This window comes from Shimia biformata (assembly GCF_016888515.1).
GTDB lineage: Bacteria > Pseudomonadota > Alphaproteobacteria > Rhodobacterales > Rhodobacteraceae > Shimia_A > Shimia_A biformata.
In genome coordinates this window covers 626333-681629 of the sequence record NZ_JAFEJK010000001.1, presented here as the reverse complement: position 1 = coordinate 681629, position 55297 = coordinate 626333, and the positions used below count along the sequence as shown (strand labels likewise).

The window sequence follows — 55297 nt, the reverse complement described above, 5'->3', positions numbered from 1 at the left end:
ATGGGCGCGCGCAAGGACGGCGTCCAGATCCGGGACCAGATGAAGAAGGTTGAAGGCCATGACCACGTCGAAACTGCCCGGCGCTACTTCGGCGACCATGGCATCGCTGCACAGGAAGTCAATGTTGCCGACACCCTGGGCTTTGGCGTTGCGACGACCGACATTCAGCATCCCATCCGACAGGTCGCTTGCCGTGATTTGTCCGGCGGAATCTGCCAGCAGAAGAGCCGTCGATGCGGTCCCGGCCCCCAATTCCAGCACCTTGTCGGACTTGCCAAGATAGGATCGTGTGCGTTCAAGCGTGTATTCATAGGACTTCATGTCCTTGATCGGGTCGCGGGCGTATTTCTCGGCAATGCCGTCCCAGAATTTTGCGTTGCTCGTCATCTGAAATCTCCTTTGGCGACAGAATAGGTCATACACAAAGCGCCGGGAATTGCGGAAATTCGCAGTTTCGTTATACATATTTGCATGGAATTGCCCAAAACCCCCTTTGACTGGAACCATGTCCGCGCATTCCTTGCCACCGCTGAGGAAGGCACGCTGTCAGCGGCTGCGCGGCGGTTGGGACTGACGCAGCCGACGCTGGGTCGGCAGGTGGCGGCGCTTGAGGACGACCTTGGCGTCCTCTTGTTCGAACGGGTCGGCAAGGCGCTGCACCTGACACGCGCAGGACGGGACATTCTTGAGCATGTCCGCGACATGGGTGACGCCGCCACGCGCCTGTCGATAGCGGCGGCAGGGCAATCCCAGTCAATCGACGGTCTGGTCAGGATCACGGCTTCGGACATCTATTCGACCCACATCCTGCCGCCGATCCTGAAGGACTTGCAGAAACGTGCGCCCAAGCTTGAGATCGAGATCGTCGCCGTCAACGACATTCAGGACCTGATGCGGCGCGAGGCAGACATCGCCCTGCGCCATGTCCGCCCTGAACAGCCCGATCTGATCGCACGACTGGTCCGCGAAGCGACGGCCCGGTTTTATGCCTCGACCGACTACATCCAGCGCAACGGCCGCCCCGAAACTCTGGCCGACCTAGCCCGGCACGAATTTGTCAGTTTCGGCGATACCGATGAGATGCTGAAACACCTTTTGCCCCTGGGTGCCCCCCTCACTGCCGACAATTTCAGGATCGGATCAAAGAACGGGATCGTGGCATGGAACCTTGCAAGGCAAGGCTTCGGAATCTCGATCATGGATGATGTCGTTGCCGCCCAATGTCCCGAGGTCGAAGTGCTGCTGCCGGACATGGCGCCTGTCGTCTTTCCGGTCTGGCTGACCACCCACCGCGAGTTGCACACGTCGCGCCGGATCAGGGTGGTTTTTGACCTTTTGGCGGATGCTTTGACAGCACCCAAAAAGCAGGGATGAAGCCGACCTAGAGCGTCAAGGTCATCAGGGTCTTGCCCGCGCCGGCCTCAACAACTTGCCAGCCAAGATGCTGATACAGGGCAATGTTATCGGCAAGGTCGCTGTGCGTCGCAAGGTTCAAGGCATCGCAACCTGACGCCCGCGCCATGTCGATGGCAAACCGGATCAGCGCTCCGCCAACCCCCTGACCGCGAGCGAGGGGCGCAACGGCAACATTGATCAGATGCGCATTCGGGGGCTCAACCGACAGGTTCAACACCCCGCCCACCCCGTTTTCCAGTTCGGCCACCCAGACCCGGCCCGCGACAATCTCGTCTTCCAGCCCGTCGGTCACGTCGGGGAGCTGAATCCCTGCGTCGCGATAAGCTTGATAGGCGGCGTCGATCAAAACACGCAGGGCCGCCCCCTCGTCGGGAACAGCCCTGCGTATGGTCATGTGACTATCCACGGGTCAGCCGCGCAGCATACCGCCAGTGGCCTTGGTCACCTTCTCGACGATCTTGGCTGCAACCGCTTCGATATCCGTCTCTTTCAGCGTCTTTTCTGTCGGCTGCAGGCGCACGGTGACAGCGATGGATTTCTTGTCCTCGCCGAGCGAGCCTCCGATGAATTCGTCAAAGACCCGCACATCTTCGATCAGCGTCTTGTCCGCGCCCGCCGCAGCATTGACCAGCGTGAGCGCCTCGACGTCCTTGTCGACGACAAAGGCAAAGTCGCGCTCGACCGCTTGCAGATCACGCAGTTCCAACGCAGGGCGGGTGGCGGATTTCTTGCGCGGCATCGGGATTTCTGCGGGGTAGATGGTGAAGGCAACAGCCGGTCCCTTGACGTCCATCGCATCCAGCACCTTGGGGTGCAATTCGCCAAACACGGCCAACGTCTTTTTGGGCCCAAGGCAAACCCGTCCATGACGCCCGGGATGCCACCATGCATCACCACCACGCATGATCTGCACCTTGGCCGGCGCGCCAATGGCAGACAGGACCGCCTCGACATCTGCCTTGGCGTCATAGACATCGACACTCCGGCTTTCGGCATGCACGTCCTTGGCCTGGGTGCGGCCAACCAGCAGGCCGGTCACCTGAAGATGCTGTTCTTCGGGCTCACCGCCGTGAAAGGCGGGCCCCGCCTCGAACAGCGCCAGATCCATGAAACCGCGCGCCTGGTTGCGCGCCGCCGCCTGCAACAGGCCGGGCAGAAGATCGGGGCGCATGTGGCTCATCTCGGACGAGATCGGGTTTTCCAGCATGGTGGTATCTTCGCCACCGCCAAACAGCGCCGCCGACGCCTTGTCGATGAAGGAGTAGGTCACGCATTCGTTGTAGCCCAACGCCGCCGTTGTGCGCCGCGCGATCTGTTCGCGCTTCTGCATGGGCGACAGGATCTGTTTGGGCACGCCTGCCGTTGTCCGCGCCATCGGCTTGCCCTGAAGTTTGGTCAGCGACGCGACACGCGCCACTTCCTCCACGAGATCGGCCTCACCCTGAACGTCGGGACGCCATGTCGGGACATGCGCCATATCCCCGTCCAGCACGAAGCCCAATGCAGTCAACGTCTTGCGCTGTTCATCCGCAGGGATTTCCATGCCGACAAGCGACTGCACCCTGTCGGTATCCAGACGATATGCGCGGGACACATCCGGCACCTTGCCTGCCACGACGATCTCGGACGGTTCGCCACCGCAAAGATCAAGGATCATCTGGGTCGCAAGGTCGATCGACGGCATGTTGAAGGCCGGATCAACGCCGCGTTCGAACCGGTAGCGGGCATCGGAATTAACCTTCAGGGCGCGGCCCGTATAGGCGATCTGGATATGGTCCCAAAGCGCGGCCTCAAGGAACACATTGGTCGTTTCCTCAGTGCAGCCCGTAGCCTCGCCGCCCATGATACCGGCAATGGATTCAACGCCCTCGTCATCGGAAATGACAATCTGGCCTTCGCTGAACGTGTATTCCTTTTCATCCAGCGCCAACAGTGTCTCGCCGCCTTTGGCGCGGTGGATGCGCAGGTCGCCTTTGACCTTGTCCACGTCGAAGACATGCATCGGGCGGTTGCGGTCATAGGTGAAGAAGTTGGTGATATCGACAAGGGCCGAGATCGGACGCAACCCGATCGCCCGCAGCCGGTCTTGCAACCAGGCGGGGCTTGGTCCGTTCTTGACGCCCCGGATCACGCGCCCGGCAAACAACGGGCAGCCGTCCAGCGTGTCCGCGTCGATCGAGACATTGACCGGCGACGGGAACTTGCCCTCGATCGCCACCTCGGGTGCAGGCTTCATCGTGCCCAACCCGCGCGCTGCCAGATCAAGTGCAATCCCGCGCACGCCAAGCGCGTCGGGACGGTTCGGAGTAATGGCGATGTCGATCACCGCGTCGACCTTGGCCGGATCGTTTTCCGCCAGCCAGTCGACAAAACGCTGCCCCACTTCACCCGAAGGCAGTTCGATGATGCCGTCATGCTCGTCCGACAGCTCCATCTCGCGCTCGGAGGCCATCATGCCGAAGCTTTCGATACCGCGGATCTTGCCGACACCGATGGTGGTGTCGATACCCGGCACATAGACACCGGGTTTGGCCACGACGACGGTGATCCCCTCCCGGGCATTCGGCGCGCCGCAGATGATCTGCATTTCGCCCTCATCCGTCATCACCTTGCACACCCGCAGTTTGTCGGCATCGGGATGCTTCTCGGCATGGATCACCTTGCCGATGGTAAAGTCCTTCAGCCGTTCCGCCGGGTTCGAGACCTCTTCGACCTCGAGACCCAGATCGGTAAGCGCATAGACGATCTCATCCAGGGTCGCCTCGGTCTCGAGGTGATCCTTCAGCCAGGACAGGGTGAATTTCATGCGTGGATTCCGCTTGTCAGAATTGGGTTCACAGGCGTTTAGCCCAAATACAAACGAGGGAAAACCCCGGCGATGGGATTGCCTGTGTTTCCCGCCGCAATGGGGGCCAGCCCCGGATTGCGGACGCGCCGCGTCCGCACCCCTCCCCCCGAGGTATTTTTGGAAAACGAAAAGCGCGGGTATGATTTGTTAACCTTGCCGCACCATACTCGACGACGCGGTACAGGCTGAGGAGCCGATGACCGCGAAAGGGAAAGCCGCCCCGTTCTGCTCCAAGACGCAGAGTGGGGCGCACCGTTTGGCTTTCTCTTTCGGAAAATACCTGCGCCGCAGGCATACCGCGCGGCCGCACGGACCGGCCAAACTCGGTTGGACGCGGCTTTGCCGCGGCAACGCGGGCGAGAGCGCCTAGCCGATCAGTCCCTGCGCGCGAAACAAAGCTTTCAGGTCGGCTTCGGGGCGGGCACCGAAATGGCTGATCACTTCAGCCGCCGCGACACATCCCATCCGGCCCGACACTTCGAGCGATTGACCTGTCGCCATGCCATAGATGAAACCGGCGGCGAACAGGTCACCCGCGCCGGTGGCGTCCACGGGAACAACCTCTTTCACCGGCACGACAGCCTCTTCGTCACCACGCACCAGAACCACGTCATGCCCCGACCGAGTGCAAACAACGGTTCCGGCATCACGGGCCGCCTGTTCCAGTGCCGCAGACAGGTCGGTCTGATAAAGCGATTCCCACTCGTGTTCGTTGCCGATCACATAGTCGAGTTCCTTCACCAGCCGACGGAAGTCATCGCGATGACGGTCAACGCAGAACGGATCGGACAGCGCGATCCCGGCTTTGCCGCCGCTCTGCTGGCACAGTTTTGCGGCGCGTTCGAAGGCCTGTTTGCCTTTGTCCTTGTCATAAAGATACCCCTCAAGGAACAGGATCTGCGCCTGCCCCGCCACATCGTCCGACACATCGTCCGGCCCCAGTTCCGAGGATATCCCGAGATATGTGTTCATCGAGCGTTCGCCATCGGGCGAGACGAAGATCATCGAGCGCGACGTCGGTAGCTCTCCGCCCTGCACCGGCGGGTTCACGAAATCGGTGCCATCGGCAGCCATTTCGCGGGCATAGAACTGGCCCAGCGCGTCGTCATGGACCCGCCCGATGAAAGCGGTCGACAGGCCAAGATTGCCCAGCCCCGCCAACGTGTTGGCAACCGATCCACCGGGCGCCTGGGTGCGGTTGGTCATCGCCCCATAAAGCATTTCCCCGCGCTCGCGTTCGACCAGCTGCATGATGCCCTTCTGGATGCCCATAAGGTCAAGGAACTGGTCGTCGGATTGCGAAATCACGTCAACGATGGCGTTGCCGATTCCGACAACCTGGTAGGTGCTCATAGGTTCTTTTCCTCAAATTCGCACAAGTCACGGATCAGGCAGGCCGCGCAAACGGGTTTGCGCGCCTTGCAGGTGTATCGGCCATGCAGGATCATCCAGTGATGCGCATGCAACTGAAAATCCGCCGGGATATTGTCTTCGATGGCGCGTTCAACGGCGACCACATCCTTGCCCACGGCCACGCCAGACCGATTACCGAAGCGGAAGATGTGAGTGTCCACCGCCTGCGCCGGATAGCGCCACCACATGTTCAGGACCACATTTGCGGTCTTGCGCCCGACCCCCGGCAGACTTTCCAGTGCTGCGCGTGAATTCGGAACCTCGCCACAATAATCATCGACAAGAATACGGCTGAGTTTCATGACGTTCCTGGCCTTGTTGCGGTAAAGGCCAATGGTCTTGATATGCTCGATCAAGGCCTCTTCGCCCAAGTCCAGCATCTTCTGCGGTGTATCGGCGATCTTGAACAGATCTTTGGTCGCCCGGTTCACCCCGGCGTCTGTTGCCTGGGCAGACAGGGCCACGGCGACGACCAGAGTATAGGCGTTGACATGATCCAACTCGCCCTTGGGCTCGGCTTCCGCGGCGCGGAAACGGGTAAAGATCTCGCGGATGGTATGATAATCTAGTTGCCTGACCATGCTGCCCCTAATGCACAGCGGGCGCGTGACAGGCAAGGGCTGAGGGGCATCCGGTACAAATTCGGTTGGAGAGCGTGGTTTTTCCTGCAATGCTGGATACCATTCACCCCGGCCCCAAGGTGTCATCGAAAGTGATACGATTGCCATGAAAGGCCAAATCCGACACCGTCTCAGCCGTTCCAGACCAGTCGGAGACATTCTTGGCGGCCCAAGACTTTTGAAAAGGAATGCCTGTGTTCAAATCCATTTTTTCGACATTTGCTCTGGCGCTTTCGCTGGCCGTGCCCGCAGGTGCGCAAACCATTGAACGGATCAAGGAAACCGGAGAGCTTCGCCTTGGCTTTCGTACCGATGCAGTCCCGCTTTCCTACCAGACAGACGAGGGCAATCCGGCCGGATATACACCTGAATTATGCGCGGTACTGGCGCAAGGTATTATCAATCATCTGCAAATCTCGACGCTTGATGTGAATTTTGTACCTGTGGACACCCGTACCCGCTTCGATGCTGTCGCGAACGGCGAAATCGACATCTTGTGCGGTGCCGCGACCATCACGCTTGGGCGGCGTCAAAAGGTCGATTTCTCGGTCCCGATCTACGTGGACGGAGCTTCGGTCATGCTACCGGTCGCGGCGGATGAGAGCTTTCAGTCGCTTGAGGGCAAGACCATTGGCGTGCGGGCCGGGACGACCACCGAGGCCGGGCTTGAGACAACTCTTTCCGACCTTGGCATGACGGCCAAGATTGAACGATTCAATGACCATGGCGCCGGGGTCGACGCCGTGGCGAACGGGACCATCGACGCATATTTCGCGGATCAGTCGATCCTTCTTGGGCAGTTGGGTACCCGCAAGCTGGCCCGGTCGGTCAAGGTGTCAAACGATATCCTGACAATCGAGAAACACGGGCTGGCGATGGCGCGCGGTGACAGTGACTTCCGGCTTCTGGTCGACACGGTGCTGTCCGAGATGTTCGACGGAGGTACGATCGAGACGGTTTTTCGCGAGTCGATGCCCGGCGTGGTGCCGGGGATCGCGCTGCAGGCGATGTTCCTTCTGTCGCCCACCCTTCCCTGATTCACCGCGTCCAGCGCGGCAAACTGTGAATGCTCAAGAAACGGGTCGCCTGAGTTGGCGGCCCGTTTTACCTTTGATCCGAACAACTGAAACAGGAGGCCGTGATGACCGATATGGAACAGGGCTATCATTTCAACGTCATGCGCCGCGCGATCGAGCTGATCGACCGCGAGGGCGAGGCGATGTCGCTGGATCAGCTGTCGGCGGCGATGGGGATGAGTGCGGCACATTTCCAAAGGCTGTTCACGCAATGGGCCGGGGTATCGCCGAAACGGTTGCAGCAATACCTTGCTCTGGGCCATGCCAAGGCTTTGCTGCATGATCACTTCACCACGCTGGATACCGCCGGGGCGGTGGGTCTTTCCGGGTCTGGCCGTCTGCACGACCTGTTCCTGCGCTGGGAAGCGATGAGTCCGGGCGAATATGCCCGCAAAGGCGACGGGTTGACGATATACTGGGGATGGTTTGACAGCCCCTTCGGTCTGAGCCTTGTCATGGGCACCGAAAAGGGCATCTGCGGCATCGGCTTTGCGGCTGAAACCGGGGCCGAGGCGACGATGGAGGACCTTGTATCGCGCTGGCCCAAGGCGGCCTTCGTCGAGGACCCGCTGTTTCTGCGGAACTGGGTTCTGGCTGCCTATGACGCCCAATCGGGTGATCTGGACAAGGTGCCGGTTTACATGATCGGTTCGCCCCTGCAGATCAAGGTCTGGGAGGCGCTGATGCGCATCCCCTCGGGACAGGTCAGCACCTATTCCGAAATTGCCCGCGTGATTGGACGACCCAGGGCGGTGCGCGCGGTCGGCACGGCGGTGGGGCGCAACCCGGTCAGTTGGTTGATCCCCTGCCATCGCGCTTTGCGCAAGACCGGCGGACTGGGCGGTTATCACTGGGGGCTGCCGGTGAAACGCGCTCTGCTGGCCTATGAATCGGCACAAGCAGAATCTCCCGCACCGCCCGCCGGAACGCGGAAACCCGCCGATCTGACAGCGATTTGAGTTCCTCGACTGTCATGCCTCGGCTATAGATGGCTGAAAGTGCAATAAATGCACGAGGGAAAGAGGCTTTCGACATGACATTCCGCACCCCAATCTTCATTTGCGCCGCTTCGGTCCTGACCCTTGCAAGCTGTGCCGATCCCGGCGCAGTCAATGGCAACGGCGATTACCAGAACACCCGCACTGGCGCGCTGGTCGGCGCGGCTGGCGGCGCTGTTCTCGGCGAAATCTTTGGCGGCAACGCCGTCAAGGGCGCTGTCATCGGCGCCGCTGTCGGCGGCATCACCGGCAGTGTTCTCGATAAGCAGGAAGCCGAACTGCGCAACAGCATCGATACCGAAGGCGTTACAGTGACCAACACCGGTGACCGCCTGATCGTGACCATGCCCAATGACGTCACCTTTGCCACCGACAGCTATGTCGTGCGCAGCGAACTGAAATCCGACCTTGCCGATGTCGCCGCCAGCCTGAAACGCTATCCTGACAGCGTGATCCAAGTCCTTGGCCACACCGACAACACAGGCGATGCCGCCTATAACATGCGGCTCAGCGAGCGCCGCGCAGAGGCTGTGGCCGATGTTCTGATGAACAATGGCGTGCCGTTCTCGCGGATCCAGACGATCGGCCGCGGAGAGGATCAGCCGATTGCCTCCAACCTCAATGAAGCAGGCCGCGCCCAAAACCGTCGCGTCGAACTGGTGATCCTGCCCAACGGCTGATCAGGCAATCGCCACAAATCGGCCCGGCGCCTGCGTCGGGCCTTTTTCATTGCTTCACCCGTACCAAAGGTTTCCCCATGTCCCAACCCACGCTTCTAGGCCTTTCCGGGTCACTGCGCTCCAATGCCACCAACCGCCTGCTTCTGCGCGAAGCCGCACGGCTTTTCGGCCCCTGCGATTATGCAGAAGCTAACCTGGAATTGCCGCTTTACAATGGCGACGACGAGGACCGTGAAGGACGCCCGGACGCGGTCGAGCAACTGGTCGCCCAGATTGGCGCAGCCGATGCGGTGCTGATCTCGACTCCGGAATACAACGGCGGCATCTCTGGCGTGCTGAAAAACGCGCTCGACTGGATCAGCCGGTCGCCGGACAAAGTGTGGGAGGGGAAACCCGTGGCCGTAATGTCCGCCGCCGATGGCCGCAGCGGGGGCGCGCGGGCGCAGACCATGCTGCGCACCTGCCTCGTGCCATTTCGCCCACGTCTGGCGCTGGCGCCCGAGGTCATGCTGGCAGACAGCCGCAAACAATTCGACGAGAATGGCCAGTTGATTTCGGACCAATATCGGGCGTCGCTGCAACGGCTAGTCCACGCGTTGAAGGCTGATTTGGAACTGTCAGTCAGACAAGACGACTGATCTCGACCAGATTGCCATCCGGGTCTCGCAGATAGATCGACAGGATCGGGCCGGTCGCGCCTGTGCGCTTCACCGGGCCTTCGATCACCTCGACACCACACCGTGCCAAGTGCCGTCCCCAATCCTCAAGCGGAGTCGCGGTCAGGAGACACAGGTCCGCCGATCCGGGGGTGGGACGCGCCGCCTTGGGGTCAAATTCAGCGCCCGATTGATGCAGGTTGATCTTTTGCGCGCCGAAAGTCAGTGCCGTACGGATGCTGCCGTCCGCGGGTCGAAAGGTCTCAATGCCCATGCCCAAAACATCGCCATAGAACCGCGCCGTCACTTCGGTATCGGCCACGGTCAGAACCAAATGGTCAAGCGATGTGATCCGAGGCGTCATCCGTTCTTGTCCCTTCCGTTTTCCGATCCTAGCATCCTGCCCATGGACATTGCCGAAAACGACACCCAAGGTCAAAACGATCCGCTAGACCCATCGCGCGCCAACGCGCTTCTCACGGCGTTGGAAGCCGGGCACAGCCTTGCAACCGGGAACCCGCTGCCACCCTTCTTCCACCATCTCTATTTCTGGGATGTGCAGCCCCCTACCCGGCTGGGACGTGACGGGCACCCCCGAACAGGCGCGCTGATCCCGGACATGGGATTGCCGCGGCGAATGTGGGCCGGTGGCCGTCTGACATTTCATACCCCGCTGCAAGCCGGCATTCAGGCCGAAAAGCGGACCCGCCTTATCCGTGCAGAACACAAGACCGGACGCACAGGCCCACTTGGGTTCGTCACGCTGGAACACCGGTTGATCCAGAACGGCACCCTCTGCATCACCGAATGCCAAGACCTCGTCTATCGCGAGGACGCCGCAGCCGGTGGACCAAAACCGGTGCCACCCAACGCCCCTGACGCGTCCGAGGTCATGGCCACACGCGCCTTCGATACTACGCTTCTGTTTCGCTACTCGGCGCTGACCTTCAATGGTCACCGCATCCACTACGATCTCGACTATGCCCGCGACATCGAGGGGTATGCCGGGCTGGTCGTGCATGGTCCGTTACTGGCGCAGCTTCTGATGCTTCTGGCCGATGAGCGGTTGGGCGGATTGCGAAGCTTTCGCTTCCGTGCCACTGCACCCTTGATGCATTTCGAAAAGGCCGAGTTCTGCCGCGCGCAGGACGGCACGCTGTTCGTGCGCGGCCCCGACAACCGGCTGTGCATGACGGCAGAGGCCATCTGAGCTTCTTTCTTGCCAAAATACTCAATCGCCGCGCCGTAGGCGCGGCCCCGAACCCTAGCGGCTTTGCTCGTGTTCGAAGCGCTGGCGCGCGACGACTTCGTTTTTCTGGGCCTTGAGATAGTCGTTCAACGACGTTTCGACATAGGTCAGATGTGTTTCGACCGCAGACCGCGCGCCCGACGCGTCGCGCGCCTGCAACGCCGCGTTGATCGCTCGGTGTTGTTCCAGAAGGTCACTGCGGGTGGTGCGCTGTTTGAACATGATCGAGCGGTTGTAGAATACACCCTCGCGCAGAAGCTGGTACATCGAGCGCATCATGTGCAGCATGATCACATTGTGGCTGGCTTCGATGATAGCCAGGTGAAAATCCGCATCCAGCCGCGCCTCGTCCGCCGGGTTCCTTTTTGGGTGGGCGGCTTCCATCTTGTCAAACACCGCCTGGATCACTTTCAAATCGGTATCGGACGCCAGCCGCGCGGCACGTTCGGCAGCAAGCCCCTCCATGTCGCGGCGGAATGAGATATAGTCGAATACCGCCTCGTCATGGGCGGCAAACAACCGGGTCAGCGCGGGTGAAAACGCGCCACCCAGCACGTCGGCAACAAAAATCCCGGCCCCCACACGTGCAGTCAACAATCCGCGATCCTGCAGGTCGGCGATAGCCTCGCGCAGCGACGGGCGCGACACACCCAGACGATCCGACAGCTCTCGTTCCGATGGCAGCCTTTCCCCCGGTCGCAGAATACCGCGCAGGATCAGAAGTTCGATCTGACGAATAACCGAGGTGGAGAGCTTCTCGGGCTGGACCTTTTGAAACGGCATCATTTCCTCGCGGGGCAATTGGTCAACTCATTTGACCACGCGCGTCGCAACAGGGCAAGGCCGTCAGTCGTGCCAGGCCGGGACAGTCTGGCGCAGGCGATCCAGATCATAGATCCGCACTCCGACGCGGGTCATGGCAAATCCGTCGCACTGCGCCGTGTCCGTAACACGGGCCGAGACCAGATCGAATGCCTCGGCGTCTGCATATGCTTTGTATGCGCGGTCCAGCGCCGCCACGCCTGTCCTGGCCTGTTCGGGGGTGTCTTTTGGTGGATCAAGCTGGATTACCGCATCCGACGCATGCACGACCAGAACCTGCCCAGGATCGCCGGACGGATCATACGGCAGCACCAGAAGCGGCAGGCACCGGGCCGGCGCGAAGGCGTGGCTGTCGTCGGCCCGTGTCGCAGTCGCGAAAAAGTCGCCACATTGCGGTACGCCGCCTGCGGGCCATTTGCCTTCGGTGGTCGTACCGGTGATCTCTGTCGGGCGCGTGGTCTTGATGCAGGGCGCATCCCAGGTGCGCCTATGTTCCCCGTCGGCATCCGCCACGACCGTTGACGGATAGCTGATCATTGTCGGGTAGGTCAGCATGCGCACGGCATTCACGTTATACTCGATTTCGGATTTCTGGTCGGCGAAACGATTGAGCAGCAAGACAAACCCGATCATTCCGATCATCAGCGCCACGGCGCAGGCCAGCATTGCAATCCCGATGGATTTTCCCGACATGGTGTTCCTCCGTCATTACTCTCGGGATACCCGCGGCGCCGACCCGAGGCAAGAACGCAAAAAGGGCGCCCCGACAGGGACACCCTTGATGGTGCCAAACGAGAAGGAGGGCTACTCGGCAGGCACACTTGTCGGCTGCACGCGGCGCGGGAAGTGCTGCCGATTCAGACGCCAGACCAAGACGATCATGGCGAACTGGCTGATCAGGGCGATGGCGGTCAACGACCAGTAGGCAAGGCCGAATTTTTCAATAATTCCTGCACCCACCAATCCCTTGTTCACAAAGAAATGCACCATCACAGCGAAACCAACCCCGGGACAGACAAGCGCGTAGGATCCGGGCGAGGTCTTCTGACCAAAGACGAAGTCGACGAAGTACCCCTGGCGACGCAAGACCAGCACCCCCAGCATCAGGAACAACACCTGAACTGCGATCAGCCGGGCCAGCAGAACCAAGGTTTCGCCTGCGCTGGCGTGGGTCTCAAAAGTAGTGTGCAACCCGTGATTCTGACGCAGAAACATGATCCCCAGAACTGTCATCAGCGGGACGACGATCATCAGTGTAGGGGCGGCTTCTTTCGCGGTGCCGTGATGCAACATCGAGTTGACGGCCGTGAACAGCGCGAGCACCGAATAGAGGATCGCGGCGGTGCCCATGAAGGTGGACATAACAATCGACATGCCAACAGTGGTCGGGTTGGTCGACATTGCCGACGGTGCCGACATACCGACCGCCACCATTGCTAGTGCGAAGGCGGGCAGCATCTGGGCAAAACTGTTGTGCGCGGTCACGTCAAATATGCCCCCCTTTGCCAGAACTCTACCAAGGAACTGACCGATCAGGCGGAACGCGATCACCGCGATTGCAGCAAAGGCGATCAGCGCGGCGGGGAACAGGAATTCGGCCACCGACCAGAGGCCGGGAACGAATACCAATCCGACGATAAACAGCGCGTTCACGGTCATGGCAAGCGCCAGAGGCATCGCCAGAAGCGTGGATTCGGCGTTCGTGGCGCGCAACTTGGAATAGCCCTCGGTCTTGTGAAAAGCGGACAACGCCGAAAGGTTCCAAATCAACGATTTGACGTTCAGGATCGCAAAGGCTGCGATGCCCAGAACGGCAATCGCGATGGCAGCTTGCAGGGGAAAGTCCCCGGTCGCAAATGCGGTCGAGATGTCCTCGAATGTCGGGACGGGTTTGCCTTTATGCGGCACCCAGAACATCAGGTACATGAAGAAGGTGACGGCTAGGCCACCAGCGCCAAGCGAGGCCAGGAAATATGTCGGTACGTAATTGTCCGAGGGACGGTTTGGGGATTGGGTCATGATTCGACTCCTTCACATTCCAGTTTAAGAATATTAATATATGCAAAATTCGGAATGTAAACTGCGGCATTTGCACCCCGGGTTTGTGAAACCCGCGGAAAGGGTTTGTTAACCATGCCAGGGACAGGATGCCGGAATGAGATTCTGGACTCTTTTGCTGATCCTTTCCGTTGCCGGCTGCAACACACCCAGCCGACATTTCCGCGATGTCGAAGTCACGCGCATCGCGGTCGATGGCAGCACATTCGACATTCGTCACAAAGGTCGGCTGGCCGAAGCGATACGCATCAACCCGGAATACGCCCCCCGCCTTGGCCCCATTGCGCGGCGGGCCGAGATCGCGATGGAGATCACCACCGGTTGCCCGGTCAAGGAAATCCGTGGCGATCAGGCTGTGATCATCGGTATCCTGAACTGCGGTGGTAAACCGGGTATCGCGCGGGTGGCGCGAATTGAGACGATCGAAATCGAATGCGAGGTGGTCGACGTCTGGACCCCGGCAGGCGGCGACACGACATGGCGCACGTCCGAATGCTAACTACACGACCCGCGTCATAAAGATCGAGGCCGGGCTATCCTCATACTCGCCAAAGGGCCCGCACTGTACAAACCCGTGGCGGGCATAGACCTTGTGGGCAGCAAACAACGTGTCACCTGTCTCGAGTTTGACCGCGGGCAGGGCCTGCGCACGCGCCTCGGCAATCAGCCGTTTCATCAGCAGATCTGCGATCCCGGTGCCCCGCGCTTCGGGCGTGATAAACATCGATTTCACTTCGCCATAGTCCCCTTGGTTCGCCAACGCGACACATCCCAGAAGCGCACCGTCATCCTCGGCCACGAAGAAACGGATATTAGAGGCGCAGAGGGCGTCGATGGACAAGAAGTGGTTGTCCTCGGGAGAAAACAGCGACTGCATCAGGGCATGACTGGCCTGCAACAACGCAGTGGCCTGTGGATCACGGGGATCACCGGGGCGAATGACTATGTTGGACATGGGGAAAGCCTGTGAAACCTCTTGCACCTTGTCTGACATCGGAAACTGCCCTAGTCCAGCGGGACCATGACCGATACCGTAATCATCTGCGAAACCTGCCGCACCCCAAGCGGCGATGCCCAAGGATTGGGCTTTGCCAAGGCCCTGCGCGCCGCGCTGGATGCGCAGGGGCGGCGTGACATCGCGGTCGAGACTGTGGCCTGCCTGAATATCTGTGATGAACCGGTGTCGCTCGCGCTAAGGGGCGACGGCAAGGAAACCTATCTTTTCGCTGGCGTTGACCCGTCCGCCGATCTTGACGACGCCGTTGCGCTGGCCGGATTGTTTGCCGAGGCAGACAGCGGCGTCATCACCGACGCCCGTGCCGCCGGGCGGTTGCGGTTCTGCCTCAGGGGGCGCGTGCCGCAAAGGGGAACGCCCGTCACATCGTAACGGGCGTTCGATCTTTTCAGGCGTTGTCGCCGCGTGTCAGGAAATAGGCCACGGCCCACCCCAGCAGCGTCCATCCAGCCGCGGCAGTACCAAGGCTGACCGTGGCGAACTCAGCCGACAGTTCCGGCGGCGCGATGCCGTAATAGGTGTCCAGATGCGGCGCGCCAATCAAATGCGGCAATAGGATCAGTACTGCCCCGACCACAGGCGCAAGCCCGCGTGAGAAGGCGATCAGCCACAGACCTACAACCGTGGCGATGATCGTGCCCGTCCACCAGGCCTGACGCGGCCCGATCTCGGCGGCGATGGTCCCCGGCAGTTCCGGCGGCAGCCCAACGGCAGGCGCCATTTGCACGGCAAGGAAGCCACACAGCCCCCAGATCAGCCCGGCCCGTGCCGAAATCTCGGCGCCATGAAACTGTCGGGCGATCATCATCGCCGCCGCCAGGATCAGTCCGTACCCCGTATAGGTGACCAGGTTGAAGGCGATCGTCATCAGGTGACGGCCCCAGTCGGTCCCCAGTCCCGGTGCGCCCTTCTCGGACATGGTGGTCCCATCGACGACGAAATGCACCCGCGCGCCGGTTTCATATAGCTCGCCTTCCAACAGCATTGGAATGACAAACACGAATTGCAGCAAGGCCGCCAACAGCCCTGCCACAACGCCAGCGAACACCGCGCTGGACAGCAGATTTTTGGTCATGTCATTGACGCGGCAACGCTTAGTGGCAGGGGAATGCCATTGCGTGGCGTTGGTCATGCGCCGCATCATGCAGAACGGTGGCCTGCGCCATGCCGGACACGGCCAGCAGCGCCACACCCAGGGTCAGGGCCAGAACTGCGGCACCCAGTCCGGTGCGGGCGGAAGCAAGAGTTTGCGTATTCGTCATCATTTGTTTGTCTCCTCGTCCCGTCACACCCGACGGGTATTTGGTTTCTCGTTCACATGGCCGGTCTCCTGGCTCGCGGGTCATTGCGCTACGTTCCCTTCCCGGGTTTCCCCAGTGGCGTTGAACGCACGCTCGCCGCTTACAGTCGCGGGGGCGGCTGTGGCTTTGGGCAGGTGCCCGTCCCACATTCCCATTTCATCCCCGATCCGCATTGCGCCCAAGCTGCGCGGAGGCGGGAAAACCATGTATTCCCTCTTTGGACGTCCAATGGCCCTGCGGTCAAGTGTGATTCCGACCTGTTCTAGCGTGGTTGCGGCTTTGTCACGCGGCCCAATTCCAGCGCGCCGAACCAATATCTTGTGGATAAACCCGCCAGATTCGCCATATCCGGTAGAAGAACATTGACTCGAAGGCCCACCGCTCTGCACATTTCCTGAACCCAAGGAATCAACGGGACAGCCATTTGCGCTTTTCGAAACTCAGACTCAACGGCTTCAAAAGCTTCGTCGACCCAACCGACCTGATCATCGCTGATGGTCTGACCGGTGTTGTCGGACCAAACGGCTGCGGCAAGTCGAACCTGCTTGAGGCGCTGCGCTGGGTCATGGGCGAAAACCGACCCACCGCGATGCGCGGCGGTGGCATGGAGGACGTGATCTTTGCCGGTGCCGCCACCCGGCCCGCGCGCAACTTTGCTGAAGTCTCGTTGCATCTCGACAATTCGGAACGGCTTGCGCCCGCCGGGTTCAACGATGAAGACCACCTTGAAATCATCCGCCGGATCACCCGCGACGTGGGTTCGGCCTACAAGGTGAACACCAAGGACGTGCGCGCACGCGACGTACAGATGCTGTTCGCCGATGCCTCGACCGGCGCGCATTCACCTGCGCTTGTGCGGCAGGGGCAGATTTCGGAACTGATCAACGCCAAGCCCAAGAACCGCCGCCGGATTCTGGAAGAAGCGGCCGGGATTTCGGGGCTTTACCAACGCCGCCACGAAGCGGAACTGAAGCTGAAAGGCGCCGAGACCAACCTCACCCGTGTCGATGACGTGATCGAACAGTTGGCCGGACAACTGGCGCAATTGGCGCGGCAGGCTCGGCAGGCGGCGCGGTATCGCGCCATCGGTGAGGAACTGCGCCAGGCCGAAGGGCTGTTGCTGTATCGCCGCTGGAAAGAAGCAGATGAGGCACGCGCCAAGGCCGAAGACGAGCTGCGTGAGCGCACCACCGCTGCGGCCCAGGCCGAAACCGCCGCGCGGCAGGCCGCCAAGTTGCGCCAGCAGAAAGACGAGGCGCTACCGCCCCTTCGCGAGGAAGAAGCGATTGCCGCAGCCGTTCTGCAGCGGCTTCAGGTCCAGCGCGACACGTTGAACGATCAAGAGGCGCACGCCCGCCAGATCATCGAGACCCTGACCAACCGTATCGCGCAGCTGACCAAGGACATGGAGCGCGAATCGGGCCTGAACAAGGACGCTGGTGAAACCATCGAGCGGCTGGAATGGGAAGCGCGCGAACTGGCCAAGGCTGGCGAAGGCCACGGTGACAAGCTTGAAAAAGCAGCCGAGGACGCACGGCAGGCCGCCGCCATCCTTCAGGAACGAGAATCGGACCTTGCCCAGTTGACCGAGGATGTGGCGCGGCTCGCGGCGCGTCACCAGTCAGCGCACCGGCTGCTGGACGACAGCCGCAAGACGCTGGCCACAAGCGAGACCGAGGCGTCGAAGGCGCGCGAGGCGGTTACCGTGTCAGAAGGGCAACTGGCCAAGGCATCGGAAGAATTCGCTGCCTCTGGCGAGGCGGTCGAAGCCGCGACGCAGGCCGCGGTGGACGCCGAAAACCGCCTGACCCAGGCCGAAACGGACCGCGCCGAAACCCAATCACGTGAGGCCGACGCCCGTGCCGAGCGCTCCGAGGCCGAGGGAGAATTGAACGCGCTGCGGGCAGAGGTCACGGCGCTGGCCAAGCTGTTGGAACGCGACACGGCAGAGGGTGGCCAGATCCTCGACCGGTTGCAGGTACAGCAAGGGTTCGAAAAGGCGCTTGGCGCGGCACTGGCGGATGATCTGCGGGCCCCCGAGGTGGACGAGGACGGGCCGTCCGGCTGGCAGGTTCTGCCCGCCTATGACCAGGACCAGCCCCTGCCCGAAGGCATTACCGCGCTGTCCCAGCATGTCTCGGTGCCAGAAGTGCTTGAGCGACGCATGGGACAGATCGGCCTGATCTCGCCCGAGGATGCGCAGCGGCTGCAACCTTTGCTGAAACCCGGCCAGCGGTTGGTATCGGTTGAAGGTGACCTGTGGCGTTGGGACGGCTATCGCGCCTGGGCCGAGGACGCGCCGTCGGCTGCGGCCCTACGGCTGCAACAACTGAACCGGCTTGAGGAACTCAAGCAGGACATGGCGCGCGCGACGGCCCGGGCAGACGGAGCGTTGCAGGCGCACGAAGCCTTGCAGACCAAGCTGGCCGATCTAACCCGCGCCGACCGCGAAGCACGAGATGCCCGCCGTGACGCCGACCGCGCCGTAGCTGATGCCAACCGAATGATGTCGCGTGCCGAAGCCGACCGGAATCTTGCCGAGGGCCGGCTGGAATCGCTGCGCCTTGCCGTCGCCCGTCACGAGGAAGAAGCCCTTGCCGCGCGCGAACAGGTGAAGGATGCCGAGCGCGCCGTAGCTGACCTTGGCGACCTCGATGCCGCCCGCGCCGGGGTCGAGGACGTCAAGATGACGGTCGAGGCTGCACGAATCACGATGATGTCCAAACGCTCGGCTCACGACGAATTGCGCCGCGAAGGGGAGGCCCGCCTGCGCCGCAGCCAGGAGGTGACCAAAGAGATCTCGGGCTGGAAACACCGGCTGGAAACAGCGGGAAAGCGCATCGCGGAACTGGCCGAACGCAAGACGACGTCCGAAGCGGAACTGAAAGAAGCCAGCGCCGCGCCTGACGAGATCGCGGCGAAGCGCGCCGAGCTGGGCGATGCAATTGACAAGGCCGAAGCGCGGCGCAAAGGGGCCGCAGATGTGCTGGCCGAAGCCGAGACCGCCCTACGCAGCGCCGAACAAGCCGAGCGCGACGCCGAGCGCGCGGCATCGGAAGCCCGCGAAGCCCGCGCCCGTTCCGAAGCCCGCGCCGACGCTGCGCGCGAAACTGTGACCTATGCCGCGGAACGGATTGAGGAAGAACAGGAAACCACGCCGCAAAAACTGTTGGAGCGGCTGCAGGTCGACCCGGACAAGATGCCTGACAGCCATGCCATAGAAGGCGACGTGAACCGGCTGAAGCGTCAACGCGACGCGCTGGGTGCGGTGAACCTGCGGGCGGAAGAGGATTCGAAGGAAGTCGAAGAGGAACATGCCACGCTGGTCAGCGAAAAGGCGGATCTGGAAGAGGCGATCCGCACCCTGCGCAATGGCATCAACAGCTTGAACCGCGAAGGGCGCGAACGACTGCTGACCGCGTTTGAACAGGTGAACAGCAACTTCTCGCTCCTGTTCAAGCACTTGTTTGGCGGCGGTGAGGCGAACCTTGTTCTGGTCGAAAGCGACGACCCTCTCGAAGCCGGGCTGGAAATCATGTGCCAGCCGCCGGGCAAGAAACTCGCCACGTTGTCATTGTTGTCAGGCGGCGAACAGACCTTGACGGCGCTGGCGCTGATCTTTGCCGTGTTCCTGGCAAACCCCGCCCCGATCTGTGTTCTGGACGAGGTCGACGCACCGCTGGACGACGCAAACGTAACCCGCTTTTGCGACCTTCTGGACGAGATGTGCCGCCGCACCGAAACCCGTTTCCTGATCATCACCCACCACGCCGTCACAATGGCGCGCATGGATCGGTTGTTCGGGGTCACGATGGCGGAGCAGGGTGTCAGCCAGCTTGTGTCAGTGGATCTGAAGGCGGCAGAGACGATGGTCGCCTGACCGGATCGTCAAGCCTTGCGCGCCTCGACATGGCGTAGCCAGTTGGCGATCTCGACTGCGCGGAATGGCAGTCTCATCATGTCGGGGGTCGCCCCAAGACCGCCTGCCGCCCCCAAATCCGTTTCGCAGCCTTCCAGTGCTGTCGCCAATGGCTCGCCGCCCAATGCCGCAGGCTTGTTGCGCACCATCTGCGCTACGAAATCGGGTGAAAACTCGGGGTGGTATTGCGCGCCCCAGAAATCCACGCCACCCGTTTCATAAGCTATCGCCTGAACGGGAGAGTGATCGTTTCCGGCCAGCAGTACCGCTCCCTTGGGCAGGCGCTGGACCTCGTCCCTGTGGATGCAGGGCACGGCAAACCCCTGGACGCGCCCGGCCATCGCCGGATGAATCGCGCCTACTTCGGTCAGGGTTATGCCGCGCGCCAGACCGATTTCAATCCCGTTGGGTGACGCGCCCACGGCCCCACCAAGGACAACCGCCGCCAGTTGCATGCCGTTGCAAGACCCCCAGACAGGTTTGCCGGTGGCAAAGACCTGCTCCATCGCGTCTCGCTGTGGCGCGGCCTCGGGCGCATCGGTGGCCCAGTCGACCCCCGAGCCGGTAAAGATCACCCCGTCGGCATGGGCCAGTTGGTCCTCTGTCACAGCATGCGCATAAGGCGCGGCAATCGTCACGGTCACCGTAGGGTCCAGCGCCAGAATGGTAGACACGAAGGGCTCCGCATCGGATTTCCCCGCTGCCAGCATGTCAGGCGAATTGCCTTCGAGAATCAGGATCTGGGTCATGTCGCCCCCTTTTTTACGATCAGCCTAAACGACATCGCGGACGGGAATGGCCCGTCCGCGACATGATTTCGACATTTGCGCCGGGGCGCAGGAATCAGCGGCTGAGCCCGCCGTGCAGCGTAGGTGTGTCCAGAGACGCAAACCCATAATGGCGCAGCCAGCGCAGGTCACTGTCAAAGAAAGCGCGCAAGTCAGGGATGCCGTATTTCAGCATGGCGATCCGGTCGATCCCCATACCAAAGGCAAAACCCTGCCAGGCGGCCGGATCAATGTTGCCAGCCATCAGCACCTTCGGATGCACCATGCCCGAGCCGAGGATTTCCAGCCAATCGTCGCCTTCGCCCACCTTCAGCTGACCGCCCTCCCAGGAACAACGGATATCGACTTCGGCCGAAGGCTCCGTGAACGGGAAGTGCGACGCTCGGAAGCGCAGCTCGACATCGTCAACTTCAAAAAACGCCTTCACGAACTCTTCCAGCACCCATTTCAGGTTGGCCATCGAGATGTCCTTGTCGATGGCAAGACCCTCGACCTGGTGGAACATCGGGGTGTGTGTCTGGTCGTAGTCGGCGCGATAGACACGGCCCGGACAGATCACCCGCAGGGGCGCGCCTGCAATTTCCATCGAGCGGATTTGAACGGGCGAAGTATGCGTGCGCAGCACGTGCGGCGGACGATTGTCGCCTTCCGCGCGGTGCATATAGAACGTGTCCATTTCGGCCCGGGCGGGGTGGTGGCCTGGAATGTTCAACGCATCGAAATTGTGCCAGTCGCTTTCGATCTGCGGGCCTTCCGCCACCGAGAAGCCCATGTCGGCAAAGATGGCTGCCACCTCTTCCGTGACCTGGCTGATCGGGTGGATCGAACCTTGGCGTCGGCCACGACCTGGCAGCGTCACATCCAACCATTCCGTGCGCAGACGTTCATCCAGCGCGGCATCGGCCAGCGCCGATTTCTTGGCCGCCAACGCCGAGTTGATTTCATCCTTCAGCGCGTTCAGCTTCGGCCCCATGACCTGCCGCTCTTCCGGCGTCATTTTGCCCAGTTCGCGCATCTTCAGCGCGACCTCGCCTTTCTTGCCAACGGCCTGCACGCGCAAATCCTCGAGCGCGGATTCGTCGGCGGCATTGGCGATCGCTTCGATGTATTTCTGACGCAGGTCGTCCATTGTCCTGGGCACCTTGATTGGGGTCGGTAAAATGTCCCAGACCTGCTATCCGTGCGCGCCGCTGATTGCAAGGCCGCTGGCAGCTGGATCAGGGGCAGACCGGTGCCAGCAGGGTTCCCGTACGTTGAATGGCCACCGGACGCGCGGTCTCACCCTTCCAGGTGCGCTTGTCCGCCAGTTCCGGGAATAGCGACACGAGTTCTTGCTGCGTGTCCGCTCCGAGACCGTTCAGGCCCTCATCACCAGGGAAGAAACTTTCCGAGGCGACCCCATCGCCGGTGACGACCTGGTGATCGTCGAACAAGAGATGCACATAGGTCACCAGCCGGCACGGGACCCGCTTGATCGAGCCGTCATTGATAAGCGCCTTGGCCGGCACGAGCATTTGCGGTTCACCAAACAGCAGTTCCGCCCGCCACCCTTGCACAAGGATGCGATGCTGCGGCGAGACAAAATGATCGCGCCGCGCCCCGAATACCCCTTCTGCAATGCGCACGGGTGCATGGATATCGCGCCCATCCACAGTCCTGCGCCCAGTCCAACGCAGTGGCATGGGGCCATTGTCCAGCGTCGAGACCAGATCGCCGGGCTTCAGAGACTCGATCGGGCGCGGGCCGTCCGGCGTGTCAATCAACGTGCCCACAACGAAACAGGCCAGCCCGGTGTCCCCGGCAGAGACCGAGTCATAGGTCAGTGTATCAGGGTTCGGCTGGTTCCATTGCAGAGTAGTCGTGGTGGAGTTGGGGCCAACAAGAACGGGTACGTTTTCCGAAACCGCGCCGGCCGCCGCCCCATCAATCGCTACGATGTTGCGGGTGCCGCCGCCGATGTCATAAAAATCGATCACCGTCGAGGTTTCGGTATTTGTCAGCGCATAGGCTTCGTAATTGTTCGCCCCGCCGCCATCGGGATCGGTCAGAAGGATCGGAAAATCATCGGCCGAGATGACATAGACCATCTCACCGTTGTCGGGGTCAGCCGAAACCTGCACGGCTGGGTGATCAAGCGGGATCTCGATCCCGACAGACCCGTCGGCCTGATAGAAGGAAACGATAAAACCTGCCGGGTCCTCTCCCGCGCCCAGAGCCACTTCAAGGAATTCACTTACACCCGAAGTGGCTGCATAGGCATTTGAATAATGAAGCTCGCTAATTCGTGCCATTACGCGCCTGTCTCAACCATTTACGCGCCCATTCTTACCGCTGGGCTGTTATGAATATGACAACGGACTTTTGTTTTTTAACGGAGAATTTTGGGCGAATTTTGGCAATTCCCGTGACAGGGGCCGCCCGGATCACCCGTTCTGGCCGGTGACGGGATCGACGCGCCAAAGAAAAACCCCGCGCCCAGCGGCACGGGGTTCGATGTTGTCACTGGTACCCGGGTTATGCGGGCAGCGCGCCTTTGGCTTGATCAACGATCGCGTTGAACGCTTCCGGCTCATGCACGGCGAGATCCGCCAGAACCTTGCGGTCCACTTCGATCCCGGCCAGGGCCAGACCGTTGATGAAGCGCGAATAGGTCAGCGATTCGTCGTGCGCACGGACAGCGGCGTTGATGCGCTGGATCCACAGGGCGCGGAAGTTCCGCTTGCGCTGCTTGCGGTCGCGGGTTGCGTACTGGTTCGCCTTGTCGACGGCTTGGGTCGCAACGCGGAAGGTGTTCTTGCGGCGGCCATAGAAACCTTTGGCGGCCTTGATGACTTTCTTGTGACGGGCGTGGGTCGTGGTCCCACCTTTAACGCGGCTCATAATGCGTCCTCCTTAAGTGGGATTAACGGGCGTAGGGCATATAGCCCTTGACGATCTTTGCATCGGCTTCCGACAGTGTCGTGGTGCCGCGTGCATCGCGGATGAATTTGTTGGTCCGCTTGATCATGCCGTGACGCTTACCGGCTTGGCCGGCTTTCACCTTGCCGCTGGCCGTCATCTTGAAGCGCTTTTTGGCGCTCGACTTGGTCTTCATCTTGGGCATTTCCGTCTCCTTTATTCGGGTCGGTATTTCACGCGACTCGGCATGCCTCTTGGCCGGTCGCGCACACAGAGGCGCCGTATACGGCCCATCCCCCAACTTCGCAAGAGGTTTCTGCCCCAAAAAAACCAGCGTTACTTGATGATATCGGCAATGACCTGCACGACGACATTGGGAACGTCGGCCGCATCGTAACCGCCGGGATGCTGGCTGTAGGCAAAAGCCATGGTTGCGCAGGACAGGATAAACGCCGCCATGGATGCCCGCGGGGGGCGGTTGTCGGAATAGGCCGACACCATCGCGGGGATCGAAAACAACCCCACCAGCAACCCAATTGTCAGCAAGTAGTCTGACAGCATCCAGTACCGCACCCTATGTTCGGAGGGCAGGTTACTCGGTTTCCATGTTGTAAATCAAACGCTCATCGCAGGGAGCAACCCGAAGGATGTTCGTGGTGCCCGGAACGTTGAACGGCAACCCAGCGGTTACGACGATCTGATCCTCGGGGCCGCCAAAGCCATTTGCCCGCACAGCACGCGCCGCCGAAACCACCGCCATCTTGAAGCGCGACATCTCATCCGTCATCACGCAATTGGTGCCCCAGCTAAGTGCCAGTCGACGCGCGGTGCCACGACGCGATGTCATGGCGATGATCGGAACGCGGGGCCGCTCGCGCGCGGTCAGAAGCGCGGTCGTGCCGGATTCAGTAAAACAGCAGATTGCCTTGATCTCGGTCGTCTCGGCAATCTCGCGCGCGGCAGCCACAATCGCATCAGCCACAGTGGCCCGTTCCGCCGAACGCGAGCTTTCGATGATCTCACGATAGGTTGCGTCGGTCTCGACCTCTTCCGCGACATTGTTCATCGTCGTCACCGCCTCGACCGGATATGCGCCTGCCGCGGATTCCGCCGACAGCATAACGGCGTCCGCTCCCTCGTAAATTGCGGTCGCCACGTCTGAAACCTCGGCCCGTGTGGGCATCGGGCTTTCAATCATGCTTTCCAGCATCTGCGTCGCCACGATCACCGGCTTGGCCGCGCGGCGGCACCTGCGCACAAGCCGCTTTTGGATTGGCGGCACGTTCTGGACCGGCAGTTCAACACCCAGATCACCGCGAGCCACCATGATTCCGTCCGAAGCGGCCAGGATTTCGTCAAAACCCTTCACGGCGGCGGGCTTCTCAATCTTCGACAGGATCGCAGCGCGCCCCTGCACAAGCGTCCGTGCCTCGACCACATCCTCGGCGCGCTGCACAAATGAAAGGGCGATCCAATCGACCCCCAGCCCGCAAGCGAATTCGAGGTCATCACGGTCCTTTTCGGACAGCGCTGCCAGTGGCAGCACCACGTCCGGCACGTTCACCCCTTTGCGGTTCGAAATCGTGCCCCCGGTAATGACCTCGCAATCGGCGAAATCCTTACCGAAAGTGGTGACCTTCAGCCGAATCTTCCCGTCGTTGACCAACAGATGCGTGCCGTCTTCGAGCGCAGCGAAAATTTCTGGATGCGGCAGGCACACGCGGGTCTCGTCGCCTTCGGCCGGATCAAGATCCAAACGGAAGGCTGCACCTTCGATCAGTTCTTCTTCGCCCTTGGCAAAGGTGCCGACGCGCAGCTTTGGACCCTGAAGGTCGGCAAGAATGGCTATCGGGCTTTCCAGGTCCTTCTCGACCTGGCGAATGATGCGATGTTTTTCACGGATCTCGTCATGGGTGCCGTGGCTCATGTTCAGGCGGAACACGTCGGCCCCGGCTTCGTGCAGCGCACGGATCATGTCATAGGTTTCCGAGGCGGGCCCCAGCGTGGCCACGATTTTCACATTCCGAAGTCTTCGCATCAAATCCGTCCATTTTTGCGGCTTGTTACCGCTAACGAGTGTCGTCGCCCTTATTGCCCAATTCCCTTTCAGAAGCAACTGTCCTAAGCCTGCACGAAAGTATATGACAGGCTGATGACCATGCACCCTTTCGACATTTTCGGCGCGGACCGAGACTCGCGCTGGCTGATCACTGTTGACCATGCCTCGAATTTCGTACCGCCCGAAATCAACGGCGGCGACCTTGGGATCGGCGAAGAGAACATGGCCCGACACATCGCCTATGACATCGGTGCGCGCGGCACGTCATTGCGGCTGGGTGAACTTCTGAACGCCCCGGTCATCTGCTCGAATTTCTCGCGTCTGGTGATCGACCCGAACCGGGGCGAGGAAGACCCGACACAGATCATGCAACTTTATGACGGCACTATTATCCCAGCCAACCGCTACATTACGGATGAGGAACGTGAACGCCGGCGAGAAGCGTATTACCGCCCCTACCACGACGCGCTTGAGGGGCTGGCCGCCCGGCGCGACGATGTTGTGATCGTCGCCATGCATTCATTTTCGCCCAAGCTGAACGGGCGCAAACCGCGCCCGTGGCACATTGGCATCCTGCACGCGCCTATGGATGGTCGGCTGGGTTTGCCGCTGATCCGCGCCCTTGAAGCCGAAGGCGATCTATGTGTCGGTGACAACGAACCCTATGCCGGATATCTGCCCGGCGACTCTGTCGACCGGCATGCGCTGGAACAGGGGCGGTTGAACGCGCTGGTCGAGATCCGACAGGACCTGATTGCCGACGACGAAGGTCAGGCGGACTGGGCGCATCGGCTTGCGCGGGTGCTGCCAGCGGTACTTGACGATACAGGGCTATAGGGGATCCATGCCACATCTGATACTTGAACACTCACCTTCGCTGGCCGGTAGCCATGACCTGCCCGCCCTGTCCAGTGACCTTTTTCAAACGGCACAGGCGCACCCTGCGTTTGCCTCTGCGCCACAGGCGGTCAAGACCCGTACCATCGCGGTCGACAATGTCCGCAGCGGCGTCATGCCGCAGACATTTGCGCATCTGACGGTGCGATTGCTGTCAGGCCGGGACGATGAAACCAAGGCCGATATTGCCAATACGCTTCTGGCCGTACTGGAGCGCCACCTACCCGAAGTGGGCAGTCTGTCCGTCGAACCGGTGGACATGAATCGCACCACCTACGCCAAACGGGCACTCTGACCGCACCTCTTGCCCGCTTCTTCCGGTGCAACCATATTCATGGTGGCGGGCGCTGACCTTTCGCCCGGAAAGGAGGACACAATGACCCCCGACTTCCTGTTGCCTTTCTTCGGCTGGATGGCCGTTGTGAACATCGCCATCCTGACCGCCGCCACAATTGGCATTGCCGTGATGCGCGATTTTGCCACCGGGTTTCACGCGGGGTTGTTTGGAATGGACGACGCGCAGGTCAAGGCCGCCTATTTTCGGTGGCTTGCCAACTACAAGCTTCTGACGCTGATTTTCAACGTGGCCCCCTATTTTGCCCTGCGTCTGATGTGATTTCCCGAGCCATCTCCCCCCTTGCCGAGTGGCAACGCGAGGCCTAAACCAAGCCCGAACCGCAAAGCCGGAGAAGAACCATGGACGACCAAACGCGGATTGAACTCGAAGCCGCCGCTTTCCGCAGGTTGCGGGCGCATCTGATGGAAAAACGCACGGATGTGCAGAACATTGACCTGATGAACCTGGCCGGCTTTTGTCGCAATTGCCTGTCGCGCTGGTATCAGGAAGCTGCCACCGAACGCGGCATCGAGATGACCAAGGACGAAGCCCGCGAAATCTATTACGGCATGCCGTATGACGAGTGGAAATCAAGGAACCAAACCGAAGCCACCGACGAGCAACAGGCCGCCTTCAAAGTTGCCTTCGCACAGAACGTCGGCCCTGAGGAAAGTTAACCCCTACAACCTTTGAACGAATGCGTATTTTTTGACTGAACGGGCCTGTTTTCGTTTCATGTCTGGCCTCATTCCGCGGATTTTTGGGGAATTGAGCGATCAAACGCAAACAAAAGAACAATTATTTTGACCTGACGCCAATTAGCGCCTATTGCTGTTTTTATTAAAAGAGGAGTTGTTTGCCGTGACCGCCGTTATGATCCTTGCCGGATTGGTTGTAACCGCATACGTTGTATTGGAAGTTGTCGCCCGCTTTACCGACAAGGAATAGCGGGCGCACTTGGAATCAGCTGCTGCTGGCAATAGACTCCAGAACTGCCGTCAAGTCGCCGACTTTTGATTGAAAGGGCGAATGACTGCTGGACAGGCTGTGTATTGTCGTCTTTCCCCCAATCGCGTCGTCAACAGATGCAATCATATGATCCTGTCCCGCTATCGGAATTGCACGATCGTGCAAACACTGGATGTAATGGCGTGGCACCGTCCCGAATCGTTGCGGTGTAATGTTTGAGGGAACCGCCGCCACCGACACGGGCTCATCGCAATGCAGCTGACTGCGGGTCTGCTCGAACTGCTGATCCGACAAGTCGCCATAGAACGCGTCACGGATGCCTTGAACATAGGTCGCGTCCTGCGATCCAACATCAATCCTGAGCGCGCCAACCTGTTCGGGATCGGCCATGAACAGCGGCGGAACCAGCGCCTCTGCCATGATCTCAGAAAGGATCATGGCGACGGCAGGCATGCCCGGTGGCAGCATAAAGGCGCATAGATAAACCGCGGCGGCGACCTTTTCTGGCGCCGCCTCGACCACTGGGGACACGGTGATCCCGCCCAGGGAATGGCCCACCAGAATAACTTTGCCGTTTCCAAGTGCGGCCGCCTCGTCAACCGCCGCCAGGATCGCATCATTGCGTTGATCCTGGGATACGGCTGCATTTGGTGACGGCTCCGTCGCGAATGCAGCCGTATCTAGCGGCCGTCTCGAAAATGCCAGCGGCGAGGCGGCATTCCCCCCTGCGCCCGGCAGGTCCGGCGCAAGCGCCGCGAAACCAGCCGCGTTCAACGCGGCAACCAGACGCGCCCAACACGCACCCCCATGCCACGCACCATGCACCAGCACAAAAGCGGGGTTCTGTTTGAAATCGGCATCGCTCATGATGTCCTCCCGATGTTTCCAAATTGCTTGAAATGCCGCTATTCTAGGGGCGCAAGAGGAGGCGGAGTATTGATCAAGAGCGCAAATCCTTGACGGAAAGCGAAAACAACGCAGTTTTGTTTCGAAGCACAACGGTCGCTCCGGCCTCGGAACGCTTCGACTTCTTTTGCGATGCGATCTGCTCGACCTTCGTCGGGATCCAGCCCGAGCGCCTGTCAAACCGAGTGTTCAACGCCGATTTCACATCATACGAGATTGATGGCTGCCATCTGGTCACGATCCGCGCACCCGGCCACCGGGCCAGCCGGGACACAAGGCATCTGCGGCATATGCCCGATGACAGTCTGTTCCTGAATTTCCAACCCGGCCAACCTTACCGATACCGGGCCAATGACGAAGACACAGTGGTGCCGCCCGCCGCCGTCCGCTTGATCGACAACGCAAGACCGTTTTCCCTGGACTTCTTGCCGGGATCCAACCTGAACCTGTTTTCGTTGCGCTTGCCGCGCAATCTACTTGGCGGGCGCAACACACCGGCGACGATTGCGCAAATTAACAACCATTTGGGCCAGGCACCGGTCGGGAGGCTGGTTGCAGCTCAATACCAATTGGCCGCACTTGCCGTGCGTTCCGGCGACGCGAATGTTGTCAAAGCAATGGGCCGTGCCCTGATCAACCTTGTTTCCTGCCTTGCAGAGAACGTCGCTCCCGAGGTGCCCCAAAGCGATGTAGCCTTGATGAAAATCTGGGCCGAAGCCCGCCTGTCAGATCCCGACCTGAACGTCACTTCAATCGCAAAACAGTTCGGCGTCAGTGTCCGCACGGTGCAGGCTCGGTTTCGCGAGGACGGGTCCGGAGTGTCCGAATGGGTGCGACAAACCCGCCTTGAGGCAGCGATGACCGCTTTGCGCGACCCCGGCCAGAAGACGAAACCGGCCTCGACCATCGCGGTCCAGGCCGGCTTTCGCAGTATCGAGCATTTCAACCGCGCCTTCCGCGCACAGTTCGGCGTCACACCGGTTCAGGCGCGGCGTCTGGCGCAGTCTTGACCGCTCAGATGGCGGTCTTGCGGCTTTCCTCCAGATAGATCTCGCGCAGGCGCTTGGCGACAGGGCCGGGTGTGCCGTCGCCCAATTGCGCACCGTCGATCTCGATCACGGGCATCACGAAGGCGCTGGCCGATGTCGTAAAGGCTTCATCCGCCTGTTTTGCTTCGTCGATGGTGAACTTGCGTTCCTCGATTTCAAATTGAAGTTCATCGGCCAGGCGCAGAACTGCGGCGCGGGTGATACCGTGCAGGATGTCGTTCGACAGCGGCCGGGTCACGATCTTGTTGCCTTTGACGAAATACGCGTTGTTCGACGTGCCTTCCGTCACGAACCCGTCCTCAACCATCCATGCGTCGTCCGCACCTGCCTTTTTTGCCATCATCTTGCCCATCGACGGATACAGCAGCTGCACGGTCTTGATGTCGCGGCGACCCCAGCGGATATCCTCGATCGAGATGACCTTGGCGCCTTTCTGCGCCGCGGGGCTATCAGCCAGACCCGGCTTGTTCTGGGTGAACAGAACGATGGACGGCGGCGTTTCGGCGGATGGAAAGACAAAGTCGCGATCCCCGTCCGACCCGCGTGTCACCTGCAGATAAACCAGCCCCTCGTCGATTTCGTTCAGCTCGACCAGCTTGCGGTGAATCTCCAGCAGTTCGTCTTTGGAGCAAGGTTCCGCCATATCCAATTCGTCCAGCGACCGCTTGAGACGTACCGCGTGACCCTCGAAGTCGATCAGCTTGCCATCCAGAACCGACGTCACCTCGTAAACCGCATCCGCCATAAGGAAACCCCGGTCAAAGATCGAGATCTTGGCTTCGTCCTCGGGCAGGTAGTCGCCGTTTACATAAACAGTGCGGGTCATCAGTCTCTCCTCAACCCCAGAGTGCAGCCACAGGTGGATGCACACCGGATGTGTCAAATATCAAAGCGTTCTCGCGGTCTTCGGCCAGAAGCAGCGGCCCGTCAAGGTCTGTTACCAACGCACCCTGCGCCACAAGGGTCGCAGGGGCCATCGCAAGGGACGATCCGACCATGCAGCCGACCATGACCTGATACCCCTCTGCCAGTGCGGCCTGACGCAGCCGCAGTGCCTCGGTCAGGCCACCTGTCTTGTCCAGCTTGATATTGACCACGTCATATTTACCCTTCAGCCCGGACAGGCTCGCACGGTCATGGCAGCTTTCGTCGGCACAGACCGGCACCGGGCGATCCATCCCGATCAACGCGTCGTCCTCGCCTGCAGGCAAGGGCTGTTCCACCAGATCAACACCAAGCCGCACAAGATGTGGGGCAAGGTCGGCGTAGACTTCGGCTGACCAGCCTTCGTTGGCGTCGACAATGATCCGCGATGTCGGCGCACCCGCACGCACAGCTTCCAGGCGCGGCATGTCGTCAGGAGTGCCCAGCTTGATCTTCAGCAGGGGGCGAAAGGCATTTTCCGATGCTTGCGCCCGCATTTTTTCGGGGCTGTCCAGTGACAACGTATAGGCAGTGATTTCCGGCCTTGGTGCCGGCAAACCAGCCAGCTCCCACACCCGGCGCCCGGTCTCCTTGGCTTCAAGATCCCACAAAGCGCAATCCACCGCGTTGCGCGCCGCACCTGCCGGCAAAAGATCATAAAGCGACTCACGGTCAAATGCGTCTGGCAACGCTTCGATCTCGGACGTCACGCTGTCCAGCGTCTCGTCATAACGCGCATATGGAACACATTCGCCCCAGCCCGTCACGCCATCGCGCGTGATCCGCGCCGTCAGAACATTGGCTTCGGTTCTCGACCCTCGCGAAATGATAAAGACCTGCGCCAATTTGAATACATCGCGCGTTACGGAAACCTGCACCCGCCTCGTCCTTTCCTCTTGCCTGAAATACCTCAGGGGGTCCGGGGGACAGCGTCCCCCGGCCTCACCCTTGGTTCTTACTATGCCGCCAGCGCGTCGACCAGCTTGCCCGCGCCGAACCGGAATGGGTCGGTCGCCGGAAGGCCCATCTCGGCCTCAACCTCAGCAAGATAAGCACGGGCTGCATCCTCATCCATGTGCTGGGTGTTGACCGAAATGCCAACCACCTGGCAATCCGGGTTTGCCACCCGCGCCAAGGGCAAAGCCATGTCACGCAGCGCAGTCAGTGACGGCAGATCATATTCCGGCAATCCTCGCATATGCGTGCGGGTTGGCTCATGCGCCAGGATCAGCGCGTCAGGCTGCCCGCCATGAATCAGCGCCATGGTGACGCCGGAATAGGACACGTGGAACAGGCTTCCCTGTCCCTCGATATGGTCCCAATGGTCGTCGTCATTGTCAGGGGTCAGCCACTCAACCGATCCAGCCATAAAATCCGCGATTACTGCATCCAGCGGAACACCTTCACCGGTGATCAGGATGCCGGTCTGCCCGGTCGCGCGGAAGGAGGACTTCATGCCGCGCTTGCGCATCTCGGCATCCATGCATAGCGCGGTGTACATCTTGCCAACCGAACAATCCGTCCCAACCGCAAGCACCCGTTTGCCTGCGCGTTTCTTGCCATTGGCTATCGGGTATTGAACGCTGGGGATCCGCACGTCGTGCAGGGTGCGGCCAGTGGCTTCGGCCACGGCTACCAGGTCAGGCTCGTCGCGCAGCAGGTTGTGCAGTCCCGAAGCCAGGTCGAACCCTTCCTCCAGGGCCATCACCAGCACCTTTTTCCATTCCGGCGAGATCACGCCCCCACGATTGGCCACGCCGATCACCAGCGTCTTTGCGCCAGCGGCTTTGGCTGCGGCCAGGTCCATGTCGGCAAGACCCAGATCGGCCTTGCAGCCGTCCATCCGGTATTGCCCAACGGCGTTTTCAGGACGCCAGTCCTTGATGCCCTGCGCCACCTTTGCGGCCAGTTGATCCGGCGCATCGCCCAGGAACAAAAGATAAGGGGTTTCGATCATCGCGCTGTCCTCGTCAGAATCTGTCCCCGCGAGTCTTTCAGAGGGCGGCTGCAAGTTTTTCCCCCTTTTGCTAGCGCAACCAAGTTACGAACACGTTTCTTCGCCAAAATTGTCATTTGTTAGGATAATCTTTCGTAACGAAGCGTCAGCCTTCGTTTTTCTTCCGAATTTTTCTGAAGGGCACTAAATTCCCTGCAACCGCCAACATGCGCATGCCGCAACGCAGCGCACCACCTGTGCTGCGACTGCACAATTCCCCTTGCGGATCGACGCGCAATTTAATATCGCTCACGCCCAACAAGACGTAATTTCCTTACCCGAAAGGTCTGCACATGAGCTTCCGCATCCAACCCGCCGCCCCAGCCCGCCCCAACCGCTGCCAGCTGTTCGGCCCGGCCTCGAACACCAAGCTGTTTGCGAAAATGGCGGCCTCGGCAGCGGATGTGATCAACATCGACCTCGAAGATTCGGTGGCCCCGTCGGACAAGGACATTGCCCGCGCCAACGCGATCGAGGCGATCAACACGATCGACTGGAACACCAAAACCCTGTCGGTGCGGATCAACGGCCTGGATACACCCTACTGGTATCGTGACGTTGTTGACCTACTGGAACAGGCGGGCGATCGGCTTGACCAGATCATGATTCCCAAGGTGGGTTGCGCAGAAGACATCTATGCCGTCGACGCGCTTGTGACCGCGATCGAACGCGCCAAGGGACGTCAGAAGCCGATTGCCTTTGAAGTGATCATCGAATCGGCTGCCGGCATCGCCCATGTCGAGGCCATCGCCGCCGCATCACCGCGACTTCAGGCCATGAGCCTCGGCGCTGCCGACTTCGCCGCTTCGATGGGTATGCAGACGACCGGAATCGGCGGAACGCAGGAAAACTACTACATGATCCGAGAAGGCCAGAAACACTGGTCCGACCCGTGGCACTGGGCCCAGGCCGCCATCGTCGCTGCCTGCCGCACGCACGGCATCCTGCCTGTGGATGGTCCGTTTGGCGACTTTTCGGATGATGAAGGCTATATCGCACAGGCGCGCCGTTCAGCGACGCTTGGCATGGTTGGGAAATGGGCCATCCATCCGAAACAGATCGCACTGGCAAACGAAGTCTTTACCCCATCCGAGGAAGCCGTGACTGAAGCGCGTGAAATCCTCGCCGCGATGGAAGACGCCAAGTCCAAGGGCGAAGGCGCTACCGTCTACAAGGGCCGACTGGTAGATATCGCCTCGATCAAACAGGCCGAAGTGATCGTCGCCCAGGCGGAATTGATCGCGGCCAACTAAAGCACGTTATCGGGCGTTGCCTGCGGCGGGGGTATTTGGGCAAGAAAGGCGGGGCGACTCCGGTTTTTCTTCAACAAATACCCATGCCTCGCGCAGGTGGCGGACGCTATCCCGCAAGACCGGTTTCTTCCAGCAAACCACGGCGCTTGGCTTCGTGGTAATAGCCGCGCGCGTACCATTTGACCGCAGTATCCATATCTCCATCCGACACCATCCATGCGCCGCGAAGGTACTTCACTGCATATTCAAGGTTGGTTTCAGCGTCCAAGAGGTCCTTGGGCTGGCCGTCGAAGCCCATGCTGCGGGCCGTCGCTGGCAATATTTGCATGAGCCCGAAATATGGACCGTTACGGGCCTCGGGACGGTGAGTGGACTCGCGCACCACGACTTTCTGCACCAACTCGACCGGCACATCGTGCCGCACAGCCGCGCTGACAATCTGACGGCGCAGTTCTGGCGTTTCATTGGGATAGAGCGGCACCGCCTGAAGATCGAGGTAGTGCGCGGCGCGTTCGACCCCCGGTTCCGATTGCGAACAAGCGGCGGCGAGTGACAGTAAGGCTACGAGAAACAAAGTTCGGGCGGAAACCAGCATGAAAGCTCCAGAAAAACCGGGGCCAGATTACGTAGGCCGCGCATTCAATCAATGCGCGGGATTCCGCTAGGCAAGGCTTTGCCGATCACCCCGCCCGTCCACGTTTGGGAAGGGCCGCAATCGTGCGCGATTTCTGGCTTTCGCGCAGAAAGACATATAGGCCGGACCCAACGATCATGGCGATACCAAGAAAGATCGTCGGAGACGGCCAATCGCCGAAAAGATACCACCCCACGGCAACAGACATCGGCATGGCGGCATATTCATAAGGGGCCACAGTGGCGGCGCTGGCCGTGCGATAGGCCATCGAAAGAGTGTATCCGACCCCGCCAGACATGACACCCAAGAGAATGAAAAGCGCCCAATCCGAAGAAGCTGGCCAGACCCAGGCTCGCAACAGAAATTCAAGGCTGGGATCCGTGACGCCCTCGGCAAACCGTCCGTCCCCAGCCACGATGAAAAACCCAGTCGACACGCACAGGAAGGTCAGCTGGATATAGGCCGCCATTGCCGAGGCCTTGGACGCAACGCCCAGTTTACGGGTCAGGACCTGCATAAGGGCATAGGCGCTTGCCGCGAGAAGCGGCAGCAGCATGGTCACGTTGAACCCATCCGCGCCCGGCCGGATCATAATCAGGACACCAAGGAAACCAACGAGGATGGCCAGAAGTCTGCGAACACCCACCTTTTCCCCAAGCAAAGGCACTGACAGCAGCGTGATCAGCAGCGGCGAGACGAAAAACAGCGCATTGGTGTCGGCCAAAGGCAGAACCGCAAGAGCCGCAAAAAAGCTCATATTGGCCACGACGACAAGAAGTGCGCGGATCAGGTGCAGGACCGGGCGAGCGGTGCGCAGAATCTGGAATCCGCCCTCAATTTGCACAAGGACAAGCGTGAACATCAGCCCGATGCCCGACCGAAAGAACACCATCTGGTGCAGGGGATAGTCCCCCGAAAGAAACTTGATCACGGAATCATTGATGGTGATGAACACCATGCCGACAAGGATGAACGTGATGGCCTTGGCGGGATTGTTCTCGGGTGCAGCCGGGCTGCCTGGTGTTGCAGTCATCTGGAATCCTTTGGCTGGCCGCCCTGTTCAGGCACGGTCATCCTTGGGCGACCCCATCACCACATAAGAGGTGATGGCATTCACCTGAGGCAAGGTTCCCAATATATCGGTGTGAAAAGATTTGTAAGCGCCAAGGTCTGCCGCCTCGACCCTGAGCAGGTATTCCACAGCACCGGTAATGTTATGGCATTCCGTGACTTCCGGGGCGCGCGCGATGGCGCGCTCGAATGCCTCTTGCGCGTCCTTGGTGTGCCGGTTCAGCCCGACAGTCACATAGGCGACAAAACCAACCCCCAGCTTTGCCTTGTCCAGAACAGCCCGGTATCCGGCAATGACGCCGCTGCGCTCAAGCTCTTGCACCCGGCGCAGACAGGCCGAGGGTGAAAGCCCAACGCGGTCAGCCAGATCAAGGTTGCTGACACGACCATCCCGGCACAATTCACGCAATATTTTTTGATTTGTTTGGTCAAGTTTCGCCATTTGTTGCGATATTTCCGCATTTTCACACAATTTTGCAACCCCTCACCACCAACTGGGCGGCATGGTTGCGCAATGAGTTACGATATGCTGTCCGCCCTCGCCCTTTTTGCGCTGGTCTCATCGATTACACCGGGACCGAACAACCTAATGCTGATGGCATCGGGCGCGAATTTCGGCTTTGCCCGCACCATTCCGCATATGCTTGGGATCGGGATCGGATTTACGGTGATGATCGTGCTGGTGGGGATCGGGCTGATGCAGGTCTTTGACACCTTCCCGGTCGCACACCTGATCCTGAAAGTGGTCAGCATTGCCTACCTTCTTTGGCTCGCCGCCAAGATCACCCGTGCCGGCGCACCCGCGTCCGAGGCCAGCGCATCGGGGACACCTTTGTCCTTTTTGCAGGCCGCAGCATTCCAATGGGTCAACCCCAAGGCCTGGACGATGGCACTGACCGCGATCTCGCTTTATGCGCCGGACCGGACGCTGTGGTCGGTCTGCATGGTCGCGGTCGTGTTCGGCGTTATCAACCTTCCCTCGGTCAGCACATGGACAGTTCTTGGTCAACAAATGCGCCGAATCCTGACCAACCCGACCCGCCTGACCGCATTCAACTGGACCATGGCGGCACTGCTTGTCGCCTCACTCTGGCCGGTGCTTCGGCCGTGATGCGGCGAAGGTTGCATTTGCTTTGCCCCAAGGTCATATAACGGTCCACAAAACCGCTGTGGAGTGATCCGTTGATGACCAACTATCTCGACTTCGAAAAGCCCCTGGCCGAGATCGAAGGCAAGGCCGAGGAATTGCGCGCGATGGCGCGTGGCAACGAAGAGATGGATGTCACCGAAGAGGCGGCCGCGCTGGACAAGAAAGCCGCCACGCTTCTGCGTGATCTTTACAAGAACCTGACGCCATGGCGGAAATGCCAGGTCGCGCGTCACCCGGAACGCCCCCATTGCAAGGACTACATCGAGGCGCTGTTCACCGAATACACGCCCCTGGCCGGGGACCGGAACTTTGCCGATGACCACGCTGTCATGGGGGGCCTGGCCAGGTTCAACGACCAGCCCGTCATTGTGATTGGCCACGAGAAGGGCAATGACACCAAGTCACGGATCGAGCGCAATTTTGGGATGGCCCGCCCCGAGGGGTATCGCAAGGCGATCCGCCTGATGGAAATGGCCGACAAGTTCGGCCTGCCCGTGATCACGTTGGTCGATACTCCCGGTGCCTATCCCGGCAAAGGTGCCGAGGAGCGCGGACAGTCTGAAGCGATCGCACGTTCGACCGAAAAACTGCTGCAGATCAAAGTGCCCGTCATGTCCGTCATCATTGGTGAGGGCGGTTCCGGCGGGGCGGTGGCCTTTGCCACGGCTGACAAGCTGGCGATGCTGGAGCATTCGGTCTACAGCGTGATTTCGCCCGAGGGCTGTGCTTCGATCCTGTGGAAAGACTCTGAGAAGATGCGCGAGGCCGCCGAAGCGCTTCGGTTGACCGCGCAGGATCTGCAAAAACTGGAAGTCTGTGACCGCGTGATCCCAGAGCCTCTTGGCGGGGCGCATCGCGACCGGGCGGCAACGATCAAATCGGTTGGCGCGGCGGTGTCGCAGATGATGAAAGAGGTCGCGAACCAGAAGGGTGACGCCCTGCTTCAATCGCGCCGCAAGAAGTTTCTCGAGATGGGTTCCAAGGGTCTGGCCGCCTAACGGTTTTCCGTCGTTTTTGGCTTTTGCGGGACGGTCTGCTCTGCCAGACTGTCCGCATCCGTCAAAAGTCTTTGTGATGTCCGACACACTCTCTGCCAGTCCGCTGACCAACCCAGTCTTTCGCCGCCTCTTTTCGGCGCAGGTGATCGCCCTGTTGGGGACAGGGCTGATGACCGTCGCACTGGGGCTTCTGGCCTATGACCTTGCAGGAGCGTCTGCAGGAGCGGTTTTGGGCGCCGCCTATACGCTGAAGATGACCGCCTATGTCGGTCTCTCGCCAGTGGCAGGGGCGCTGGTGGCGCGGATGAACCGCAAGCACGTGCTGATCGTGATGGACCTGCTTCGGGCCGCGGTCGCGCTGGCGCTGCCCTTCGTGACAGAGATCTGGCAGATCTACGTGCTGATTTTCCTTCTGCAATCGGGATCTGCCACTTTCACCCCTGCGTTTCAGGCAGTGATTCCGGACATCCTGCCGGACGAACGGCAGTATACCCGCGCCTTGTCGCTGTCCCGGCTGGCCTACGACCTGGAAAATCTGCTGTCGCCAGCGATTGCCGGGCTGGTCCTGTCGCTGTTCTCGTTCCATTGGCTGTTTTCCGGCACGGTGGCGGGGTTCGCGGTCTCGGCGCTTCTGGTGGCAACGGTGGCGATCCCTGCGACTTCGGGCAACAAAGACCGCCCATTCCGCGAACGTCTGACCCGGGGCACCTGGATATACCTCAACACCCCCAGGCTGCGCGGGCTGCTGGCGCTGAACTTCGCCGCAGCCACGACCGGAGCCTTCGTGATCGTGAATTCCGTCGTCGCGGTGCGCGCAACTTTCGGGCTGGGCGACGCGCAGCTTGCACTGGCCATGGCTGCCTTCGGTGCGGGAAGTATGGTGGCGGCGCTGTGCCTGCCTCGGTTGCTGGACCATGTCGCCGACCGCGCCGTTATGGTGACCGCAGCGATTCTGCTGTCTGGGCTGACCCTAACGCTTGGGCTGACGTGGTCCCGGTCGGGACCGCCGGAATGGAGCATTTTCCTTGGCCTCTGGGCGCTGGCAGGCCTGCTCTATTCCGCGATCCTGACGCCGTCAGGCCGCCTTTTGCGCCGCTCCGCCAACCCGGACGATCGACCCGCGATTTTCACCGCACAGTTCGCGCTCAGCCATGCCTGTTGGCTTGTCACATACCCGCTTGCGGGCTGGGCCGGGGACGCGCTGTCGCTGGGCACGGCATTGGTTGTCCTCGGCATTGCCGCCTTCCTCGCCACTGTTCTTGGAATACTATTGTGGCGCGACGCCAATCAGACTGAGTTCGAACACGACCACCCGGACCTACCCGCAGACCACCCGCATCTGAAGGCACACCACGGCCAACGCCACCATACCCATGCCTTCGTGATTGACGACGAACACCGCTCATGGCCAACCCACGGATGAGGTTTTGGCAATAAAGTGCGGGGCCAAGCCGCCGACTTCAGGGCAATATCCCTACCGCGCAAGCAACCGCAGCCCCTGGGTCACATCCGACCGCAACGCCAGTCGTAACCCAGGTTCATCCCCTGCTTTCAACGCAGCAATTATCAACTTGTGATAGGGCGGCGCTTCGGTCTTGCGCAGCCTTCCATAAAGCGCGCGCATCGTTGGTCCCAACTGCAGCCAGACCGTTTCCGCCATGGCCAGCATCGCCGGAGCCTGTGCCCTGAGATAAAGCGTACGGTGGAATTCCAAGTTGGTGCGGATATAGCGCACCGCATCCCGCGTCGCGACCGCCTGGCTGACATTGGAGTTGATTGCCTGCAACCGCTCGATCAGTGCCATATGCGCACGTGGAAGGGCGCGACTGCCGAGTTCGACCTCGATCAAAGCACGCAAGGCGGCCAGTTCCTCGATCCGCTCGCTGGTCAATTCGGGCGTCGACACCCGGCCGGATGAGGACAGAGTCAGCGCGCCCTCGGCCACCAGCCGCCGCACGGCTTCGCGTGCGGGGGTCATGGACACGTCGTATTCCGCGCCAATCCCACGCAGCGTCAGCGCTTCGCCCGGCGCGATTTCGCCATACATGATGCGGGTTCTCAGGGCGCGATAGACGCGGTCATGGGCGGATGTGGCCGAGTCCTGGGCGCGGGGATTTATCAACATGGGCCAAATGTGATCACAAACCCCGCCCGCGTCAATTGCCGAAACGATAGCGGTGCAGCGATTCGCCGTTTTGCCGCAGCCATTGGCGCGGCTCTTCGTAAGGTCCATGGATACGTTCGACCACCTGCCAGAAGGCAGGCGAGTGATTCATCTCGGCCAGATGCGCCACCTCATGGGCCGCGACATAGTCCAGCACCTCTGGCGGGGCCATGATCAGCCGCCACGAAAACATCAACGCCCCGTGCGACGAACAGGATCCCCAACGCGACCGCGTATCCCGAAGCGTAATCCGGGAATAGGGCCGCCCCAACCGCCGCGCATAATGGTCACATACCGGGACCAGCCGGTCGCGCGCCGCCTGTTTCAGAAACGCAGCCAGCCGCACCCCGGCGCGATCATCACCTTCTGGAACCAGAACAAGGCCGGGATTCCTTTGAATCCTGCGAGTTTCGCCCGCTTCGACCCGATGGAGCCGCCCCTCGATCGGGACCGAATGACCCGGCGCAACCAGCACGTCTTCAGGCCGGTCCGCCAGCTGTCGTCGCAGCCAGTCACGCTTTTCGGAAGCAAATCCCAACGCCTCCCCCTCACGCACGCCGCGCGGAAGGGTCAGCGTCACCCGACCGTCCAGCCGCGATACCCTGAGCGAGATCCGCCTTGCGCGCGCCGAACGGCGCAGGATCACCTCAATCGGAGGGTCTCCTTCCAGGATGTGGCGGCTCATGCGCGCTCCTTTGATAAGTTGTCGCGTTATACCCTTTGACACGCGTGATCCGCTATGGCAGATGGCCCGAACCGTCGTAAAGACTGAATCAATTCGAAGGGATATTCCATGCCCAAGGAAGAATGGGGTGTAAAGCGCGTCTGCCCGACCACCGGGAAACGCTTTTATGACCTGAACAAGAATCCGATCGTTAGCCCCTACACGGGTGAAGTGGTCGAGATTGACGCCGGCAAGACCCGCATGATCGAAGCCGATGCCGAAGACGCGGCGACCATGAAAGCCAAGGCAACACATGGCGACGATTCGGAAGTGTTGGACGATGATGACGCCGTCGATATCGACCTGGGCGATGACGTTCTGGACGATGATGACGATGATGATGATGTCTCACTTGACGATATCGCCGACGTCGCCGCGGATGACGAAGAGAACTAATCGCAAGCGGCGGGATTTTTCGCTTGATCCCGCCCAGCGATGCGCCTAAAGAGGCGCGCACAGGCGGCGACGCCTGCCAGATTTGGGGCCTTAGCTCAGCTGGGAGAGCGCTACAATGGCATTGTAGAGGTCAGGGGTTCGATCCCCCTAGGCTCCACCAAATCCCCTTGCTTTCGAATGAATGTCTGACCCGAAATGGGGTGGACGGCGCGTTGTTGCGCCGCCCTGTCATACGTCACCATGCTCCGGTGTCGGCGAAGCACCACGGCCCTTCACCCATTCGCGCATGCTTTGCAAAAGAACGTAAAGCACAGGCACGATAATCACGCCGAGGCCGGTCGCGAACAGCATGCCGCCGAACACCGCCACACCGATCGCCTGCTGACTTGCTGCGCCTGCTCCGCTTGCGACCAGCAGCGGCACGACCCCCAAAAGGAACGAAAGCGCTGTCATCATAACGGCACGGAACCGCTGACTGGCGGCTTCAAGCGCGGCTTCGCGGATCGTCAGGCCTGCCGCGCGGCGTTCCATCGCGAACTCGACGATCAGAATAGCATTCTTTGACGCCAGCCCGATCAGCATGATCATCCCGATCTGAGTGTAAAGGTTGATGTCCCCGCCCCAGACTCCGACCGCGAACAGCGCCCCGAATAGTGCAACCGTGACCGACAAAAGGATTCCGATGGGCATGGTCCAGCTTTCATACTGCGCGACCAGGAACAGGTAGCCGAAGATCACCGCCAGCGCGAGGATCACAATAACCATCCCGCTGGAGGACTGCTGTTGCTGCGCCGTTCCTGTCCATTCAAACGCATACCCCGGCGGTAATGCGGTGCGTGCGGCCTCTTCCAGCGCGACGATGGCACTGCCGGTCGACAGTCCTTCGGCCGGGATCGCGGTGACAGTGGCCGAGCGGAACATGTTGTAGCGGTTCAGGGCAACTGGCCCCAGCTCGTTCCGCAATGTGACCAGCGTGCCCATCGGCACCATCTCGCCGGACCGCGAACGCACGAACAGGCCAGTCAGGTCCTCGGTCTTGTCGCGGTATTCTCCTTCGGCCTGCACCATCACCCTGTAGACCCGACCGAACAGGTTGAAATCATTAATATAGAAGGACCCCATGTAGGCTTGCAAAGTCTGGAACACATCCGAAACGGCAACGTTCAGCGACTTGGCTTTCTCTCGGTCCAGATCAACGAAAATCTTGGGCACATTGGCGCGGAAGGTTGAATAAGCCTGCGCCAGGTCCGGGCTCTGGTTGGCGGCATAGACCAATGAACCAACCGCAGCCGCCAGATCCTGGGCCGAACCGCCGCCGGTCTGCTGAACCTTCATTTCGACGCCCGCGCTCAGACCCAGCCCGGCAATGGGCGGAGGGTTGAAGGCTACCACACTGGCGCCAGCCTCTTGGCTGGCAATGGTCAGAATTCTGCCAAGGACCCCATCCGCGCTCAGTTCTGGACTGGTGCGGTCGTCCCAGGGCGCCAGGTTGGCAACGATCATAGCCCCGTTGGACCCGGCCCCGTTCATCATCGAGAACCCGTTGACCAGAACAGTCGATTCAACACCCGGTATATCCATGATCTGTTTGTTCACACGTTCGGTCAGGGTCTCGGTGCGCTCCAGCGACGCGGCATCTGGCAGCTGAATGTCAACGAAGAGGAAGCCGTTGTCCTCAAGCGGAATGAACCCGGCCGGGATGGATTTCATCAATGTGCCCGACCCAAAGATCAAGACGGCAAGGATTGCCAGCGCGATCAGGGGAATGCGGACGAGTCGACGAACCACGCCGACATAGCCGCCGCGGGCCTTGTCGATCCCACGCTCGAAGACCAGCAACGCGCCTTTGGGCGGACCGGACCGCGGCCGCAGGATCATCGAACACAACGCTGGTGAAAGTGTCAGGGCGTTGATGGACGAGATCACAACCGCGGTCGAAATCGTAATCGCAAACTGCGAATACAGCCGCCCCGAAATGCCGGGCATGAATGTGACGGGAACAAAAACGGCCAAAAGGACAAGGGTGGTCGCAATGATCGGCCCGGTGATCTGCCCCATCGCCTTGCGCGTCGCCTCGGGCGGGCTGAGCCCCTCTTCAGCGATCAGCCGCTCGACGTTTTCGACCACCACAATTGCATCATCGACCACGATGCCGATGGCCAGAACCAGTGCAAAAAGCGAAATCGTGTTCAACGACATGCCAAATGCCAGCAGGAAGGCAAACGTCCCGATCAGAGAGACCGGGATGGCGATAGCGGGGATCACCGTGGCACGGAACGACCCCAGAAAGACGAACACAACCGCGATCACCAGCACAAACGTCTGAGACAACGTGGTGATCACATCATTCAGCGACTGCTGCACGAACAAAGTTGAATCGAAGGGAATCTCGACCGCAACGTCATCAGGAAAGCTTCGTGACAGTCGGTCGATCTCGGATTTAACCCCCTCTGCCACAGCCAGCGCATTGGCGCCTGGTGCCTGATAGACGGCAAGCACCGTGGCCGGCGCTCCTGAATACCGGCCAGAGGCGTTGTAGTAGTTTGCCCCCAACTCGACCCGCGCAACATCGCGGATGCGCACGATACTCCCCCCCGAACCGGTGCGCAGCACGATGTTTTCGAACTCGGACACCGTGGAAAGGCGTCCCTTCGACTTGATCGTGTACTGGAATTGCTGGCCTGCAGGGATCGGCGGCGTGCCGACCTGCCCGGCCGACACCTCGATATTCTGTTCACGGACAGCCGAGATCACATCGGCGGGCATCAATCCAAGACTTGCCATACGATTGGGGTCAAGCCACATGCGCATCGCGTATTCAAAATTGGTCATGACGTCAGCCTTGCCGACCCCATCAACCCGCGCCAACGTGTCCTTGATGTTGATCGAGGCATAGTTCGACAGGAATACCTCGTCATAGGTGCCATTGGGCGAAGTCAGCGCCACCATCAAAAGCATATTGGTCGAGGATTTCTGGGTCACGACGCCAGACGCGGTCACTTCAGATGGCAGGGTCGCCGTAGCCTGCGCCACGCGGTTCTGCACGTTGACCGACGCAATATCGGGATCGGTACCGATCTCGAAAGTCACCGACAGGTTATAAGAACCGGTGTCCGTGCTGTCGGAAGACATGTAGATCATGTCATCCACCCCGTTCACCTGCGCCTCGATCGGCGCGGCGACGGTGTTTTCGACGGTTTCCGAGTTTGCGCCGGTATAATTGGCACTGACATTGACCACCGGGGGGGTGATGTTGGGGAACTGCTCAACCGGCAGCGCCATGAAACCTATGACGCCCATGATTGTCAGGACAAGCGAGATGACGAATGACGTCTTGGGACGCCGGATGAAGATCGCAGAAAACACCGGCGTTACTCCTTCTCGGTCGACGTTCCGGTGAGAACCGTGTCAACCGCCACACCGGGACGCACACGCTGCAACCCCTCAACAATCACCGCTTCGCCTTCGCGCATGCCATCCATCACCACGACAAACGCTTCGACTTGCCGGCCAAGCGTGACATAGCGCTGTTCAACCAACTGCTGCTGCCCAACGACCAGCACGAAATCGCCGCGTTGATCGCGTTGCACGGCGGCCTGGGGTATCATCAACACCTCGTCAGGCTGGGTCGCCTGAATGCGCACACTCAGGAAAGATCCGTCGATAATCATCCCCCGTTCATTGGCAAATTGGGCACGAAGCGTAATGGTGCCGGTCGTGGGATCGATCCGGTTATCGGAGAATACTACGCGGCCGGATTCTTCCAGCTCATCACCATTTGGCAGGATCACAAAGACATCCGGGGTCAAAGGATTGTTGGCAACCTCGGCGACGCTGGACTCATAGGCTTCCATGACTTCGATCAGTTGCTTCTCGGTCAGGGCAAACTCGACATAGATCGGGGCCAGCCGAACCAGGTTCACCAGCGGCGTGCCGGACGGTCCGACCAACTCGCCGATACTGACGTTGACACGACCGATGCGCCCGTCGAACGGCGCATAGACATTGGTGTATTCAACGTCCAGCTCCGCCATCCGAATGGCGGCCTTGGCGATTTCGACCTGCGCCTTGGCGACTTCGTTGTTGGCCAGAGCAACATCGCGATCCGCCGCGCTTCCGACCTCACGTTCCAGCAATTCGGTTTTGCGCGCCAGTTCGACCTCGGTCAGCCGCAACTGCGCTTCGGCCTGCCCAAGGTCCGCATGACGGGCCGCCAATGTCGCTTCGTAGGTGTCCGGTTCGATCTTGAACAAGAGATCGCCCTTCTTGACCAGATCACCGTCATTGACGTGTATCGCTTCGACAAACCCGCTGACCCGCGCGACAAGATCGACCTTGTCCACCGCTTCGCCCTTGCCGACAAAAACCACCTGTTCAAGCAGCTCATCCGTAAAGGCAGCTGCAATCGAAACCTTTGGCGCTGGCGCATCCTGCGCACTGGCAGCCATCGCGGTCAGTGCCAATGCTAGTGCGACAAGAGGTCGAAAAATTCCGCGTTCGATCATCTATCTACTTTCCCAATACCATGAGCGCCGGTTATCCGGCGAAAGCTGTCATTGTTTGCGGTCATAGAACCACGGGCGCCACGTTCGCACAACCACGCTGGAAGCGATGCGGATCAGTCGAGGACGACGATACCAGTTTTGGCTTCGTGCCGGTCATCCAGGGATCTTTCGCGGCACCGGCGCCCGGCGCAACAAAATGGCATCCTTGATTTTGCGTTTCAGACCGCGCGGCTCTGGTACTTCGCGGTCCATCTCGAAAGTGGCGCCGTTGATTGCCCTGTCATGCCACAGCGACAGCGCCGCCCCCCATTTGGCTGCCGCTTCCGGCGCCAACCCGTCCGGGATTCCCATGTCCGTCGCCAACATGCCCGGCATCCAGGTTGAGATCACGATATCGGGGAAGCGGTCATGCAGATCGGCCAGCATTGCCCGAGACCAGATGCGCCCTGCCCCCTTTGACACCGAATAAGCGGCGCTGGCCGGAATTGGCGCGATATCGGCAAAGGATGAGACATTGACGATCCGTCCGACCCCAGCGCGCGTCATGTCGGTCAGCGCATATTGCGTGGCCGCCACCATGCCGCCAAGATTAATCGCCATCACCTGCATGAACGCTTCCGGGCTTTCCTCCAAGAGATCACGGCGCGGATAAACGGCAGCGTTGTTGATCAGAATCGTGACCGGCCCGAAATGCATACGCACTTGGTCGAACCCGTTACGCAGCGCAGTAAAGTCCGACACATCCGCCTTGATGGGCAGAAAGGCATCACCGATCTGTGCCGCAGTTTCAGCCAATGCATCTTCGCGTCGCCCAAACCCGGCCACCTGCATCCCGCGCCGCGCCAGTTCCACCGACAGCGCCTGCCCCAACCCGGACCCCGCTCCGGTCACGACGGCGCACCCCTGTTGTATTTCGTCAGATGGGGTCATGGCAGTTCTCCTTCTTTGAGCGCCCGCAAAAGGTGATCTCCGGTTCGCAATGCCATTGCCGCAATCATCAGGCTGGGGTTGGCCCCTGTCGAAGTTGGCATGAAGCTTGAATCGGCCAGGTAGAGATTTCTCAGGTCATGACTTCTGCAATCAGGACGCAAAACCGATGTCGCGGGATCGTCCCCGAAGCGCAGCGTGCCGCACGGGTGACCAAAGTTCAGATCGGGCTGCAGGTTCAGAAAGACCGGTTTCAACCCGCCAAGTGCTTTGCGTACATGGCGACGGAACAGGCGGCGGCGGTTCATCAACTCGTCTGGGATGTCATAGCGCAGATGGATCGTGTCCGGGTCATCCGTCGGCAGGACGCGGTTTTTTGGGTGCGGCATGTCCTCAAGAATTGCGGCAAAGATCATGGCGCTGCCGAACATGCGCGCGGCAATGGCTGCCGGCACGCGCGTCAGGTGGCGCAGGGGTTTCACCCCGCGCAGAGCCGAGCGGTCAAATGCGCTATTCAGGAAATGCGTGATTTCTCCATACCCGGCCTCGATCCCCATTGCCTGCAACAGCCCCATGCGCTGACCGTCGATGGTGTAGAAATCTCTGAGCACAAGCGCCTTTGACGGCGTTCCGTCACTCGCCCCCGGAGGCCAAAGCGCCAGCATCTCGGTCAGGTGAAACATCAGGTTGCGCCCGACCAGACCAGAGGAATTCGCCGCCCCCGCTGGCCAATCCTCGGACGCCGAGCGCAGCAACACCCCCGGCGAGGCCAAAGCCCCACCCGCCAGGACGAAAGCCTTGGCGCGTAAGCAAAGCGGGGTGCCATTCACACGTGCCTCGACATGAGTCACGCGATTGCCCTTGCCCGCGATCCGTTCGACGCACGCGCCCGCCAGCAAGGTTGCGTTGCCCGTTGCCAACGCAGGCTCAACCCCAGCCGAACGGCCATCCATCTTGCACCGCCGACGGCACTTGAAGCCAAAACACGACTGGCAATCCGGGACATTCCGCAATGCCAGATGCGCCTGATAAGGGTGCAGGCCACGGGCCTCGAACGCCGCCTTCAACGTCGCTTCCCGCTCCGTCATCGGGGTCGGATCAGGCAGAGCGGCAGGCGCAGGATCAAGCGGGTCCGCGCCGCCGGTTATGTGATACAACCGTTCGACTTCGGTAAAATAGGGGAGCATCGCATCATAACCGACGGGCCAGCCTCCGGTCGGATGCGGCTGGGTCTCCGTCTGGTCAAGATCATGCCTGGCTGGGCGTTCCAGCGTCGCAGCATAGAATACCGACGACCCGCCAACCCCCGCCCCCAGCGGCGCGTGAAATGTCAGGTCACAGCCGTTGACACGCGCCTCGACCGGTTTCGGCCAATAGCCCCGGGCCTGACGTGCGACGGGATCCCACATCCGGGGGTCAAGGCCCTGCTCTTCGCCCGCCGCGCCCGCGGGGCCTTGCTCAAGGAACAGGACAGATGCGCCGCCCTCGGCCAACCGCCGACCGATCGTGCCGCCACCAATGCCCGTGCCGATCACGATCACGTCCCAAAGCGTGTCGCACAGGTCTGTCATTACGCCCCCTCCGGGGTTGCAAAAAACTCTGCAAACAAATGCCGCAGGCGCAAGGCGGCGCGGTTGGTGAGGTGATTGTTGTCAAAATACTGCCCGACCCCGTCAACCACCGCGCGGCAGGTTGTTTCGTCACAGACGAACGGCCAGGTGTCGAGTAGGTTGATGTCGCCATTGGCCGCCAATTCGCGCCACAGCGCGTCGCTGTCGTGGGTGCGCCGTTCCGCTTCAGAACGCGCAATATGTGCCGAGATGGGCGGCCGCCCATGAGCCAGCGCTCGCGCCGCGCGGCGGCTGTCATAGGGCGCAATCTCGGGCGGCTGGCGCAAGACATGGACCGGGGCGACGTCCCGCAGTCGGGCAACAGTTTCGCGCGCCCTGTTTGCGAACAGAGTTTTCTGGTCCCCCGCCACTCCGTCCACGTTGAGTGCGATGCGGTTTTCAAGATCACTGCCCGTTCCGGTGCCACTGGAGTAATAGGCCCAGCGCCCGACCAACAGGATGCGTGCGATTGGTCCGATATCGCCTAGGGCGGCTGCAATCTGCCTGTTCGCTGCGCTACAGGCGGCATCTTGCGCCCGTGTCGCCGCGCTCTCGCGTTTTTCGATCCCGAAAAGCGGCGGGCATCCAGCGCGCCAGATTACCCACCCGGGCACTGAACTGGCTTCAGCCTGGGCCGCCAGCCCCGCAAACACCGCGCGCACATGGCTATCACCCCAAACCAATATCTCTGGCGGACCATCCGGCCCGATGGGACAAATCTCGATCCCCGCCAGGGGACCATCCCCTGGCACTTGGCAACGCGAGAAATCCTGAAGGAAATCGGCTGTGGCATCTATGTGAACGCGCGCGCTGGCATCAAACCGCGTGGGAACGCCATCTTGCTTGTATAGCCAATATCCCCCCGCCAGCGTCAGCGCCGAGGACATAACTGCGCCGGACAAAAGTGTTCGCCCTGAAAGCGCACCGGCACGGCGCGCGGGTTGTTCGACAAAACGCCAGCTGAGTGTTGCCAGAACCAGTGACAGACCGATCAAGGCTGCGGTCCCGGTCCATCCCATGGCATCGCCTTGGACATAGCGGCCGAACACCATGATCGGCCAGTGCCAGAGATACAATGAATAGGAAATCAGCCCGACAAATACCGGGCCACGCATCGACAAGCCCCGGTTCACCGGATTCGGATCACCGCCATTGGCGATCAACAGAACCGTGCCGACCACCGGCGCGACCACCTGCCAGCCAGGAAAACCCGCGCCGGGCACGGTCAGCACCACTGCACCAAGAACCAGCCCTAGTCCCAGCCAGCTTGCCCATGGACCAATCCGCCATCGGAACCCGGATTGTTGCGCCCAGATAGCCAGGAACACACCCGCCAAAAGCTCCCACGCGCGGGGTGGGAACAGATAGAAAGCTGCGGCGTGATTGGAGGTGGTCAGCCAAAGCGACAAACACAGGCTGATCAGGCCAAACGCGCCAATCCAGCCCAGCGGACGGAAACGTGAGAACAGAAGAAGGGTTGCTGGCAGGACAAGATAGAATTGCTCCTCAACCGACAGCGACCATGTGTGCAGCAGCAGCTTTTCATCGCTTGCCCCATCGAAATACCCCGTCTGCCGGAAGAACAGGATGTTCGAAAGGTAAACGGTCGCCGCCACCGCCGCCTTGCCATACTCTCGCAGGTCATGCGGCAGCAAGATCCACCACCCCACCACGAAACAAGCAAAGACCATCACGAAATAGGCCGGCGCCAGACGTCGGATACGACGCAGGTAAAACTGACCCAGTGCGATGCGGCCTGTCACGGACAACTCTCGCCACAAGATGCCGCCGATCAGAAACCCCGAGATGACAAAGAAGACGTCGACACCAACAAAACCGCCGCCGACACCCGGCAGGTCAAAGTGATAGAACACAACCGCCAGCACCGCGATGCAGCGCAGCCCGTCGATCTCTTGCCTGTGGCCCGTCTGACGCGGGTCTGAAATGCCTTGGCCTGTCATATGGCCGCCCTGTCCCAATTGGCGCCAGTCGGTTCTTTACCTGACTGCGTCGTTGGTTAAGCATAGTAAAAGCGCGCCAAAGGACCAGCGTCGAGTTGCTATGACAGGGTGACATCTGAATACATGGAACATGATCTGAACGTATCGGCCACCGAACCCGATTGGTCCCGCGAGGCCGTGACCCGTTTCTGGGACCCGGGCCCGAAGCTGATCCGCGCGATCCGCCGCTATCAGGCAGCGCGGGCAAAGGGCACGCTGATTGGACGGCTGGCCTCGAAATACTGGGTGGTGGTGCATCGGTTCTGGTCCGTCGTGACACAGTCGGAAATCCACCTGAACATGGAGATCGCCGGGGGTCTGCGCCTGCCGCATCCGACCGGCATCATCCTGCACCCGGATGCGCAAATCGGCGTCAATTGCATGATTTTCCACCAGGTCACGCTTTCAGACGCAGTGATCGTTGGTGGCCACGTTGATTTTGGCGCCGGCGCCAAAGTGCTTGGCCCGCTGACCATCGGCGACAATGCCCGCGTGGGCGCAAACGCTGTGGTGACACGCGATGTCGCGCCGGGTCTGACGGTTGCCGGCACCCCGGCCCGGGTTATTGCCGGCGCAAAGGACAATCCAGCTGACTGGACCTAAATCCCACCAACCTCTGGACCTATCCAAATCACCAGTATCGGGCAAGACTTGCGGCAAGAGCGGGCTGGCGAGTCGCCCCGTGTGACCGCCATCCGCTGACCTGACACCAAAACACCCGGAGATTCCCGACATGGACGGCGCGCTGAGCAAGAATGACATTTCCCATATCGTGGAGGCGGACAAAGCCCATATCTGGCACCACCTGATTCAGCATAAGGGATTCGAAACCAACGACCCGCGCATCATCCTTGAGGGGAAAGGCATGCGCGTCTGGGATCAGCATGGCCGCGAATTCCTGGATGCAGTTTCCGGCGGGGTCTGGACGGTGAACGTCGGGTATGGGCGCGAGTCCATCGCCAAGGCGGTCTATGACCAGTTGATGAAGCTCTGCTATTTCGCGCAGTCGGCCGGGTCGATCCCCGGCTCACTCTTTGCCGAGAAACTGATCGAAAAGATGCCGGGTATGAGCCGTGTCTATTACACGAATTCGGGTTCAGAGGCGAACGAGAAAGCCTTCAAGATGATCCGCCAGATCGCCCATAAGAAGTATGGCGGCAAGAAACACAAGATCCTTTACAGAGACCGCGACTATCACGGCGGTACGCTGGCGACGATGTCAGCTGGCGGTCAGGACGAGCGCGTTATGCAATATGGCCCGCTTGCCCCCGGCTTCGTGCGGGTGCCGCATTGCATGCAATACCGCGCACAGTGGGATCTGTCGGGTGAGGAATATGGACAACGCGCGGCGGATGCGATCGAGGAAGTGATCCTTGCCGAGGGGCCGGATACGGTAGGCGGTCTTTGCCTTGAACCCGTGACCGCCGGTGGCGGGGTCATCACCCCTCCTCCCGGTTACTGGGAACGTGTGCAGGAGATTTGCACGAAATACGACATCCTGCTGCACATTGACGAGGTCGTCTGCGGCATCGGCCGGACCGGGACATGGTTTGGATATCAGCACTATGGCATCAAGCCCGATTTCGTCACCATGGCGAAGGGCGTTGCATCGGGTTATGCGGCGATTGCCTGCTGCGTCACCACGGAAGAAGTTTTCGAGATGTTCAAGGACGATGCGTCGGACAAGCTGAACTATTTCCGCGACATCTCGACCTTCGGCGGCTGCACGGCTGGTCCGGCTGCCGCGCTTGAGAACATGCGCATCATCGAGGACGAAAACCTGTTGGAAAACTGCACCAACATGGGCGAGCGCATGATGGGCAATCTTCACGGGCTGATGGAAAAGCACAAGGTTGTTGGCGACGTGCGCGGCAAGGGACTGTTCTGCGGCATCGAACTGGTAAGTGACCGCAAAACCAAGGAACCCGTGCCGGAACCAACCATTGCCCAAACCGTTGCGGAATGCGGCGCGCAAGGGGTCATCATCGGCGCCTCGAACCGCTCGGTGCCGGGGCTGAACAACTGTCTCTGCTTCTCACCCGCATTGATCGCAACCGCCGACGACATCGACCAGATCACCGACGCGGTCGACGTTGCGCTGGGCAAGGTCTACGGCTGACACACTTTTCAATATACGCTGCGCGGGACGCTTCGCGCAGCGCGCTTCCAAACAAGTCCAGATTGCCGCGCGTTTAAGGCCAGACTAGACTTGCGGCATGGCAATCGACGTCGAAACCTTTTTTCTTGACCCGAACTCGCAGGGCACGCTGCAGGCGCAGGTGCAGGAAATGGTGGCAGAAGGCATTCTGTCGGGACGTTTTCGGCAGGGCGAGAAGCTGCCATCGTCGCGCAAGCTCGCGGAACACCTTGGGATCAGCCGGATCACGGTGACCTTGGCCTATACCGAACTCCTGGCAAATGACTATCTGACCTCACGCGGGAGGTCGGGGTATTTCGTTTCGGACAACGCGCCGGTCCCCACGGACTTTGCACCTGCGCGCGTAACTGAGGACAAGATCGACTGGTCCCGTGCCATCGGGAGGCGGTTTTCCGGCGGTGACACGCCTCAGAAACCATTGGACTGGGCGCGCTACAAATACCCATTCATCTACGGGCAGACTGACCCGAAGCTGTTTGACCACGCCAACTGGCGGCTTTGTGCGCTGAGGGCGCTGGGTCAGAAGGACTATGCGTCGCTGACGGCAGACCAGTATGATCAGGACGATCCGCGACTGGTCGAATTCATTGCCCGCAACACCCTGCCCCGTCGTGGGATCATTGCCCGCCCTCAGGAAATCCTGATAACGCTGGGGGCGCAGAACGCGTTGTGGCTGACCGCGCAGGTGCTGCTGACCCAACGTCGTGTCGCCGCGATCGAGGACCCCTGCTATTACGCCTTGCGCGATATCCTGACTCAGTCGCGCTGCCATGTCGAACCGGTGGCGGTTGATGCCGACGGGATACCGCCCGCGCTGGTCCCGTTGGCGACAGACGTCATCTTCACAACACCCAGCCACCAATGCCCGACTGCAGCCACAATGCCACTTGGTCGACGGCAAGAGCTATTGCGCCGTGCCAGAGAGATTGACGCGCTAATCGTCGAGGATGATTACGAGTTCGAGATGTCGTTTCTCGGCGCGCCGTCACCCGCGTTGAAATCGCTCGATGACGAAGGCCGGGTGATTTACGTCGGCAGTTTCTCGAAGTCGGTGTTCCCCGGCATGCGGTTGGGTTACCTGGTCGGCTCTGAAAGCTTTATTCGCGAAGCACGGGCCTTGCGCTCCAACGTCCTGCGCCACCCGCCGGGCCACGTCCAGCGCACCGCTGCCTATTTCCTGTCGCTCGGCCACTATGACGCGCAGATCCGAAAAACCCGGAATGCCTTTGCCGAAAGGCGGCGGGTCATGCGCATGGCGATCGAGGATTATGGCCTGGAGATAGTCGGGCTGGGCGTGCATGGCGGCTCTTCCTTTTGGATGCGCGCCCCCGAGGGGACGGACACGGTGGAACTGACCGCGCGCCTATCGGAACGCGGCGTGCTGATCGAACCGGGCCAACCGTTTTTTGGCGGCGACAAACAACCCGGCAACTATTACAGGCTGGCCTATTCATCGATTCCGGCAAATCGCATCCGCGACGGCGTGCGGCTGATTGCAGAGGCACTGAACCGCTGAACTCTGGCCTTATCCGGCGATCCCAACTGGCCCTAATCCAACTCCTCGATTGGAAGCTAAACTCAACCCAAGTTCAAACCGCGTCCGTCAGGACGCGGATTCGCCGTTTCAGGAGACAAGACAGATGAAAATGACCACCGAAGAAGCCTTCGTCAAAGTGCTTCAGATGCACGGGATCGAACATGCGTTCGGGATCATCGGCTCGGCTTTCATGCCGATTTCCGACATTTTCCCGAAAGCCGGCATCACATTCTGGGACTGTGCACACGAAGGGTCAGGCGGCATGATGGCCGATGGCTATACCCGCGCAACCGGAAAAATGGCGATGATGATTGCCCAGAACGGCCCTGGCATCACCAATTTCGTTACCGCCGTGAAAACCGCTTACTGGAACCACACCCCGCTGTTGCTGGTTACGCCGCAGGCGGCGAACAAGACCATCGGTCAGGGCGGTTTCCAGGAGGTCGAGCAGATGGCCGCTTTCAAGGACATGGTTTGTTACCAGGAAGAGGTAAGAGACCCTTCCCGCATGGCCGAGGTGCTGAACCGGGTGATCTGCCAGGCGCGCCGCCATTCTGCTCCGGCGCAGATCAACGTGCCGCGCGACTACTTTACACAAGTCATCGATATCGATCTGCCGCAGATCGTGGAATTCGAGCGGCCTTCGGGCGGTGAGGATGCGTTGGATCAGGCTGCTGCGCTGCTATCCAATGCCCGCTTCCCTGTGATTCTGAACGGCGCAGGTGTGGTGATCGGCGGCGCGATCCCTGCGTCGCAAGCGCTGGCCGAGCGCCTTTCCGCCCCGGTCTGCTGCGGCTATCAGCACAACGACGCCTTCCCCGGCTCGCACCCACTGCATGTCGGGCCGCTAGGCTACAATGGGTCCAAGGCCGCGATGGAATTGATCGCCAAGGCCGACGTGGTGCTGGCGCTGGGAACGCGGCTGAACCCATTCTCGACCTTGCCCGGCTATGGCATCGACTATTGGCCCAAGTCGGCCAAGCTGATCCAGGTCGACATCAATCCCGACCGGATCGGCCTGACCAAACCGGTGACGGTGGGGATTGTCGGAGATGCCACAAAGGTCGCGACGACCCTGCTGGAAAAACTCTCGGGCACGGCGGGCGACGTGGGTCGCGCCGAACGTGAAGCACTGATCGGGACCACCAAATCGGCCTGGGCGCAGGAATTGTCGTCGATGGATCACGAAGACGACGATCCCGGCACCACTTGGAACCAGCGCGCCCGCGCCGACAAACCAGACTGGATGAGTCCCCGCATGGCGTGGCGGGCGATC

At 60.6% G+C, this 55297-nt stretch carries 56 protein-coding genes, 1 tRNA gene and 1 riboswitch (2 of these 58 cut by a window edge); of the genes, 24 read left to right on the top strand and 33 right to left on the bottom strand.

The features are described from left to right. A protein-coding gene (locus JQ863_RS03200; protein WP_204112884.1) for a class I SAM-dependent methyltransferase crosses the window boundary here: on the bottom strand, positions 1–387 show its 5' portion. 249 nt of this gene lie to the left of the window's left edge; 387 of the gene's 636 nt are visible here — the first part of the coding sequence; it begins with the start codon at positions 385–387; the stop codon falls past the left edge of the window. An 84-nt stretch (positions 388–471) separates the two neighbouring features. Between JQ863_RS03200 and JQ863_RS03195 the strand changes: the two genes are divergently transcribed. Beyond that, positions 472–1374, top strand: a complete 903-nt coding sequence (locus JQ863_RS03195; protein ID WP_204112883.1) for a LysR family transcriptional regulator — start codon at positions 472–474, stop codon at positions 1372–1374. Positions 1375–1381: 7 nt separating this feature from the next. On the opposite strand, the gene JQ863_RS03190 is transcribed toward JQ863_RS03195, so the two are convergent. From JQ863_RS03190 to nth, 4 genes are all read right to left on the bottom strand, one after another. Beyond that, positions 1382–1810, bottom strand: coding sequence for a GNAT family N-acetyltransferase (locus tag JQ863_RS03190; protein ID WP_204112882.1), 429 nt, complete (start codon positions 1808–1810; stop codon positions 1382–1384). 15 nt (positions 1811–1825) lie between these two features. Next, positions 1826–4222, bottom strand: a complete 2397-nt coding sequence (gene pheT, locus JQ863_RS03185; RefSeq protein WP_204112881.1) for a phenylalanine--tRNA ligase subunit beta — start codon at positions 4220–4222, stop codon at positions 1826–1828. A gap of 408 nt (positions 4223–4630) precedes the next feature. Further along, positions 4631–5617, bottom strand: a complete 987-nt coding sequence (locus JQ863_RS03180) for an adenosine kinase (RefSeq protein ID WP_204112880.1) — start codon at positions 5615–5617, stop codon at positions 4631–4633. Next, the gene (gene nth, locus JQ863_RS03175) at positions 5614–6258 is read right to left on the bottom strand and encodes an endonuclease III (RefSeq protein ID WP_204112879.1); all 645 of its coding nucleotides are present in this window, start codon (positions 6256–6258) and stop codon (positions 5614–5616) included. The genes JQ863_RS03180 and nth overlap by 4 nt, the downstream gene beginning before the upstream one ends. Positions 6259–6491: 233 nt before the next feature. Between nth and JQ863_RS03170 the strand changes: the two genes are divergently transcribed. From JQ863_RS03170 to JQ863_RS03155, 4 genes are all read left to right on the top strand, one after another. Continuing rightward, the gene (locus JQ863_RS03170; RefSeq protein WP_338055473.1) at positions 6492–7334 is read left to right on the top strand and encodes an amino acid ABC transporter substrate-binding protein; all 843 of its coding nucleotides are present in this window, start codon (positions 6492–6494) and stop codon (positions 7332–7334) included. 104 nt (positions 7335–7438) lie between these two features. Then, positions 7439–8332, top strand: coding sequence for a methylated-DNA--[protein]-cysteine S-methyltransferase (locus JQ863_RS03165; protein WP_204112877.1), 894 nt, complete (start codon positions 7439–7441; stop codon positions 8330–8332). Positions 8333–8406: 74 nt separating this feature from the next. Further along, a complete protein-coding gene (locus tag JQ863_RS03160; protein WP_204112876.1) occupies positions 8407–9051 on the top strand; it encodes a YiaD family glycine zipper/OmpA-like lipoprotein in 645 nt (214 codons plus the stop codon). 77 nt (positions 9052–9128) lie between these two features. Then, on the top strand, positions 9129–9689 hold the full coding sequence (locus JQ863_RS03155) for an NADPH-dependent FMN reductase (protein ID WP_204112875.1): 561 nt from the start codon (positions 9129–9131) through the stop codon (positions 9687–9689). On the opposite strand, the gene JQ863_RS03150 is transcribed toward JQ863_RS03155, so the two are convergent. Beyond that, a complete protein-coding gene (locus tag JQ863_RS03150) occupies positions 9673–10071 on the bottom strand; it encodes a VOC family protein (RefSeq protein WP_204112874.1) in 399 nt (132 codons plus the stop codon). The two genes, JQ863_RS03155 and JQ863_RS03150, sit on opposite strands and share 17 nt — an antisense overlap. 42 nt (positions 10072–10113) lie before the next feature. Here JQ863_RS03150 and JQ863_RS03145 point away from each other — a divergent pair, with 42 nt between their 5' ends. Then, a complete protein-coding gene (locus JQ863_RS03145; RefSeq protein ID WP_204112873.1) occupies positions 10114–10917 on the top strand; it encodes an HTD2 family dehydratase in 804 nt (267 codons plus the stop codon). Positions 10918–10971: 54 nt separating this feature from the next. Here the strand turns inward: JQ863_RS03145 and JQ863_RS03140 are convergent, their stop codons facing one another. From JQ863_RS03140 to JQ863_RS03130, 3 genes are all read right to left on the bottom strand, one after another. After that, entirely contained in the window at positions 10972–11739 is a 768-nt protein-coding gene (locus tag JQ863_RS03140) for a FadR/GntR family transcriptional regulator (RefSeq protein ID WP_204115038.1), read from the bottom strand. A 63-nt stretch (positions 11740–11802) separates the two neighbouring features. Then, on the bottom strand, positions 11803–12471 hold the full coding sequence (locus JQ863_RS03135; RefSeq protein WP_204112872.1) for a hypothetical protein: 669 nt from the start codon (positions 12469–12471) through the stop codon (positions 11803–11805). Between the two features lie 111 nt (positions 12472–12582). Continuing rightward, the gene (locus tag JQ863_RS03130; protein ID WP_204112871.1) at positions 12583–13797 is read right to left on the bottom strand and encodes a TsoY family (seleno)protein; all 1215 of its coding nucleotides are present in this window, start codon (positions 13795–13797) and stop codon (positions 12583–12585) included. A gap of 136 nt (positions 13798–13933) precedes the next feature. On the opposite strand from JQ863_RS03130, the gene JQ863_RS03125 reads away from it, so the two are divergent. Further along, the gene (locus tag JQ863_RS03125; RefSeq protein ID WP_204112870.1) at positions 13934–14335 is read left to right on the top strand and encodes a hypothetical protein; all 402 of its coding nucleotides are present in this window, start codon (positions 13934–13936) and stop codon (positions 14333–14335) included. Here JQ863_RS03125 and JQ863_RS03120 read toward each other — a convergent pair whose 3' ends face one another. Further along, positions 14336–14791, bottom strand: a complete 456-nt coding sequence (locus tag JQ863_RS03120) for a GNAT family N-acetyltransferase (protein ID WP_204112869.1) — start codon at positions 14789–14791, stop codon at positions 14336–14338. Positions 14792–14857: 66 nt separating this feature from the next. On the opposite strand from JQ863_RS03120, the gene JQ863_RS03115 reads away from it, so the two are divergent. Further along, a complete protein-coding gene (locus tag JQ863_RS03115; protein ID WP_204112868.1) occupies positions 14858–15223 on the top strand; it encodes a DUF1636 family protein in 366 nt (121 codons plus the stop codon). Positions 15224–15239: 16 nt separating this feature from the next. Here JQ863_RS03115 and JQ863_RS03110 read toward each other — a convergent pair whose 3' ends face one another. Together JQ863_RS03110 and JQ863_RS03105 are read right to left on the bottom strand one after the other, a co-directional pair. Beyond that, on the bottom strand, positions 15240–15926 hold the full coding sequence (locus JQ863_RS03110; RefSeq protein WP_204112867.1) for a CbtA family protein: 687 nt from the start codon (positions 15924–15926) through the stop codon (positions 15240–15242). Positions 15927–15945: 19 nt separating this feature from the next. Then, positions 15946–16116, bottom strand: coding sequence for a CbtB domain-containing protein (locus tag JQ863_RS03105; protein ID WP_204112866.1), 171 nt, complete (start codon positions 16114–16116; stop codon positions 15946–15948). A gap of 38 nt (positions 16117–16154) precedes the next feature. Then, a riboswitch (cobalamin riboswitch) is annotated at positions 16155–16374 on the bottom strand. 202 nt (positions 16375–16576) lie between these two features. On the opposite strand from JQ863_RS03105, the gene smc reads away from it, so the two are divergent. After that, the gene (gene smc / locus JQ863_RS03100; protein WP_204112865.1) at positions 16577–20032 is read left to right on the top strand and encodes a chromosome segregation protein SMC; all 3456 of its coding nucleotides are present in this window, start codon (positions 16577–16579) and stop codon (positions 20030–20032) included. Between the two features lie 8 nt (positions 20033–20040). Here the strand turns inward: smc and JQ863_RS03095 are convergent, their stop codons facing one another. From JQ863_RS03095 to pyk, 7 genes are all read right to left on the bottom strand, one after another. Beyond that, complete coding sequence (locus tag JQ863_RS03095; protein WP_204112864.1) at positions 20041–20820, bottom strand: type 1 glutamine amidotransferase; 780 nt, start codon at positions 20818–20820, stop codon at positions 20041–20043. A gap of 94 nt (positions 20821–20914) precedes the next feature. Then, complete coding sequence (pheS, locus tag JQ863_RS03090) at positions 20915–21988, bottom strand: phenylalanine--tRNA ligase subunit alpha (protein WP_204112863.1); 1074 nt, start codon at positions 21986–21988, stop codon at positions 20915–20917. A gap of 88 nt (positions 21989–22076) precedes the next feature. Next, positions 22077–23150, bottom strand: a complete 1074-nt coding sequence (locus JQ863_RS03085; RefSeq protein ID WP_204112862.1) for a Hint domain-containing protein — start codon at positions 23148–23150, stop codon at positions 22077–22079. A gap of 223 nt (positions 23151–23373) precedes the next feature. Then, positions 23374–23739: a 50S ribosomal protein L20 gene (gene rplT, locus JQ863_RS03080; protein ID WP_204112861.1), complete on the bottom strand. Its 366-nt coding sequence runs from the start codon at positions 23737–23739 to the stop codon at positions 23374–23376. Between the two features lie 22 nt (positions 23740–23761). Then, complete coding sequence (gene rpmI, locus JQ863_RS03075) at positions 23762–23962, bottom strand: 50S ribosomal protein L35 (protein WP_204112860.1); 201 nt, start codon at positions 23960–23962, stop codon at positions 23762–23764. 131 nt (positions 23963–24093) lie between these two features. Next, positions 24094–24318 carry a hypothetical protein gene (locus tag JQ863_RS03070; RefSeq protein WP_204112859.1) on the bottom strand — a complete coding sequence of 75 codons (225 nt, stop codon included), beginning with the start codon at positions 24316–24318 and terminating at the stop codon, positions 24094–24096. Positions 24319–24349: 31 nt separating this feature from the next. Then, on the bottom strand, positions 24350–25795 hold the full coding sequence (gene pyk, locus JQ863_RS03065; protein WP_204112858.1) for a pyruvate kinase: 1446 nt from the start codon (positions 25793–25795) through the stop codon (positions 24350–24352). 120 nt (positions 25796–25915) lie between these two features. Between pyk and JQ863_RS03060 the strand changes: the two genes are divergently transcribed. The 4 genes from JQ863_RS03060 (at position 25916) to JQ863_RS03045 (ending at position 27727) form a co-directional block, all read left to right on the top strand. Further along, positions 25916–26653: an N-formylglutamate amidohydrolase gene (locus JQ863_RS03060; RefSeq protein ID WP_204115037.1), complete on the top strand. Its 738-nt coding sequence runs from the start codon at positions 25916–25918 to the stop codon at positions 26651–26653. A gap of 7 nt (positions 26654–26660) precedes the next feature. Continuing rightward, positions 26661–27008 carry a 5-carboxymethyl-2-hydroxymuconate Delta-isomerase gene (locus JQ863_RS03055; protein ID WP_204112857.1) on the top strand — a complete coding sequence of 116 codons (348 nt, stop codon included), beginning with the start codon at positions 26661–26663 and terminating at the stop codon, positions 27006–27008. A gap of 81 nt (positions 27009–27089) precedes the next feature. Continuing rightward, a complete protein-coding gene (locus tag JQ863_RS03050; protein WP_204112856.1) occupies positions 27090–27329 on the top strand; it encodes a DUF6868 family protein in 240 nt (79 codons plus the stop codon). Positions 27330–27409: 80 nt separating this feature from the next. After that, a complete protein-coding gene (locus tag JQ863_RS03045) occupies positions 27410–27727 on the top strand; it encodes a DUF1244 domain-containing protein (protein WP_204112855.1) in 318 nt (105 codons plus the stop codon). Positions 27728–28013: 286 nt separating this feature from the next. On the opposite strand, the gene JQ863_RS03040 is transcribed toward JQ863_RS03045, so the two are convergent. Further along, positions 28014–28886, bottom strand: coding sequence for an alpha/beta fold hydrolase (locus tag JQ863_RS03040; RefSeq protein WP_204112854.1), 873 nt, complete (start codon positions 28884–28886; stop codon positions 28014–28016). Positions 28887–29002: 116 nt separating this feature from the next. On the opposite strand from JQ863_RS03040, the gene JQ863_RS03035 reads away from it, so the two are divergent. Further along, a complete protein-coding gene (locus JQ863_RS03035) occupies positions 29003–29935 on the top strand; it encodes an AraC family transcriptional regulator (RefSeq protein ID WP_204112853.1) in 933 nt (310 codons plus the stop codon). Positions 29936–29939: 4 nt separating this feature from the next. Here JQ863_RS03035 and JQ863_RS03030 read toward each other — a convergent pair whose 3' ends face one another. From JQ863_RS03030 to dgcN, 3 genes are all read right to left on the bottom strand, one after another. Next, the gene (locus JQ863_RS03030; RefSeq protein ID WP_204112852.1) at positions 29940–30800 is read right to left on the bottom strand and encodes a D-amino-acid transaminase; all 861 of its coding nucleotides are present in this window, start codon (positions 30798–30800) and stop codon (positions 29940–29942) included. A 10-nt stretch (positions 30801–30810) separates the two neighbouring features. After that, positions 30811–31776, bottom strand: a complete 966-nt coding sequence (gene dgcA, locus JQ863_RS03025) for an N-acetyl-D-Glu racemase DgcA (RefSeq protein ID WP_204112851.1) — start codon at positions 31774–31776, stop codon at positions 30811–30813. An 80-nt stretch (positions 31777–31856) separates the two neighbouring features. Next, positions 31857–32855: an N-acetyltransferase DgcN gene (dgcN, locus tag JQ863_RS03020; RefSeq protein WP_204112850.1), complete on the bottom strand. Its 999-nt coding sequence runs from the start codon at positions 32853–32855 to the stop codon at positions 31857–31859. A gap of 332 nt (positions 32856–33187) precedes the next feature. Here dgcN and JQ863_RS03015 point away from each other — a divergent pair, with 332 nt between their 5' ends. Further along, complete coding sequence (locus tag JQ863_RS03015; RefSeq protein WP_204112849.1) at positions 33188–34147, top strand: L-malyl-CoA/beta-methylmalyl-CoA lyase; 960 nt, start codon at positions 33188–33190, stop codon at positions 34145–34147. Positions 34148–34253: 106 nt separating this feature from the next. Here JQ863_RS03015 and JQ863_RS03010 read toward each other — a convergent pair whose 3' ends face one another. From JQ863_RS03010 to JQ863_RS03000, 3 genes are all read right to left on the bottom strand, one after another. Beyond that, positions 34254–34742 (bottom strand): lytic transglycosylase domain-containing protein, encoded by a 489-nt coding sequence (locus tag JQ863_RS03010; RefSeq protein ID WP_204112848.1) that lies wholly within the window; start codon positions 34740–34742, stop codon positions 34254–34256. 85 nt (positions 34743–34827) lie between these two features. After that, positions 34828–35814, bottom strand: coding sequence for a DMT family transporter (locus JQ863_RS03005; protein ID WP_204112847.1), 987 nt, complete (start codon positions 35812–35814; stop codon positions 34828–34830). A 27-nt stretch (positions 35815–35841) separates the two neighbouring features. Next, entirely contained in the window at positions 35842–36294 is a 453-nt protein-coding gene (locus tag JQ863_RS03000) for an Lrp/AsnC family transcriptional regulator (RefSeq protein WP_204112846.1), read from the bottom strand. 72 nt (positions 36295–36366) lie between these two features. On the opposite strand from JQ863_RS03000, the gene JQ863_RS02995 reads away from it, so the two are divergent. The 3 genes from JQ863_RS02995 (at position 36367) to JQ863_RS02985 (ending at position 39423) form a co-directional block, all read left to right on the top strand. Then, the gene (locus JQ863_RS02995) at positions 36367–36963 is read left to right on the top strand and encodes a LysE family translocator (protein ID WP_204112845.1); all 597 of its coding nucleotides are present in this window, start codon (positions 36367–36369) and stop codon (positions 36961–36963) included. Positions 36964–37037: 74 nt separating this feature from the next. Beyond that, the gene (locus JQ863_RS02990) at positions 37038–38000 is read left to right on the top strand and encodes an acetyl-CoA carboxylase carboxyltransferase subunit alpha (protein WP_204112844.1); all 963 of its coding nucleotides are present in this window, start codon (positions 37038–37040) and stop codon (positions 37998–38000) included. A 76-nt stretch (positions 38001–38076) separates the two neighbouring features. Beyond that, entirely contained in the window at positions 38077–39423 is a 1347-nt protein-coding gene (locus JQ863_RS02985; protein WP_204112843.1) for an MFS transporter, read from the top strand. 51 nt (positions 39424–39474) lie between these two features. On the opposite strand, the gene JQ863_RS02980 is transcribed toward JQ863_RS02985, so the two are convergent. Both JQ863_RS02980 and JQ863_RS02975 read right to left on the bottom strand, forming a co-directional pair. Beyond that, on the bottom strand, positions 39475–40125 hold the full coding sequence (locus JQ863_RS02980; RefSeq protein ID WP_204112842.1) for a GntR family transcriptional regulator: 651 nt from the start codon (positions 40123–40125) through the stop codon (positions 39475–39477). A 31-nt stretch (positions 40126–40156) separates the two neighbouring features. Further along, positions 40157–40849, bottom strand: coding sequence for a M48 family metallopeptidase (locus JQ863_RS02975; RefSeq protein WP_204112841.1), 693 nt, complete (start codon positions 40847–40849; stop codon positions 40157–40159). 108 nt (positions 40850–40957) lie between these two features. Between JQ863_RS02975 and JQ863_RS02970 the strand changes: the two genes are divergently transcribed. Then, entirely contained in the window at positions 40958–41284 is a 327-nt protein-coding gene (locus JQ863_RS02970; protein ID WP_204112840.1) for a TIGR02300 family protein, read from the top strand. Between the two features lie 84 nt (positions 41285–41368). Next, positions 41369–41444 (top strand) — tRNA-Ala (locus JQ863_RS02965). 68 nt (positions 41445–41512) lie between these two features. Here the strand turns inward: JQ863_RS02965 and JQ863_RS02960 are convergent. The 5 genes from JQ863_RS02960 to JQ863_RS02940 all read right to left on the bottom strand — a co-directional run bounded on the left by JQ863_RS02960 (position 41513) and on the right by JQ863_RS02940 (position 50287). Further along, positions 41513–44650: a multidrug efflux RND transporter permease subunit gene (locus JQ863_RS02960; RefSeq protein WP_204112839.1), complete on the bottom strand. Its 3138-nt coding sequence runs from the start codon at positions 44648–44650 to the stop codon at positions 41513–41515. 5 nt (positions 44651–44655) lie between these two features. Next, complete coding sequence (locus JQ863_RS02955; RefSeq protein WP_239113198.1) at positions 44656–45732, bottom strand: efflux RND transporter periplasmic adaptor subunit; 1077 nt, start codon at positions 45730–45732, stop codon at positions 44656–44658. A gap of 210 nt (positions 45733–45942) precedes the next feature. Then, positions 45943–46719, bottom strand: a complete 777-nt coding sequence (locus JQ863_RS02950) for an SDR family oxidoreductase (RefSeq protein ID WP_204112837.1) — start codon at positions 46717–46719, stop codon at positions 45943–45945. Further along, positions 46716–48287: a GMC oxidoreductase gene (locus JQ863_RS02945; protein ID WP_204112836.1), complete on the bottom strand. Its 1572-nt coding sequence runs from the start codon at positions 48285–48287 to the stop codon at positions 46716–46718. Before JQ863_RS02945 ends, JQ863_RS02950 begins: the two co-directional genes overlap by 4 nt. Next, positions 48287–50287 (bottom strand): acyltransferase family protein, encoded by a 2001-nt coding sequence (locus tag JQ863_RS02940; RefSeq protein ID WP_204112835.1) that lies wholly within the window; start codon positions 50285–50287, stop codon positions 48287–48289. The genes JQ863_RS02945 and JQ863_RS02940 overlap by 1 nt, the downstream gene beginning before the upstream one ends. A 123-nt stretch (positions 50288–50410) precedes the next feature. Between JQ863_RS02940 and JQ863_RS02935 the strand changes: the two genes are divergently transcribed. The 4 genes from JQ863_RS02935 to xsc all read left to right on the top strand — a co-directional run. Then, positions 50411–50929 (top strand): serine acetyltransferase, encoded by a 519-nt coding sequence (locus JQ863_RS02935; RefSeq protein WP_204112834.1) that lies wholly within the window; start codon positions 50411–50413, stop codon positions 50927–50929. Positions 50930–51059: 130 nt separating this feature from the next. Continuing rightward, positions 51060–52445 carry an aminotransferase family protein gene (locus tag JQ863_RS02930; protein WP_204112833.1) on the top strand — a complete coding sequence of 462 codons (1386 nt, stop codon included), beginning with the start codon at positions 51060–51062 and terminating at the stop codon, positions 52443–52445. Positions 52446–52542: 97 nt separating this feature from the next. Further along, the gene (gene pdxR, locus JQ863_RS02925) at positions 52543–54000 is read left to right on the top strand and encodes a MocR-like pyridoxine biosynthesis transcription factor PdxR (RefSeq protein WP_204112832.1); all 1458 of its coding nucleotides are present in this window, start codon (positions 52543–52545) and stop codon (positions 53998–54000) included. 124 nt (positions 54001–54124) lie between these two features. Next, positions 54125–55297 carry the 5' portion of a sulfoacetaldehyde acetyltransferase gene (gene xsc, locus JQ863_RS02920; RefSeq protein WP_204112831.1) on the top strand. Its footprint extends 603 nt past the window's final position, so the window shows 1173 of its 1776 coding nt (coding positions 1–1173); its start codon is at positions 54125–54127; the stop codon falls past the right edge of the window.

Bases quoted from the DNA above. Each gene is read 5' to 3' on its own strand.
- JQ863_RS03195 (WP_204112883.1), top strand. From the start codon at position 472: ATGGAATTGCCCAAAACCCCCTTTGACTGGAACCATGTCCGCGCATTC.
- JQ863_RS03190 (WP_204112882.1), bottom strand. From the start codon at position 1,810: ATGACCATACGCAGGGCTGTTCCCGACGAGGGGGCGGCCCTGCGTGTT.
- pheT (WP_204112881.1), bottom strand. From the start codon at position 4,222: ATGAAATTCACCCTGTCCTGGCTGAAGGATCACCTCGAGACCGAGGCG.
- JQ863_RS03180 (WP_204112880.1), bottom strand. From the start codon at position 5,617: ATGAGCACCTACCAGGTTGTCGGAATCGGCAACGCCATCGTTGACGTG.
- nth (WP_204112879.1), bottom strand. From the start codon at position 6,258: ATGGTCAGGCAACTAGATTATCATACCATCCGCGAGATCTTTACCCGT.
- JQ863_RS03165 (WP_204112877.1), top strand. From the start codon at position 7,439: ATGACCGATATGGAACAGGGCTATCATTTCAACGTCATGCGCCGCGCG.
- JQ863_RS03160 (WP_204112876.1), top strand. From the start codon at position 8,407: ATGACATTCCGCACCCCAATCTTCATTTGCGCCGCTTCGGTCCTGACC.
- JQ863_RS03155 (WP_204112875.1), top strand. From the start codon at position 9,129: ATGTCCCAACCCACGCTTCTAGGCCTTTCCGGGTCACTGCGCTCCAAT.
- JQ863_RS03150 (WP_204112874.1), bottom strand. From the start codon at position 10,071: ATGACGCCTCGGATCACATCGCTTGACCATTTGGTTCTGACCGTGGCC.
- JQ863_RS03145 (WP_204112873.1), top strand. From the start codon at position 10,114: ATGGACATTGCCGAAAACGACACCCAAGGTCAAAACGATCCGCTAGAC.
- JQ863_RS03140 (WP_204115038.1), bottom strand. From the start codon at position 11,739: ATGCCGTTTCAAAAGGTCCAGCCCGAGAAGCTCTCCACCTCGGTTATT.
- JQ863_RS03135 (WP_204112872.1), bottom strand. From the start codon at position 12,471: ATGTCGGGAAAATCCATCGGGATTGCAATGCTGGCCTGCGCCGTGGCG.
- JQ863_RS03130 (WP_204112871.1), bottom strand. From the start codon at position 13,797: ATGACCCAATCCCCAAACCGTCCCTCGGACAATTACGTACCGACATAT.
- JQ863_RS03125 (WP_204112870.1), top strand. From the start codon at position 13,934: ATGAGATTCTGGACTCTTTTGCTGATCCTTTCCGTTGCCGGCTGCAAC.
- JQ863_RS03120 (WP_204112869.1), bottom strand. From the start codon at position 14,791: ATGTCCAACATAGTCATTCGCCCCGGTGATCCCCGTGATCCACAGGCC.
- JQ863_RS03115 (WP_204112868.1), top strand. From the start codon at position 14,858: ATGACCGATACCGTAATCATCTGCGAAACCTGCCGCACCCCAAGCGGC.
- JQ863_RS03110 (WP_204112867.1), bottom strand. From the start codon at position 15,926: ATGACCAAAAATCTGCTGTCCAGCGCGGTGTTCGCTGGCGTTGTGGCA.
- JQ863_RS03105 (WP_204112866.1), bottom strand. From the start codon at position 16,116: ATGATGACGAATACGCAAACTCTTGCTTCCGCCCGCACCGGACTGGGT.
- JQ863_RS03095 (WP_204112864.1), bottom strand. From the start codon at position 20,820: ATGACCCAGATCCTGATTCTCGAAGGCAATTCGCCTGACATGCTGGCA.
- pheS (WP_204112863.1), bottom strand. From the start codon at position 21,988: ATGGACGACCTGCGTCAGAAATACATCGAAGCGATCGCCAATGCCGCC.
- JQ863_RS03085 (WP_204112862.1), bottom strand. From the start codon at position 23,150: ATGGCACGAATTAGCGAGCTTCATTATTCAAATGCCTATGCAGCCACT.
- rplT (WP_204112861.1), bottom strand. From the start codon at position 23,739: ATGAGCCGCGTTAAAGGTGGGACCACGACCCACGCCCGTCACAAGAAA.
- rpmI (WP_204112860.1), bottom strand. From the start codon at position 23,962: ATGCCCAAGATGAAGACCAAGTCGAGCGCCAAAAAGCGCTTCAAGATG.
- JQ863_RS03070 (WP_204112859.1), bottom strand. From the start codon at position 24,318: ATGCTGTCAGACTACTTGCTGACAATTGGGTTGCTGGTGGGGTTGTTT.
- pyk (WP_204112858.1), bottom strand. From the start codon at position 25,795: ATGCGAAGACTTCGGAATGTGAAAATCGTGGCCACGCTGGGGCCCGCC.
- JQ863_RS03060 (WP_204115037.1), top strand. From the start codon at position 25,916: ATGCACCCTTTCGACATTTTCGGCGCGGACCGAGACTCGCGCTGGCTG.
- JQ863_RS03055 (WP_204112857.1), top strand. From the start codon at position 26,661: ATGCCACATCTGATACTTGAACACTCACCTTCGCTGGCCGGTAGCCAT.
- JQ863_RS03050 (WP_204112856.1), top strand. From the start codon at position 27,090: ATGACCCCCGACTTCCTGTTGCCTTTCTTCGGCTGGATGGCCGTTGTG.
- JQ863_RS03045 (WP_204112855.1), top strand. From the start codon at position 27,410: ATGGACGACCAAACGCGGATTGAACTCGAAGCCGCCGCTTTCCGCAGG.
- JQ863_RS03040 (WP_204112854.1), bottom strand. From the start codon at position 28,886: ATGAGCGATGCCGATTTCAAACAGAACCCCGCTTTTGTGCTGGTGCAT.
- JQ863_RS03030 (WP_204112852.1), bottom strand. From the start codon at position 30,800: ATGACCCGCACTGTTTATGTAAACGGCGACTACCTGCCCGAGGACGAA.
- dgcN (WP_204112850.1), bottom strand. From the start codon at position 32,855: ATGATCGAAACCCCTTATCTTTTGTTCCTGGGCGATGCGCCGGATCAA.
- JQ863_RS03015 (WP_204112849.1), top strand. From the start codon at position 33,188: ATGAGCTTCCGCATCCAACCCGCCGCCCCAGCCCGCCCCAACCGCTGC.
- JQ863_RS03010 (WP_204112848.1), bottom strand. From the start codon at position 34,742: ATGCTGGTTTCCGCCCGAACTTTGTTTCTCGTAGCCTTACTGTCACTC.
- JQ863_RS03005 (WP_204112847.1), bottom strand. From the start codon at position 35,814: ATGACTGCAACACCAGGCAGCCCGGCTGCACCCGAGAACAATCCCGCC.
- JQ863_RS03000 (WP_204112846.1), bottom strand. From the start codon at position 36,294: ATGGCGAAACTTGACCAAACAAATCAAAAAATATTGCGTGAATTGTGC.
- JQ863_RS02995 (WP_204112845.1), top strand. From the start codon at position 36,367: ATGAGTTACGATATGCTGTCCGCCCTCGCCCTTTTTGCGCTGGTCTCA.
- JQ863_RS02990 (WP_204112844.1), top strand. From the start codon at position 37,038: ATGACCAACTATCTCGACTTCGAAAAGCCCCTGGCCGAGATCGAAGGC.
- JQ863_RS02985 (WP_204112843.1), top strand. From the start codon at position 38,077: ATGTCCGACACACTCTCTGCCAGTCCGCTGACCAACCCAGTCTTTCGC.
- JQ863_RS02980 (WP_204112842.1), bottom strand. From the start codon at position 40,125: ATGTTGATAAATCCCCGCGCCCAGGACTCGGCCACATCCGCCCATGAC.
- JQ863_RS02975 (WP_204112841.1), bottom strand. From the start codon at position 40,849: ATGAGCCGCCACATCCTGGAAGGAGACCCTCCGATTGAGGTGATCCTG.
- JQ863_RS02970 (WP_204112840.1), top strand. From the start codon at position 40,958: ATGCCCAAGGAAGAATGGGGTGTAAAGCGCGTCTGCCCGACCACCGGG.
- JQ863_RS02955 (WP_239113198.1), bottom strand. From the start codon at position 45,732: ATGGCTGCCAGTGCGCAGGATGCGCCAGCGCCAAAGGTTTCGATTGCA.
- JQ863_RS02950 (WP_204112837.1), bottom strand. From the start codon at position 46,719: ATGACCCCATCTGACGAAATACAACAGGGGTGCGCCGTCGTGACCGGA.
- JQ863_RS02945 (WP_204112836.1), bottom strand. From the start codon at position 48,287: ATGACAGACCTGTGCGACACGCTTTGGGACGTGATCGTGATCGGCACG.
- JQ863_RS02940 (WP_204112835.1), bottom strand. From the start codon at position 50,287: ATGACAGGCCAAGGCATTTCAGACCCGCGTCAGACGGGCCACAGGCAA.
- JQ863_RS02935 (WP_204112834.1), top strand. From the start codon at position 50,411: ATGGAACATGATCTGAACGTATCGGCCACCGAACCCGATTGGTCCCGC.
- JQ863_RS02930 (WP_204112833.1), top strand. From the start codon at position 51,060: ATGGACGGCGCGCTGAGCAAGAATGACATTTCCCATATCGTGGAGGCG.
- pdxR (WP_204112832.1), top strand. From the start codon at position 52,543: ATGGCAATCGACGTCGAAACCTTTTTTCTTGACCCGAACTCGCAGGGC.